The 57,671-nt window shown below is 42.0% G+C and carries 46 protein-coding genes; 23 read left to right on the top strand and 23 right to left on the bottom strand.

All coding sequences use genetic code 11. The features are described from left to right. Positions 1-71: 71 nt before the first annotated feature. Both BLP81_RS08220 and BLP81_RS08215 read left to right on the top strand, forming a co-directional pair. Positions 72-785: a pyridoxine 5'-phosphate synthase gene (locus tag BLP81_RS08220; protein WP_093367976.1), complete on the top strand. Its 714-nt coding sequence runs from the start codon at positions 72-74 to the stop codon at positions 783-785. Continuing rightward, positions 786-1,553, top strand: a complete 768-nt coding sequence (locus BLP81_RS08215) for an alpha/beta fold hydrolase (RefSeq protein WP_093367975.1) — start codon at positions 786-788, stop codon at positions 1,551-1,553. 149 nt (positions 1,554-1,702) lie between these two features. Here the strand turns inward: BLP81_RS08215 and BLP81_RS08210 are convergent, their stop codons facing one another. Continuing rightward, entirely contained in the window at positions 1,703-4,063 is a 2,361-nt protein-coding gene (locus BLP81_RS08210; RefSeq protein WP_093367974.1) for a penicillin acylase family protein, read from the bottom strand. Positions 4,064-4,589: 526 nt separating this feature from the next. On the opposite strand from BLP81_RS08210, the gene BLP81_RS08205 reads away from it, so the two are divergent. The 16 genes from BLP81_RS08205 (at position 4,590) to BLP81_RS08130 (ending at position 33,053) form a co-directional block, all read left to right on the top strand. After that, on the top strand, positions 4,590-7,391 hold the full coding sequence (locus BLP81_RS08205) for a TonB-dependent receptor (RefSeq protein WP_093367973.1): 2,802 nt from the start codon (positions 4,590-4,592) through the stop codon (positions 7,389-7,391). 18 nt (positions 7,392-7,409) lie between these two features. Beyond that, positions 7,410-9,074 carry an SGNH/GDSL hydrolase family protein gene (locus tag BLP81_RS08200; RefSeq protein WP_093368076.1) on the top strand — a complete coding sequence of 555 codons (1,665 nt, stop codon included), beginning with the start codon at positions 7,410-7,412 and terminating at the stop codon, positions 9,072-9,074. A 322-nt stretch (positions 9,075-9,396) separates the two neighbouring features. Further along, complete coding sequence (locus tag BLP81_RS08195; RefSeq protein WP_093367972.1) at positions 9,397-10,653, top strand: OmpP1/FadL family transporter; 1,257 nt, start codon at positions 9,397-9,399, stop codon at positions 10,651-10,653. Positions 10,654-10,662: 9 nt separating this feature from the next. Then, the gene (locus tag BLP81_RS08190) at positions 10,663-12,222 is read left to right on the top strand and encodes an SGNH/GDSL hydrolase family protein (protein ID WP_093367971.1); all 1,560 of its coding nucleotides are present in this window, start codon (positions 10,663-10,665) and stop codon (positions 12,220-12,222) included. 87 nt (positions 12,223-12,309) lie between these two features. Continuing rightward, a complete protein-coding gene (locus BLP81_RS08185) occupies positions 12,310-12,657 on the top strand; it encodes a phage holin family protein (RefSeq protein ID WP_093367970.1) in 348 nt (115 codons plus the stop codon). Positions 12,658-12,673: 16 nt separating this feature from the next. Beyond that, positions 12,674-13,249, top strand: coding sequence for a CPBP family intramembrane glutamic endopeptidase (locus BLP81_RS08180; RefSeq protein WP_093367969.1), 576 nt, complete (start codon positions 12,674-12,676; stop codon positions 13,247-13,249). Between the two features lie 107 nt (positions 13,250-13,356). After that, positions 13,357-14,679: a trigger factor gene (tig, locus tag BLP81_RS08175; RefSeq protein ID WP_093367968.1), complete on the top strand. Its 1,323-nt coding sequence runs from the start codon at positions 13,357-13,359 to the stop codon at positions 14,677-14,679. Positions 14,680-14,780: 101 nt separating this feature from the next. After that, complete coding sequence (locus BLP81_RS08170) at positions 14,781-15,455, top strand: ATP-dependent Clp protease proteolytic subunit (protein WP_093367967.1); 675 nt, start codon at positions 14,781-14,783, stop codon at positions 15,453-15,455. 3 nt (positions 15,456-15,458) lie between these two features. After that, entirely contained in the window at positions 15,459-16,691 is a 1,233-nt protein-coding gene (gene clpX, locus BLP81_RS08165) for an ATP-dependent Clp protease ATP-binding subunit ClpX (protein WP_093367966.1), read from the top strand. 98 nt (positions 16,692-16,789) lie between these two features. After that, positions 16,790-18,136, top strand: a complete 1,347-nt coding sequence (locus BLP81_RS08160; RefSeq protein ID WP_093368075.1) for a M24 family metallopeptidase — start codon at positions 16,790-16,792, stop codon at positions 18,134-18,136. 198 nt (positions 18,137-18,334) lie between these two features. Continuing rightward, positions 18,335-19,159 (top strand): prephenate dehydratase, encoded by an 825-nt coding sequence (locus BLP81_RS08155; RefSeq protein WP_093367965.1) that lies wholly within the window; start codon positions 18,335-18,337, stop codon positions 19,157-19,159. Beyond that, entirely contained in the window at positions 19,156-20,316 is a 1,161-nt protein-coding gene (locus tag BLP81_RS08150) for a pyridoxal phosphate-dependent aminotransferase (RefSeq protein ID WP_093367964.1), read from the top strand. The genes BLP81_RS08155 and BLP81_RS08150 overlap by 4 nt, the downstream gene beginning before the upstream one ends. Next, positions 20,313-21,182: a prephenate dehydrogenase gene (locus BLP81_RS08145; protein WP_093367963.1), complete on the top strand. Its 870-nt coding sequence runs from the start codon at positions 20,313-20,315 to the stop codon at positions 21,180-21,182. Before BLP81_RS08150 ends, BLP81_RS08145 begins: the two co-directional genes overlap by 4 nt. After that, a complete protein-coding gene (locus tag BLP81_RS08140; RefSeq protein ID WP_093367962.1) occupies positions 21,172-22,254 on the top strand; it encodes a bifunctional 3-deoxy-7-phosphoheptulonate synthase/chorismate mutase type II in 1,083 nt (360 codons plus the stop codon). Before BLP81_RS08145 ends, BLP81_RS08140 begins: the two co-directional genes overlap by 11 nt. Before the next feature lie 276 nt (positions 22,255-22,530). Further along, entirely contained in the window at positions 22,531-26,895 is a 4,365-nt protein-coding gene (gene dnaE, locus BLP81_RS08135; RefSeq protein ID WP_093367961.1) for a DNA polymerase III subunit alpha, read from the top strand. A 326-nt stretch (positions 26,896-27,221) separates the two neighbouring features. After that, positions 27,222-33,053 carry a beta strand repeat-containing protein gene (locus BLP81_RS08130; protein WP_093367960.1) on the top strand — a complete coding sequence of 1,944 codons (5,832 nt, stop codon included), beginning with the start codon at positions 27,222-27,224 and terminating at the stop codon, positions 33,051-33,053. Positions 33,054-33,224: 171 nt separating this feature from the next. Here BLP81_RS08130 and BLP81_RS08125 read toward each other — a convergent pair whose 3' ends face one another. Continuing rightward, positions 33,225-33,644: a CBS domain-containing protein gene (locus BLP81_RS08125; RefSeq protein ID WP_093368074.1), complete on the bottom strand. Its 420-nt coding sequence runs from the start codon at positions 33,642-33,644 to the stop codon at positions 33,225-33,227. Between the two features lie 294 nt (positions 33,645-33,938). Here BLP81_RS08125 and BLP81_RS08120 point away from each other — a divergent pair, with 294 nt between their 5' ends. The 3 genes from BLP81_RS08120 to BLP81_RS08110 are packed head-to-tail and all read left to right on the top strand — an operon-like array spanning position 33,939 to position 35,139. Continuing rightward, positions 33,939-34,415 (top strand): DUF2975 domain-containing protein, encoded by a 477-nt coding sequence (locus tag BLP81_RS08120; protein WP_093367959.1) that lies wholly within the window; start codon positions 33,939-33,941, stop codon positions 34,413-34,415. 11 nt (positions 34,416-34,426) lie between these two features. Continuing rightward, entirely contained in the window at positions 34,427-34,927 is a 501-nt protein-coding gene (locus tag BLP81_RS08115; protein ID WP_093367958.1) for a DUF2975 domain-containing protein, read from the top strand. A 2-nt stretch (positions 34,928-34,929) separates the two neighbouring features. After that, on the top strand, positions 34,930-35,139 hold the full coding sequence (locus tag BLP81_RS08110) for a helix-turn-helix domain-containing protein (RefSeq protein ID WP_093367957.1): 210 nt from the start codon (positions 34,930-34,932) through the stop codon (positions 35,137-35,139). Positions 35,140-35,301: 162 nt separating this feature from the next. Here BLP81_RS08110 and BLP81_RS08105 read toward each other — a convergent pair whose 3' ends face one another. The 21 genes from BLP81_RS08105 to BLP81_RS08005 form a co-directional block, all read right to left on the bottom strand. After that, the gene (locus BLP81_RS08105) at positions 35,302-35,610 is read right to left on the bottom strand and encodes a hypothetical protein (RefSeq protein ID WP_093367956.1); all 309 of its coding nucleotides are present in this window, start codon (positions 35,608-35,610) and stop codon (positions 35,302-35,304) included. A gap of 296 nt (positions 35,611-35,906) precedes the next feature. Continuing rightward, on the bottom strand, positions 35,907-36,368 hold the full coding sequence (gene tnpA / locus BLP81_RS08100; protein WP_093367955.1) for an IS200/IS605 family transposase: 462 nt from the start codon (positions 36,366-36,368) through the stop codon (positions 35,907-35,909). Positions 36,369-36,597: 229 nt separating this feature from the next. Next, a complete protein-coding gene (locus tag BLP81_RS08095; protein ID WP_093367954.1) occupies positions 36,598-36,933 on the bottom strand; it encodes a hypothetical protein in 336 nt (111 codons plus the stop codon). A gap of 95 nt (positions 36,934-37,028) precedes the next feature. Beyond that, entirely contained in the window at positions 37,029-38,444 is a 1,416-nt protein-coding gene (locus BLP81_RS08090; RefSeq protein WP_093367953.1) for an MBOAT family O-acyltransferase, read from the bottom strand. A 2-nt stretch (positions 38,445-38,446) separates the two neighbouring features. Beyond that, the gene (locus tag BLP81_RS08085) at positions 38,447-39,493 is read right to left on the bottom strand and encodes a hypothetical protein (RefSeq protein WP_093367952.1); all 1,047 of its coding nucleotides are present in this window, start codon (positions 39,491-39,493) and stop codon (positions 38,447-38,449) included. A 21-nt stretch (positions 39,494-39,514) separates the two neighbouring features. Further along, positions 39,515-40,576 carry a proline iminopeptidase-family hydrolase gene (locus BLP81_RS08080; protein ID WP_093367951.1) on the bottom strand — a complete coding sequence of 354 codons (1,062 nt, stop codon included), beginning with the start codon at positions 40,574-40,576 and terminating at the stop codon, positions 39,515-39,517. Between the two features lie 44 nt (positions 40,577-40,620). Continuing rightward, positions 40,621-41,793, bottom strand: coding sequence for an acetyltransferase domain-containing protein (locus tag BLP81_RS08075; protein WP_093367950.1), 1,173 nt, complete (start codon positions 41,791-41,793; stop codon positions 40,621-40,623). Positions 41,794-41,798: 5 nt separating this feature from the next. Further along, complete coding sequence (locus BLP81_RS08070) at positions 41,799-43,091, bottom strand: DUF418 domain-containing protein (protein ID WP_093367949.1); 1,293 nt, start codon at positions 43,089-43,091, stop codon at positions 41,799-41,801. Between the two features lie 63 nt (positions 43,092-43,154). Further along, on the bottom strand, positions 43,155-43,628 hold the full coding sequence (locus BLP81_RS08065; protein ID WP_245686435.1) for a nuclear transport factor 2 family protein: 474 nt from the start codon (positions 43,626-43,628) through the stop codon (positions 43,155-43,157). Between the two features lie 90 nt (positions 43,629-43,718). Beyond that, positions 43,719-45,038, bottom strand: coding sequence for an MFS transporter (locus BLP81_RS08060; RefSeq protein WP_093367948.1), 1,320 nt, complete (start codon positions 45,036-45,038; stop codon positions 43,719-43,721). Between the two features lie 18 nt (positions 45,039-45,056). Beyond that, complete coding sequence (locus BLP81_RS08055; protein ID WP_093367947.1) at positions 45,057-45,497, bottom strand: DUF418 domain-containing protein; 441 nt, start codon at positions 45,495-45,497, stop codon at positions 45,057-45,059. A 10-nt stretch (positions 45,498-45,507) separates the two neighbouring features. Further along, entirely contained in the window at positions 45,508-46,377 is an 870-nt protein-coding gene (locus tag BLP81_RS08050) for an SDR family oxidoreductase (protein WP_093367946.1), read from the bottom strand. A gap of 28 nt (positions 46,378-46,405) precedes the next feature. After that, a complete protein-coding gene (locus BLP81_RS08045; protein WP_093367945.1) occupies positions 46,406-47,161 on the bottom strand; it encodes an SDR family NAD(P)-dependent oxidoreductase in 756 nt (251 codons plus the stop codon). Between the two features lie 6 nt (positions 47,162-47,167). Then, a complete protein-coding gene (locus tag BLP81_RS08040) occupies positions 47,168-47,860 on the bottom strand; it encodes a DUF2306 domain-containing protein (RefSeq protein ID WP_093367944.1) in 693 nt (230 codons plus the stop codon). Positions 47,861-47,862: 2 nt separating this feature from the next. After that, a complete protein-coding gene (locus BLP81_RS08035) occupies positions 47,863-48,273 on the bottom strand; it encodes a RidA family protein (RefSeq protein WP_093367943.1) in 411 nt (136 codons plus the stop codon). Positions 48,274-48,300: 27 nt separating this feature from the next. Next, complete coding sequence (ahr, locus tag BLP81_RS08030; protein ID WP_093367942.1) at positions 48,301-49,311, bottom strand: NADPH-dependent aldehyde reductase Ahr; 1,011 nt, start codon at positions 49,309-49,311, stop codon at positions 48,301-48,303. A gap of 91 nt (positions 49,312-49,402) precedes the next feature. After that, the gene (locus tag BLP81_RS08025; RefSeq protein ID WP_093367941.1) at positions 49,403-50,257 is read right to left on the bottom strand and encodes an SDR family oxidoreductase; all 855 of its coding nucleotides are present in this window, start codon (positions 50,255-50,257) and stop codon (positions 49,403-49,405) included. A gap of 20 nt (positions 50,258-50,277) precedes the next feature. Continuing rightward, the gene (locus BLP81_RS08020; RefSeq protein WP_143002820.1) at positions 50,278-50,703 is read right to left on the bottom strand and encodes a DUF1446 domain-containing protein; all 426 of its coding nucleotides are present in this window, start codon (positions 50,701-50,703) and stop codon (positions 50,278-50,280) included. Positions 50,704-50,779: 76 nt separating this feature from the next. Beyond that, positions 50,780-51,643 carry a nuclear transport factor 2 family protein gene (locus BLP81_RS08015; protein ID WP_093367939.1) on the bottom strand — a complete coding sequence of 288 codons (864 nt, stop codon included), beginning with the start codon at positions 51,641-51,643 and terminating at the stop codon, positions 50,780-50,782. A gap of 164 nt (positions 51,644-51,807) precedes the next feature. Then, the gene (locus BLP81_RS08010) at positions 51,808-52,566 is read right to left on the bottom strand and encodes a hypothetical protein (protein WP_093367938.1); all 759 of its coding nucleotides are present in this window, start codon (positions 52,564-52,566) and stop codon (positions 51,808-51,810) included. 12 nt (positions 52,567-52,578) lie between these two features. After that, positions 52,579-53,307, bottom strand: a complete 729-nt coding sequence (locus BLP81_RS08005) for a hypothetical protein (protein WP_093367937.1) — start codon at positions 53,305-53,307, stop codon at positions 52,579-52,581. A gap of 98 nt (positions 53,308-53,405) precedes the next feature. On the opposite strand from BLP81_RS08005, the gene BLP81_RS08000 reads away from it, so the two are divergent. Together BLP81_RS08000 and BLP81_RS07995 are read left to right on the top strand one after the other, a co-directional pair. Next, positions 53,406-56,471 carry a sensor histidine kinase gene (locus BLP81_RS08000; RefSeq protein ID WP_245686434.1) on the top strand — a complete coding sequence of 1,022 codons (3,066 nt, stop codon included), beginning with the start codon at positions 53,406-53,408 and terminating at the stop codon, positions 56,469-56,471. Positions 56,472-56,534: 63 nt separating this feature from the next. After that, positions 56,535-57,161 carry a response regulator transcription factor gene (locus BLP81_RS07995; RefSeq protein WP_245686433.1) on the top strand — a complete coding sequence of 209 codons (627 nt, stop codon included), beginning with the start codon at positions 56,535-56,537 and terminating at the stop codon, positions 57,159-57,161. Positions 57,162-57,671: the final 510 nt, after the last annotated feature.

Raw genomic sequence — 57,671 nt, 5'->3', positions numbered from 1 at the left:
CTTTTGTTGCAAAATACACAAAATCCAAGCAAAGTCCCGCTTAGGATTGTATTTTTGTTTAAAAACTAACAATGATAAGACTTAGTGTTAATATAAATAAAATAGCGACTTTAAGAAACGCAAGAGGAGGAAACACCCCGGATGTAGTGGAAGCTGCAAAGCGGCTGGAGTCTTTTGGCGCTCAGGGCATAACCGTTCATCCAAGGCCAGATGAGCGTCACATCCGATATGCCGATGTCAGAGACCTGACCCAAGTGGTGACTACCGAATTTAATATTGAAGGCAATCCCAACCAGAAATTCATAGACCTGGTCCTGGAAGCAAAACCCGCTCAGGTTACTTTAGTGCCGGATGCTGAAGATGTGCTCACCTCCAATGCCGGCTGGGACACCCTTAAACACAAAGATTTTTTGACGGAAGTCATCTCCAAATTTAAAACGCATGGCATCAGAACATCCATTTTTGTAGACCCTCAAGTCAAGATGATTCAGGGCGCTGCTGAAGTTGGTGCAGACAGAATAGAGTTGTATACCGAGTCTTACGCTCAGGGGTATTCTGAAGATAAAATAAAAGCCATTCAGCCTTATATCATTTGTGCAGAAGAAGCCAGGCAGCTCGGTCTTGGGATAAATGCCGGTCATGATTTATCATTGGACAATATTGAATTTTTCGCTCAAAAAATTCCGTTTTTAGACGAGGTCTCTATAGGCCATGCTTTGATTTCTGAAGCCCTTTACGATGGTCTGGAGCCCGTAGTGAAATCTTATCTCAAAAAATTAAGCTAGATGCAATTACATTCAAAAGTAAAAGGAAAAGGACAGCCACTTATTATTCTTCATGGATTTTTGGGTATGGGCGATAACTGGAAAACCCTGGCAAATGCTTATTCAAAAGAAGGCTTTGAGGTGCACCTTGTCGATCAGAGAAATCACGGGAGAAGCCCTCATGAAGAGGCGTTCAATTATGATCTTCTGGCAGAGGATTTGAAAGACTACCTGGAAGCAAAAGACCTGGAGTCAGTTTCCATTATAGGGCATTCCATGGGCGGTAAAACCGCGATGAGATTTGCTACTTTATTCCCGGATCGAGTGGATAAACTCATCATAGTAGACATTGCTCCCAAGTATTACGCGCCGCATCATCAGCAAATTCTGGAGGGCCTGACAAAGATTTCAGAAGCGAAACTCACGTCGAGGACAGATGCCGATGAGCTTTTAGCAGAATACATCTCTGAAAAAGGGGTGCGGCAATTCTTATTGAAAAACCTGTATTGGAAAACCCAAGAGGAGCTTAATCTGAGGCTCAACCTTAGTGCATTGAAACAAAAAATTGAAGAGGTGGGCAAAGGCTTGCCCCAAAATGCCTCCTATGCCGGTAAAACCTTGTTTATAAAAGGAGAAAAATCGAATTATATTCAGGAAAGCGATAAAACAGATATCTCAGATCATTTCCCTGATTTCGAAATTCAAAGCATCAAAAACGCAGGTCACTGGGTGCATGCTGAAAAAAGAGATGCTTTTTTTGAACTTAGTCTGGAACATTTGAAATCTTAAGTTTTTTAAGGCTTTGTTTCATCTTTATTTCAAGACTATAAAAAGGGCGTCGAATATTTTGCCGGTTGAATTCTAAAACGCCTTGCAGCTTGTCTGCCCGGGAAAGCAGGCAGGCCCTGATAAAACATGCAAAAATCACTCAGCGCGTCCTATTCTAAAGTCAACTGGAACTTGGAATGTTCCAGGACTTTTTCCCTGGAAATCCAGTAAGGAATCCACTCTTCTGATTTCCATTTATCCAACTGGGATTTGTAATAGGGATGAAATACCCTTGCCGAACTCCCGCCGGCAAGAATTCCTATGATTTTTTCATCATCATTCATATCAGCTACCATTCTAAACGAACTAAACCAGCTGGTTTCAAATTCACGCTCTTTATTTTTAACGAATGCTCCTCTATTCAGGGTTTGATTGGATCCCGCTTTTGGCCATAACTCAGCCCCCAGTAAATCGCTTCCAAAACCTTCCGGGCGAAGCGGACTTACAAAATGTATAGTATGGATGTCGCCCCAGGTCCAGTTATTAGGATTTGAGCCCAGTCGTTCTGTTAAAAGTGCTTTGGTTTTAAGCCCGGCTTCAATGATTAAATCAGTTCTGGTTTCAACTTCCGGAGTGTTTTTATGATCTATAAACTCATGCCGGCTTACAATGAAATCATCTACCCTCTGGTTCCAGTAATAGACGTTTTCCCAATACATGTTTTCCAGCTCGTCCGGCAACTCATCATTCATCACAAGGTATAAAAGCTCGTTGTACAAGACATTATATACAGCAGCTCCAACGGAATCAATTCCTTCGTTATAATCCCATTCTTCTAATAATGTGGCAAGTTTTCTGGTAGATTCGTCCTGTTTTAGGGCGGAAATAAATATAGGTGAAAGTATTTCGGCCTGTTTGTTTTTGACGTCTAAAATTAATTCCCAAAAATCTTCGGTGCTGAATATTTTGCTTTTTGAAAGTACTTCTTTTATTCTCTGATACCGGTAATAGGGAGAGAAATGACTGGAATAGTAATAGGGATAATCATCTGGCCGGGTGTCATGATTGGCAGTCCCAATCCAGCCCCTTTCGGGGTTGATCATATGTGGCAGGCTGTCTTTTGGAATGAATCCAAGCCAGGTATCTCCCTGATTGGCTGGCGAAGGAATTTTCCCCTTTCCCCTTACTCTCACAGGGACTAATCCTGTAGCCTGATGCATAATATTGCCTTCCACATCTGCAATGGCATAATTAAAAAACATATTATCCATGCCCCGGAGTGCTTCTCTAAATTCGAAGGCATTTTTGGTTTCCAGTAAACCTTCAAAACCGATGGAGCTGCTTTTGGTTTCTGCCAGAGACCACCTCAGGCTCACCACATCATCCGTCAAAATGTTGAATACAGCAAAATCAGAAATCACAGGTCCGTTTCGGGTAGACCGAATCTCAATTTTTACAGGTGTACTGTCTTTTACCTGTATGGTTTCTGTGCGTGTAGTAAAGGCTGTTTTTTCATCCTTAAGCAAATAGTAATCCCCATGGGTTTCTTCAATGAATAAGTCCTGACTATCGCCATAGGCATTGGTTACTCCAAAGGAAACAAACTCATTACGTCCGGAAAGCAAGCCGGGAATGCCAGGTGTGGCAATGCCCACCGCTTTAAATTCCGGGCAAAAAAGACCTACAGGATAAAACATGCCAGGCAGCAGTCTTGAATCCACATGCGGATCATTGGCTAAAATCGGTTTTCCAGAGGCTGATTTTTCTCCGGAAATAGCCCAGTTATTCGACCCTAATTTCGGATTAGCTGTAAAGGGGTCTGTTGACTGCTGAAATTCCGCCCTGTTGCTATTGAAAAAACTGATTAAAGTCGAATCCGTACTGAAATCCAAACCTTTTGTCCTGTCCAGATTTATAGAAAGAGGTAAAAGTTTTGAAGCTAAATCGGTGCGGGACGCAAGATTCAAACTCAAAACCTCATCTTCCATATTTTGACTATGAAACAAGCCTACAAAATGAGTAACAGAGAGGATTTCTTCAGGGGTTAACGGGCTAGGCTCAATATCCAATAAACTCAATTCCAGAGGGAATTCATCCTTACCTACGTTTAAGTAGTCGTTATAGCCTTCGCAATACCAGGCTAAGGTCTGTTTTGTCTTATCGTCGAGGTACTGGTAATGTCTTTTGGCGTTCCCCGCCAAATCAAGAACCCGCATTTTGATATCCGACTGTAGCATAGAATTTCCCACCAAAGCAGCAGCTTCTCCTCTGATCAGCGCGCGATAAAATTCAATTTGGAACAATCTATCCTGAGCCATAACAAAGCCTTGTCCGCGAAAGACATCCGCTTTATTTTCAGCAAAAATATAGGCAATGCCATTTTCATCTCTATGGATTTGTATAGGAAAGTCATTTTTAGAAATTTTAAAACCTCCTTCTTTTTTAAAATTATTCACAGTCGAAAAATAGATACTTCCTCCAATGAGAAGCAGAGCTAAAACAATAAGGGCGGAAATGATATAGTTTTTCATTATCGAATGGTCTTTAAGTGAAAAAAAAATGGAATAGAAACGCCTGTAAAGTTATAAAAAACCTTGAACGGCTTTTCAGGAAGTAAAGCCTTTTAAAAACCTGCCAAAACAAATCGTTTTAGGCTTCATGGTTTTCGATGTTAATCAAAGTGTTAAAGAGTTAGGCAAATAAAATTGATTCCGGTCAAAATTACATAAATTCTTAAGCTTTATCATTTCTATGAAAAGCTTAAAAATGAATTTCACAGGCGGTTTATTCACATGGTTAATATATAGGAGAAAAAAAGATATTCATTAATCAATTGATTTTATAATGTACACATCTTTAAAGTTTTATGTTTAAAAACAGCTTCATATAAAAAAGATCAGATACTCTAAAAACCAAGAGTCTGCGGATGTTAAGCCCGGACTTGAAATACATAATTGTTAAAAAAAACTATGCGCGCATAGTTTTTTTATTTTTTTTCTCTTAATTTATTATTAAATTATTAGATTGCGTCTTTAGAAAAATCACAAATCCTTTAACATGAAAACAGCTTTAAATTTTTTTGTATTTCTTTTGTGTGCGTTCTCTTATTCGCAAACGACCATAAAAGGTACCATTACAGATAACTCCGGCATTCCTTTGCCGGGTGCAAATGTATTTATCGAAGGATCGACCCTGGGAACCACTTCAGATTTTGAAGGAAAGTTTACACTGACCACCGATCAAAATCCACCTTTTGATGTGGTTATTTCTTACACTGGTTTCGAAAACGTTATAGTCGAGGTGACAAGAGACAACCAGATTATAGAAGTACAAATGAGTGAGGGCAGTTCTTTGGATGAAGTGGTGGTCTCTGCCTCAAGAACTCCTGAGCGTGTTTTTGAATCTCCGGTGACTGTGGAGCGTTTTGGAATTAAAGATGTTAAAACCACAGCCTCTGCAGATTTCTATGGCGGACTTGAGAATTTAAAAGGTATTGATGTGAACACCAACAGTTTGACCTTTAAGTCTATTAACGCCAGGGGTTTTGCAGACTTTGCAAATGCCAGGTTCATGCAGCTGGTGGATGGCATGGACAATTCTGCGCCTGCCCTTAACTTTCCTTTGGGAAACCTTATAGGTTTAGTAGAAACCGACGTCCAAAGCATAGAAATTTTACCCGGAGCGGCTTCTGGCCTTTATGGCGCTAATGCGTTTAACGGTATTTTGTTTATGAGAAGCAAGAATCCATTTGATTTTCCAGGTATCCGTGGCTATGTGAAGCAGGGTATGACCTCTCAAGATGCTGCCGGTGAAAATTCATACACCGATATAGGAGTAAGTGTAGCTCATAGGTTTAGCGATAAATTTGCAGCCAAATTCAATGTGGGTTATCTTAAAGGGACAGATTGGGCTGCAAACAACCGTTCAGATAAATTTAACCGTGGACTTACCAGAGAAAATACCGATTATGACGGTATAAATGTTTATGGTGATGAGGTTTCCACCAACATAAGAACTGCTTCTGGGGGTCTAGGTATAATTCCTGATGTTAATGTGAGCCGAACTGGTTATAGCGAAATGGATTTAACCAATTATAACGCTGAAAGCTTTAAAGCAGACTGGGGAGTATATTATAGACCCTGGGCTGATGATTTTGAAATACAATATGTAGGAAAAGTAGGTAGTGGTAATACCATTTATCAGGGGGCTAACCGATATAACATTAAAAACTTTTTCCTGCAGCAGCATAAAATTGAAGTCAAAAACGACAACTTTTTTGTTAGGGCTTATGTGAATGAAGATGATGCGGGAGATTCTTATGATATGGTATTTACGGGTATTAATATTAACCGGGCCTGGAAAAGTGATGCCGACTGGTTTGGGGATTACATTCAAACCTTTGCAGGAATAGAGTTATCTGGAAACCCACAGGGCTTAACAGACGATCAAAAACATGATGCTGCGAGAGCTGTAGCGGATACGGGTCGTTTATTGCCCGGCACTCAGGAATTTCAGAATGTATTCAACCAGGTCGTTCAAAATCCGGATTTAAGCGAAGGTTCGCTTTTTCAGGACAATTCCAAATTTTATCATTCAGATGCGAATTATAATTTTGGTCACCTGTGGGATTTTGCAGAAGTACAGGTTGGAGGTTCATATAGAACCTATAGTCTAAATTCTGACGGTACGATCTATACGGATAATGACGGAGCTATCAATTATTCAGAATTTGGAATGTATACACAAATTCAAAAAAACGTAGAAATTTCAGACCTTGTAAAAATGAAACTTACAGGATCTCTGCGTTATGATAAATCTGAGTTATTTGATGGATTCTTTTCGCCTAGATTGTCAGCCGGTTTTACCATAGCAGAGGATCATAATATCAGAGCATCCTTTCAAACAGGATTTAGAAATCCTACAACACAAAACCTCTACATAGGACTGGATGTTGGCCGGGCTGTATTGGTAGGAGGAGCTTCTGATAACCCTGAAAGATATACCAAACAATATAGTGTGTCAAATGGTACTTTAAGCCCATTTGGAGCTGCAGTTCTAGGCTCTCCTTCAGTTTCCATCAATGGTGTCGGAGCCTATAACAATTCGTTTACAGCAAGCTCAGTCAGTGATGATTTTTCACAATCCGGAAATCCGGCCGATTTAGAAATTGGCAATCCTAACCTGGCACAACCTGAGCAGGTTTCTTCTTTTGAGCTGGGTTATAGAGGAAAAGCTCAGCGCTTCATTATTGATGCTTCAGCGTACTATAATATTTATCAGGATTTTCTAGCCAATGAAAATGTGATTGCTCCTTTTTATGGGGATGTAGAATTAACACAAACTGTTCCTGGAACCAATACGCCTTTGGCGGTGGCGGCTGTTGCTAACGGTGATTTTCAGGTCTATCAGACCTATACCAATACAGATAAGGAAGTAAGGTCTTATGGTGGAGCCATTGGTATATCTACACAAGTTTTTAACGGGTTTGACTTAAGTGCGAATTACACCTATTCCAGATTAGATTTTGACTTAGAAGCAAATCCAAATGTTAGAGTAGGCTTTAATACACCAGAACATAAGGTGAAAGCTTCTTTTGGTAAAACGGATTTGTTCGAGAACTTCGGTTTTAACGTATCCTGGAGATGGAGCGATAATTATTTCTGGGAATCTAATTTTGGAGACGGAGAAGTACCAGCTTTCAATGTGGTTGATGCTCAGATAAATTATGATATACCAAAATATAAGTCTACCCTCAAGTTAGGCGCCTCAAATTTATTACAAGACGAATATTTCACAGCCTTTGGAACCGGATTTGTAGGTTCCATCTATTACTTGTCTTTAACCATCAATAATTTCTAATAACTAAAACATACAATGATGAAATATTTCAAATATATCTTTCTTCCTTTCTTAGCTGTAAGTTTTATGGCTTGTGAGAATGAAACCTTAGAAGACTTGAGAAACAGGAATGCTCAGGAAGAACCAGAAGCCACAGAAGAATTTACGCAGGGTTCTGCAAATTTCTCAACCTATGTGGCTTTAGGAAACTCTCTAACGGCCGGTTTTATGGATGGGGCCTTATATAAAATTGCACAGGAAAACTCAATGCCTGCGCTATTGGCTGAACGGTTTTCTACTTTAGCCGATGGCGGCACATTTACACAGCCACTTATGAATGACAATATAGGAGGACTTCTGGCAGGCGGAAATCAGCTTCCGGGATTTAATCCCAGACTGGTATTTGGTGGTTCTGGCCCTGTTCCTTTATCCAGTGTTGTGGGTCCTATACAGCCTACTACCGATATCCTCAATAATAATCCAACTGGTCCTTTCAATAACTTAGGCGTACCAGGAGCGAAAAGTTTTCATTTACTCGCTCCGGGCTATGGAAATGCGACTGGAGTTTTTACGAATCCCCCAACCGCTAACCCGTATTTTGTGAGAATGGCGAGCTCGCCACAAACTTCAGTTATAGCCGATGCTATTGCTCAACAACCTACGTTTATATCCTTATGGATTGGAAATAATGATGTCTTAGGTTATGCGCTTTCCGGAGGTGACGGTTCCAATCCTATCACACCTATGGATGGCCCTCCCGGTGTAGGTTTTCAACAAACTTATGGGACTATTGCAGCGCTTTTAACAGCAAATATTCCTAATTTACAGGGGATTATGGCCAATATACCCAATGTTACAGCGATACCTCATTTCACAACGGTACCTCACAATCCTTTAGACCCGTCCAATCCTGAGTTTGCGGCTCAAATCCCTACACTAAACGCTATTTTTGGAGCCATAAATCAAGTTTTTGGCGCTTTGGGAGAGACTGAACGGATTATTGAATTTACTGAGGAGGCTCCCAATCCTGTCGTGATAAACGACGAAACGCTTACTGATGTTTCAGCTCAGATTGCCGGCGCTTTAGCACCTAACCCTCAGTTTATAGCTTTAGTTCAAAGCTTTGGTTTGCCAGCTCAGGCTGCACCGCTAGTGGCTAATTTATTAGGCGCTACCTACGGTCAGGCAAGACAGGCTACAGATGCAGAACTTCTGGTCCTGCCAAGTAGTTCTATTATAGGCACTGTCAACACAGATCGCTTGGCTTTCCTGATGTCCCAGGGACTTTCTCAGGAGCTTGCCGGTCAGTTTTCGGTCGAAGGAATTACGCTGCCTCTCGCAGATAAATGGGTGTTATTGCCAGAAGAACAGCAGGATATAGCTACGGCTACAGCTCAGTTTAATCAGGTTATTTCAGGAGTTGCCAGCTCAAATGGTTTTGCGCTACTGGATGCTAATGCCTTGTTAGACCAACTCGCAACCTCTGGTGTAGAGAGCAATGATCTTATCCTGACTTCCAACTTGGTAACCGGGGGCGCTTTTTCGCTTGACGGGGTTCATCCAACCTCCAGAGGTTATGCCTTAATCGCTAATCAGATGCTCAAAGCCATAGATGTGACTTATGGTTCCAATTTCGAAGCTTCAGGAAATCTTATAGATTTATCTAACTATAATACAAACTATTCACCGACCTTAATCAATTAGAATAGTTTGAAATCTTAATGAAAAGTTTTGATAACTGCTAAAAAGCCTCCAGAGATGGGGGCTTTTTTTGTCCCTTATTTTAAGCTGGATTTCCGATTTTCACAAAATATAAATATGGCATCAACTCCTGACGTTTATTCTAAAAAAATATTGAAATAGTAGCGGCAAATTTTATCAGCTCTAAACACTATTCTGGTTTTCAGTTCTTTAGTAAATAAGGGGGTGTTTTCTTTAAAAAGATTCTTATAATCAGGGTTAAGCTTGTTCGAAAATGATAAATTTGGTCAGGATTTTCAGAATATCATAAAAAAATAAATTCAAAATGAAGAACTTTTTAATTTCAGGATTGCTTCTTATGCTGGCTACAACATTGGCTTATGCAGGAGGTTATCGCGTAGGAGCACAGGGCCAGAGAGCTTTAGCTATGGGTCATGCAGGTGTTGGTGTAGTAAACAGTGCAGAAACAGCCTTTTTTAATCCATCGGGATTAGTCTATTTGGAAGAGAGGCTAACGATTTCAGCCGGTATAACAGGTGTGTTTTCTGATGTGAAATGGCAAAACACTTCCACAGGGCAATTTGCTGAAACTCAGCAAGACCCCGGAACTCCATTTTATTTTCATGCGGCTTATAAAGTTAATGAATGGTTAAGTCTGGGCTTATCGGTTTCAACTCCTTACGGAAGTTCTGTAGAATGGGAGAAAAATTGGCCAGGCTCACATCTGGTTAACGATATAGAACTTGCAGCGATTTATATTCAGCCCTTGGTTTCTGTAAAATTATCAGAGCATTTCAGCATTGGTGGTGGACCTATCTTTGTTACAGGGAATGTGAATTTCAACAGAAATGCTAACCGGACCCTTACGGACGAAGAAGGCAACAGATCCAATATTACGATAGATGATTCCGGAGTGACCAATACAGGCTGGAGCGCGAGCTTTATGTTTACGCCTGTTGAAGAATTGAGAATAGGTTTCAACTATAGATCTGAAATACTCCTGAATTCTGAAGGCGGGGAGGCTACATTTTCCGACTTTCCAAACTCTACATTGACCCCGCAAAATGGAACCACAGCATTTACGGCGACACTGCCTATGCCTGCCGAGTTAACCATAGGTTTCGCTTACGAAATGAATGAAAAATGGTTATTCGCATTCGATTATCAGAGAGTATACTGGGAAGTTTACAATTCTCTGGATATTGACTTTGCAAGCCCAAATATACCTACCTCGGTAAACCCCAGGAATTATAAAAATGCGTCATCCTACAGATTTGGTGCGCAATACCTGGCTACAGAAAACCTTAGCCTAAGAGCGGGATATTATTTTGATGAATCACCAGTTCAGGCCATGTATTTTGCGCCGGAAACACCAAGAAACGATGCCAATGGGTATACGGCTGGTCTCTCTCTTCAGGTTTCAGAAAAATTTGCTATCGATGCTTCTTTCCTGTATCTAAGATTTAAGGAGATTGATGCCTCTTATGATTTTTATACAGAAAATGGACAGAATGTGCCTTTCGCAGGAACGTATAAATCCAGTGCATTTTTACCAGGTATTGGAGTAACTTATAAATTATAATTTAAGACCATGAAAAACTATATAAAATATTTACCGGTTTTAGCTTTTGGACTCATTGCCTGTGAGCCGGAATTCGATGAATCTATTGAAGATGCTGAGGTGTATACCGCCGGAGAAGCCGATTTCACCAACTATGTTGCCTTAGGAAACTCCCTTACAGCGGGTTATGCAGATCGAGCGCTTTATATTCAGGGACAGGAGAATTCTTATCCCAATATCCTGGCCGGACAATTTGCACTGGCTGGAGGAGGCAAATTTACGCAGCCTCTTATGGCAGATAATCTTGGAGGATTGACATTGAACGGTACCCAAATCGCTAATAACAGACTGGTGCTGTCTTCAAATGCCGGTCAGCCCGTTATTCCACCACTACCTTTGGCAGGAGAACCACAGACAGAAGTTACGAATAAGCTTAGTGGTTCTTTCAATAACATGGGAGTTCCGGGAGCGAAAAGTTATCACTTACTGGCACCAGGTTATGGGAGTGTCGCAGGAGTTGCTGTAGGACAGGCTAATCCCTATTTTGCCAGATTTTCCTCTTCAGAAACAGCTACTGTACTCGGAGATGCCCTGGCTCAAAATCCATCCTTCTTTTCGTTATGGATTGGTAACAATGATATTCTGGGTTATGCCACAAGTGGTGGTACGGGTATCGATCAAACAGGAAACTTAGATCCTTCCACCTATGCCTCCAATGATATTACAGATCCCAGCGTCTTTGCGAGTGTGTATAGCCAATTGATAGATGGCCTAACGGCTTCAGCCTCAGGAGGGGTGGTCTATAACATACCTAATATAACCGATATTCCTTTTTTTACAACCGTTCCCAATAATGCCTTGGTCCTGGATGCTCAAACGGCTGCTAATTTAACCGGTTTCTTCCAGGCTGTTGCAGGTATTTTTACACAAGGACTTATACAGCAGGGAGTGCCGCCGGCGCAAGCTCAGGCTCTTGCATCACAGTATGCAATAACATTTAATGAAGGGCCCAACCGCTTCATCATAGACGTCCCCGCTTCTCAAACAAATCCTCTTGGATTTAGACAAATGCAACCGGAGGAACTCTTATTGATAACTATCGATCAGTCAGCTTTGGCTCAAGGTTATGGTTCGGTGGTTCTCAGTCCGGAAGTTTTGCAGGTTTTAGGTCTTTTGCAACAAGGCGGAACACCTAGTCCTCAGCAAGCCCAATTGGTATTGGATGCTGTTAGCGGCATAGAGGATTCCGACGCTTTAGACTCACAGGAGATACAGAAGATTTCAGCAGCAAGAACGTCTTATAATGCCAGCATTCAAGCTTTGGCTCAGGCCAATGGCTTGGCTTTTGTTGATGCAAATTTACTCCTGCAAGATGTAGCCCAGGGTGTAAGTTTTCCAGGAGGAGTGATAACCTCAGATTTTGTGACCGGAGGCGGATTCTCTCTAGATGCTGTTCACTTAACTCCACGGGGATATGCTTTAATAGCCAATGAAACCTTGAGAGCTGTCAATTTAACTTATGGCGCTGATTTGCCGGAGGTTAAACTGGGGTCTTACGGAACCATTTATTTAAGTGATAACGTTAACTAAAAAGATTAATTATTGTTTAAAAACTGCTTCAGCCTTCAAAGTTGGAGCAGTTTTTTTTATTTTAGAATTTAATTTAAACCTAACCCCATGAAAACCTTACTGCAAATTATACTTACAGGAGTTATTGTCCTTGTGTTATCCAACATCCTAGGGGGTGTGTATGTTACCGATTTTTTCACGGCTATCGTGGTGGCTGCTCTCCTGGCTCTGCTTAATATCTTTGTAAAACCTATTTTACTTATCCTTACCCTTCCGGTCACAGTCATTACCTTTGGATTGTTCCTCCTGGTAATTAATGCCTTAATTATATTGATGGCCGACGGGCTTATCGGAGGATTTAGCGTGGATGGATTTTGGTGGGCACTGCTCTTCAGTGTTTTACTTTCAATTTTGCAATCCCTTATTTTTGTGGTGGCAGAACGACCTCGAAAATAAAGCTTAATCCCGTGATATGAAATTGACAAAATCGGCAATGTTTGCCTTGTCCGTATTTACCCTGTTTGGTTTTAGCGGCATAGCCTATTTTATACTTTCCTTTTCTGATGAGGTCCAGTATTTTGAAATGTTTGCCTATGATAATCTCTTATATTCTATCCCTGCAGGTTTAGGATTTGGAGCCTTAGGGGCTCTCATCGGCATTTTACTTTTAAAGCTGCCCCCGCTGAAAGAAACCAGCACCTTTTATGCCAATTTCTTTAAAGGCCTGGACCTGCACTGGACCGATATCCTGTTTTATTCCTTTTGCGCTGGAGTTGGTGAAGAAATCTTATTTCGCGGTGCGCTACAGCCTTTGCTGGGGCTTTGGTTAGCGGCGATTGTTTTTGTGATTTTACACGGGTATATTTCATCCAAAGACTGGAGAAAATCCATGTATGGTGTTTTTCTGATTTTTATTTCAGCCGGATTTGGTTACCTGGTGGTTTACTTCGATATCTATGCAGCTATGGCTGCTCATTTTATTTTTGATGTGATTATGTTTGTCAAAATCAGGAAGGATTCTGAGTCTTTAGTCCCGGAAACGGATTGATTTCTTTAGATTAATTTAGCGTTTTGAGAGCCCTCCCTGTTTATAAAAACTTGGTAAGCAGTGAAATAAATTGTAATTTTGCACTCTTAAAAAAATAATCCTTTAGAATGAATATAACGAGAGAAGACAAAGATCAACTGAATTCTGTAGTCAAAATCAACATCGAAAAAAACGATTACAGTCCTAAAGTAGAAAAAATACTCAAAGACTATCGTAAAACGGCCAACATACCGGGGTTTAGAAAGGGGATGGTTCCTATGGGCATGATCAAAAAGCAGTACGGACAGGCTGTAAGGGTTGACGAAGTGAATAAGATACTTGAAGATTCACTTACGAAGTACCTTACCGAAGAAAATCTTGATATTTTAGGCAACCCACTTCCTAAAGCTCAGGATAACATCGACTGGGAAGCTGATGATCTTGTATTTGAGTTTGAACTTGGACTGGCTCCGAAATTTGAGGTGACGCTTGATGATGCAGGTCCGGTGACCTACTATAATATTTCTGCAGACGAGGAAATGATTGATAATCAGCTCAAAACCATTCAGCGTCAGTACGGGAAACTGGTAACACAGGATGAAGTCAAAGAAGGCTTTACAGTTCTGGGTACATTCCATAATGAAGAAGAAGGCATCGAAAATGAGGCGACCTTCAAAGTTGAAGATATCGATGGAAAAACCAATAAGAAAGAATTACTAGGCGCAAAAGTTGGTGATCAGGTGACTTTGAAGTCCAATAAATTGTTTAAAGATGACGAAACTTTAGCGAGACATTTAGGGATTCAGGAAGAAAAAGCGAAAGACTTAAAAGTAGAGCTGAGCTTTACCATTAAAGAAATAAACGAACAGGTTTTAGCAGAACTGAATCAGGAATTATTCGATAAAGCTTTTGAGAAAGGCGAAGTGACTTCAGAAAAAGAAGCCAGGGAGAAAATTGCTGAGCAGTCTAAAGATACCTTCAAACAGCAGGGCGACCAGCAGTTTTTCAATGATGTGACCGAGCATCTTATTGAAAAGGCAGACATGGAATTGCCTGCAGAATTTCTTACGAAGTGGTTACAGACTCAGGGTGAAAAAGCCATGACTCCAGAAGAAGCTATTGCAGAATACGGCAAAAGTGAAAAAGGGATTAAGTACCAGCTTATAGAAGCTAAATTAGCTAAAGAGAACGACATCAAGGTAGAAGTTGAAGATGTCAAAGAAGTAGCTAAAGAAAAAATAAGAATGCAGATGAGACAATTTGGTCAGATGGATTTTCCGGAAGATCAAATGGACGGAATTGTTCAGAATTTAATGTCCAACCAGGAGCAGGTGAGACAATTTTCTGAGGAAGTCATGGTTCAGAAATTACTTCAGCTGTATAAGGAGAAAATGAAGGTTGAAGAAAAAGACGTGACTTATAAGGAGTTCGTCGACACGATTTATAAATAGATCGACATAACGTTAAGTTTATAGCTTGAAGTTAACATTTAGTAAAAGAACAAGGCTAAGGTTTAGCTTCAGGCTATATTCGTTTTAAAATAGAGGTTACTATGAATATGGATAAAGAATTTAAAAAGTTTGCCACCAAGGATCACGGTGTCAATGCCAATTATTACGATAAAGTCATCACCAGCATGATTCCTTCGGCGATGACTCCCAATATTATTGAAGAGCGCCAGATGAATGCCGTAGCTATGGACGTATTTTCCAGACTGATGATGGATAGAATCATCTTTTTAGGAACGCCTATCAATGATCAGGTGGCCAATATTATTCAAGCGCAACTGTTGTTTTTAGAAAGCACCGACTCTTCTAAAGACATTCAGATCTATATCAATTCTCCGGGAGGAAGCGTTTACGCTGGTTTGGGGATTTATGATACCATGCAGTTTATCAAGCCCGATGTAGCGACGATCAATACCGGTATCGCCGCATCGATGGGGGCTGTTCTGCTTTGTGCAGGAACCACTGGTAAACGCAGTGGTCTGCCACACTCCAGAGTGATGATTCACCAACCTATGGGTGGAGCAGAAGGACAGGCAGATGATATTGAAATTACGGCAAAGCAAATTGTTCTTCTGAAGGAAGAACTCTATAAAATTATTTCTAAGCATTCCGGCAAATCTTATGAGACTGTTTATGAAGACGGCGATAGAGATTTCTGGATGAAGGCCGATGCAGCCAAAGAATACGGAATGATTGATGAAATACTGACAAGAGAGTAAATTATGGCTAAAGAAGAGTTAGAATGTTCGTTTTGCGGGCGTAAAAAGGCAGAAACCAACTTGCTTATTGCGGGATTGGATGCGCATATTTGCGACCGATGTATAGAACAAGCTCACGGAATTGTTTTAGAAGAATCCAAGCAGGACACCACCGAGGAACTCACTTCAGAACTGAAGCTGAGAAAGCCTAAGGCTATCAAAGACTTTTTGGACCAATACGTGATAGGACAGGACCAGACCAAAAAAGTCATGTCTGTTGCCGTATATAATCACTACAAGCGTTTATTACAGCCCAAATCCAACGATGATATTGAAATTCAGAAAAGCAATATCGTCATGGCCGGACAAACCGGAACGGGTAAGACTTTGGTGGCCAAAACCATTGCCAGAATGCTTAATGTGCCTTTGGCTATTGTGGATGCCACGGTACTGACTGAAGCGGGTTATGTAGGTGAAGATGTTGAAACCATTTTAACCAAGCTTCTGGCAGCGGCAGATTACAATGTGGAAAAAGCTGAACACGGGATTGTTTTTATCGATGAAATAGATAAAATTGCCAGGAAAAGCGATAATCCTTCCATTACCAGGGACGTGAGCGGGGAAGGTGTACAGCAGGCTTTGCTGAAACTTCTGGAAGGAACTACAGTCAATGTTCCGCCAAAAGGAGGAAGAAAGCATCCGGATCAAAAATTTATAGAAGTCAATACAGAAAATATACTGTTTATTGCAGGGGGTGCGTTTGATGGGATTGAAAAAAACATCTCCAAACGTTTGAACATGCAGGCGGTAGGTTATGGAGCATCCAAGTTGGGCGAAAGTGTAGATAAGGAAAATATACTTCAGTATATCATTCCCAAAGACCTTAAAGATTACGGGCTTATACCCGAAATTATAGGGCGTTTGCCTGTGCTCACCTATATGGATCCTTTAGATAAAGATACCTTAAGACTTATACTTACACAGCCTAAAAATGCGATTATCAAGCAATACCAAAAGCTGTTTGAAATGGATGATATCGATTTTCAAATTACAGATGGTGCTTTAGATTTTATAGTAGAAAAGGCTTTGGAATATAAACTTGGCGCCAGGGGACTGCGTTCGCTTTGTGAAGCCATTCTGACAGATGCCATGTTCGATATGCCTGAAGGGGATGAAAAAGAACTGAAAGTCACAAAATCTTATGCTGAAAAAGCTTTGGAAAGAACAAGCCTCAGAAAATTGAAAGCTGTGAGTTAGACTTTCATTTTTAAAAATATAACCTCATCAATTCGTTTTGATGAGGTTTTTTTATGCTTTTAATGTTTATTTTTAAAGCCAATATTAAATTCAGTTCCATGAAAAATACTATTCAGCTCATCGCGTTTCTTATGACCTGTTCTTTATTCGCCCAGGATTTTGCGGTCCTGCCTCAAAAAAAACAATCTGAAGTCACAGATCAGTGGCTTGGAGAACGCCTTGAAACAGTCCTGCCGGAACTGATGGATCGGGCCGGCATCGATATGTGGCTGGTGATTTCCAGAGAATATAATGAAGATCCAGTTATCAAAACGCTTTTACCCAGTACCTGGTTAGCGGCGAGGCGAAGAACAATACTGCTGATGTACAAACCCGGTTCAGACGCTCAGGTAGAAAAGCTGGCTGTAGCCAGGTATAATGTTGGTTCTAAGTTCAAAAAAGCCTGGGACCCGGAACAGCAACCCAACCAATGGAAGCGTCTCGTTGAATTGATCAAAGAGCGAAATCCCGAAAAAATCGGTATTAATATCTCCAAAGATTTTGGTCACGCCGATGGGCTTAACCATACGGAATACGAATTGCTTCTGGAAAATTTACCAGCCTCGTTCCATAAGAAACTCACTTCAGCAGAAGACCTGGCTGTGGGATGGCTGGAGACGAGAACAGCTTCAGAACTGGCGACCTATAAACACATTCAGGGGATTGCTCACGATATCATTCAGGAAGGCCTGTCGGAGAAAGTGATTACGCCCGGGGTCACCAGCACGACCGATGTGGTGTGGTGGTATAGAGACAGGATAAAGGATTTAGGAGTGGAAACCTGGTTTCATCCCACAGTGGACATTCAGAGGCCGAGTGCCGATAGCAAAGAGCACCTGAGAACCTTCGATAACAATCCAGATCCTGAAACGTTAAGACCAGGGGATGTGCTGCACATCGACTTCGGCATTACGTATTTGAGGTTGAATACAGACACTCAGCAACTGGCTTACGTTTTAAAAGCAGACGAGAAAGAAGTGCCGCAGTACTTGGAGGACGCCCTAAGCGTGGGTAATCGTTTGCAAGATATCCTGACGAGCAGTTTTAAAACGGGAAGAACGGGTAATGAAATTTTGAAAGCCGCCAGGACTCAAATGAAATCTGAAGACATCAAGGGTACAATCTACACCCATCCTATGGGGTATCATGGTCATGCTGCAGGACCTACCATTGGGATGTGGGATAACCAGGGTCGGGTTCCTGGCTCCGGAGATTACCCCTTATACCCAAACACGGTGTATGCTATCGAACTCAATGCTGAAGTCTATCTCGAGGAATGGCAGAAACCATTGCGTGTCATGCTGGAAGAAGGAGCGCATTTTGATGGGGATGAGGTGGTTTATTTAAACGGAAGACAGAAGGAGTTTTTAACTATTCCAAGGCAGAAATCTTACCTAAAAGAATAAATAATTGAATTTTATTCAGGTTTGGGCTTGTTTATTCAAAATTAATTTTAATTTAGCTTCATATCCAATTAGAAATGACAACACGCTTTTATTTTTATTTCAACTTTTATTTTGCTGATCCAGCGAAACGAGGTTGATATGAAATAATTTCAGTATCAAAATATATAAAGCCTCGTTTTTACGAGGCTTTTTTAGTTTATGAAAAAAAAGATAGCCATACAGGGAATTAGAGGATCCAATCATTATAAAGCACTGACTGAGCTTTTTAATGAAGCTGAGGTAGAAGCTCTGGAATGCAATACCTTTCAGGAACTAGTGAAAGCTGTAGTCACCGGGGAGTGTGAAAAGGCAGTCATGGCGATAGAAAACTCCATCGCCGGGAGTATTCTTCCCAACTACCGCCTCATTCTGGACCATCAGCTCCAGGTCACCGCAGAACATTACCTCAATATCAGTCACAACCTGGTGGCGCTTCCCGGTCAGGATTTAACCGATCTGGTTCAGGTGAAATCCCATCAGATGGCGCTGCACCAATGCAGTAACTTTTTCAGCAATCATCTTCATATCCATTTGATTGAAGATGTGGATACCGCCCTGCCTGCAAAAATTATTGCTGAACATCAGCTGAGGGGTGTTGGTGCTTTGGTACCGAAAGGCTCTGCAGAACTTTTTCAACTCACTACCCTTGCAGAAGATGTTCAGAACAATAGTTTAAACGAAACCCGGTTTGTGGTGGTAGAGAAGCAAGCCGGGACAAGCCTGGAGGCAGATAAAGCAACCATTCAGTTCGAAATGACTCATGAGTCCGGAAGCCTGGCCAAAGTCCTGAACACCATGGCCGCTCATGAATTGAACTTATCCAAAATTCAAAGCATTCCCATTCCCTATGATATGTGGAGGTATGCCTTTATTGTGGATCTCAGTTTTTCAAACCGACTTCAGTTTCAAAAGGCCTTTTCAGAAATTTCTAAAATCAGTATCAATCCGACCTGTATAGGTCAATACAAAAGTGGAAAATCATGATTTCAGTATCCAGCCGACTTCAGGAAACCAAAGAATACTACTTCAGTAAAAAACTAAGGGAAGTGGCTCAGCTCAAAAAGCAGGGTAAACCCATTATCAATCTCGGGATTGGAAGTCCGGACCTGGCTCCGCCTCAGGAAGTGGTGGAAGAATTGATAAAAGCAACCCAGGCTCCCGGGGCCTACCAATACCAGGCGTATAAGGGACTTGATGAACTTCGGGAAGCCATGTGCAATTTTTACCAGACGCATTACCAGATCAGGCTTGATCAGGATCAGGAAGTGCTGCCGCTGATGGGTTCCAAAGAAGGCATTGCCCTGATTTCGATGGCTTTTTTGAATGAAGGCGATGAGGTGTTGGTGCCCAATCCTGGGTATCCCACTTATCAGGCTGCGACCAAGCTCCTGAATGCGAAGCTGATTTCTTACGACCTGACACAAGAAAATTCATGGCATCCGGAGGTGAAGGCCCTTCAGAAACTGGATTTGTCCCGGGTCAAATTGATGTGGATCAACTATCCCAACATGCCCACCGGCGAAACGGCCGATAAGGAAAAACTCCAGGAATTGATCCGCTTTGCTAAAGCCAACTCCATTCTTTTGGTAAATGATAATCCTTACAGCATGGTGCTCACGGATGAGAAATTTTCCATTTTTCAAATGGAAGGCGCTCACGACGTTTGCTTGGAACTCAATTCACTGAGCAAGTCCTTCAATCTGGCAGGCTTTAGAGTCGGATTTTTGGCGGGTAATTCTGAATTTATTTCTGCGGTTTTAAAAGTGAAAAGCAATATGGACAGCGGCATGTTTTTTCCTATTCAGAAGGCTGCAGCCAAGGCATTAAACCTGGATTTAAGCTGGTTTGCCCGGCAGAATGCCATCTACAAAAACCGCCGAAGCCTCATTTGGGATATATGTGATTCTCTAGGCTTAGAGGTCAATAAAAATGCCGTAGGCCTGTTTGTCTGGGCAAAAATCAAGTCTTCTGGTTCTGCGGAAGAACTCGCCGATGAACTCTTGTATGACAAGGATATTTTTGTGACACCTGGAACTGTATTTGGGGATAACGGCGCCAATTACCTTCGGTTTTCGCTTTGCGTATCGGAAGAGAAGTTGGAATTGTGCAGGGAACGTCTCCTAAAACCCAAAGCTGTATGAAGGTAGCAAACATAGGTTTGGGATTGATCGGCGGTTCTTTTGCCCTGTCCTTAAAAAAGAATTTTCCTGAAATCAAACGCTATGGGATGGATAAAAATCCTGAGCATTTGAAGAAAGCTTTGGAATTGAATATCATAGGTGAAGCTCTGGAGGAAACCGATTTGCACGAAATGGATGTGGTCATAGTGAGTATTCCGGTGGATAAAGCAAATGCTGTGATTCAAGCCGTGCTGGATAAAGTACATCCCGGGGCGCTGGTAATGGATATGGGGTCTACAAAAGGAGAGCTTTGTTCTGCCATTGCCCAGCATCCCAGGCGAAATCAGTTTTTGGCAGCACATCCCATTGCAGGAACCGAATTTTCCGGTCCTGAAGCTGCATTCAGTTCCCTTTTTGAAAACAAAACCATGATTTTCTGTGATATGGAAGCTACACAGGCGGATCTTGTCGACCTGGCCAAAAGCCTGATCGCTCCCCTGGAAATGAGCCTTAAATATATGGGGTCCAAAGACCACGACAAGCATTTGGCTTACGTGTCCCACTTGTCCCATATCAGTTCTTTTATGCTGGGAAAAACGGTCTTACAGGTTGAACAGAGCGACAAAACCATTTTTGATCTGGCGGGAAGTGGATTTGCTTCCACAGTGAGGCTGGCTAAGTCCAACCCGGTGACCTGGACTGCGATTTTTAAAGAAAACCAAAATGAAGTCCTTCAGGCTTTGGAGGGGTATATAGAAAATTTAAAAGCCTTTCAAAGGCAATTAGAAACTCAGGATTATACACAGATACAACAGGAATTGGTCAATGCCAATGAACTTAAACCCATTCTAAACGGAATATTAAAAAAAGAAGAAAATGGAAATTAACAAGACACAAAGACACTGGCTGGAGGCATTCAATTTGGATCACCCTTTAGTCATCGCTGGTCCATGCAGCGCAGAAACTGAAGAGCAGGTCGTGAAAATCGCCCGCCAACTCAAAGACACCGACACCAGTGTGATGCGCGCAGGCATCTGGAAACCCAGAACGCGTCCGGGAAACTTCGAGGGTGTTGGGGCTATAGGTCTGGAGTGGCTGAAAACCGCCAAAAAGGAAACAGGCCTTAAGCTGGCCACGGAGGTCGCCAATAGAAATCACGTGGAACTGGCGCTTAAGGCAGATATTGATGTGCTCTGGATAGGTGCGAGAAGCACGGTGAGTCCTTTTATTGTTCAGGAGATCGCAGATGCTCTGGAAGGAACCGACAAAATCGTGCTGGTTAAAAACCCGGTAAACCCGGATTTAGCCTTGTGGCTTGGAGCGGTAGAGCGACTGCATGATGCCAACATTAAAAATCTGGGGGTGATTCACAGAGGCTTTTCGACTTACGAAAAGACCAAGTACAGGAACAATCCGGAATGGCAAATAGCGATTGATTTGCAATCTGAATTCCCGGATTTACCTATCATTTTGGATCCATCGCATATCGCCGGCCGTCGGGATATCATTTTTGATATTTGCCAGACAGGACTGGACCTGAACTTTGACGGAATTATGGTAGAAACCCATTTCGATCCCGATAATGCCTGGAGTGATGCCAAACAGCAAATTACCCCCAAGGCCTTAGACCAGATGACCATCGATTTGAAAATGAGAAAGGAGTTTACAGAGGCTACTGCTTTTCAAAACAAACTTCAGACCCTGAGAACCAAAATTGATGTGGTAGATCATCAGCTGATCGATCTGCTGGGCAAGCGAATGAAAATTGCAGATGATATCGGAAGGCTTAAAAAGAAAAACAACGTGGCTATTCTCCAGGCTAAGCGGTGGAATTTTATTTTAGACACGATGATTGAAGCCGGTTCAGAACATAATTTAAGTGAAGAATTTATCACCAAAATCCTAAAAGCAATCCACGAAGAATCGATCGGACATCAGCATAAGATCATAAGCGAATAATCCAGCACCCCGAGGCAAAGCCATCGGGGTTTCTGTTTACTCAGGGGTGCTTATTGGTATGAAGATGTATCGACTAGGGGCAGAGCCCTGCCATCTACAGGGAATGATTTTCCTATAGCTTTCAGATAGAATTCTAAGTCCCAGACCTAATATCCAGTCTAAGGTTCAGGAATTAAGCCTGCTGTCTGAAAATAAAAATTTAGCAGAGACAAATTCAGAAGAAATCCTCATTTACCTTTTGTTTTTTGCTAATTTTATACTCCAAAATTCTGCTTCATGTATATCATTTTCGACACCGAAACCACAGGCTTACCCAAGCGCTGGAATGCCCCAGTCACCGATACAGACAACTGGCCTAGAGCTATACAGATCGCCTGGCAGGTCCACGATGAGTGGGGGAATCTGGTGGAAGCCAAGGATTATCTCGTGCGTCCGGATGGTTTTGATATTCCTTATGACGCGGAACGGATTCATGGGATTTCCACCGCTTTGGCCCAGGAGCAGGGCGAGTCCCTGGATTTTGTGTTGGGAGAGTTCAACGAAGCGCTTCTCAAGTCAAAATTTGTAGTCGGACAGAATGTTGGCTTTGATGTGAATGTGATGGGAGCGGAGTTTCACAGAGCTCAGCTGGAGACGCCCATGAATAACATGCCGGTCCTGGATACCTGTACCGAAAAAACGGCAGCCTTATGCAAGATTCCCGGAGGCCGGGGCGGGAAATTTAAACTGCCAACGCTTACGGAACTGCACCGACATTTGTTCGGCGAGGCTTTTGGCGAAGCCCACAATGCAACCGCCGATGTGGAAGCGACTACCCGGTGTTTTTTGGAGCTGATCCGCATTGGAAATTATACCGAAAAAGAGCTCCAGGCGCAGCCCGGATACCTGCTTGAATTTAAAACCAGGCATCCGCAGCCTGTCGATAAGGTGGGGCTTAATCATATCAACCTAAAAAAAGCCTCAGCAAAACTCAAGCAAAAACTGGAGGTTAAATCCGAGGATTATAAACCGTCTAAAGCTGAGCTTGACGAAAACTTAGAGCAGCTCCAGGAATCGAGTTTTGTGCATTTGCATAACCATACTCAGTTTTCGGTACTTCAGTCGACCACGGCTGTTCCGGATTTGGTGGCCGCTGCAGCCAGGCACCATATGCCGGCGGTGGCGATTACAGATCATGCCAACATGATGGGGGCCTTTCACTTTGTGAATGCCGTCAAAAAACACAATATTTCGGTGGCTTCTGAAGATGCCGAAAGTACCTCTCAGCCTATCAAACCGATTATTGGCTGTGAGTTTTTTGTCTGTGAGGATCACCTGGATAAATCTCACAAAGACAATGGTTACCAGATGGTGATTTTAGCCAAAAACAAACAAGGCTACCACAACCTGGCTAAAATGTCATCCATCGGGTTTACCAAAGGCTTTTACTACGTTCCCCGCATCGATAAAAAAGTGATTGAAGCTTACAAAGACGACCTGATTGTGTTGTCGGGAAGCATGTATGGCGAAATAGCCAGCAAGCTCCTCAACATTGGAGAAAATCAGGCTGAAGAAGCCATGCTCTGGTGGAAGGAAACCTTTGGCGATGATTTTTATGTGGAGATCATGCGGCATCAGCAGGAAGATGAAGAGCGGGCCAACGAAGCCCTGATTCGCCTGGCCAAAAAGCACGATGTCAATCTGGTGGCGACCAACAATACCTACTATGCAGAGCAAAAAGATGCCAATGCCCACGATATTTTACTCTGTGTAAAAGACGGGGAAAAGCAGGCGACCCCTATTGGCAGAGGCCGGGGTTATCGTTACGGACTGCCCAACGATCAGTATTATTTCAAATCGGCGGAAGAGATGAAATCCCTGTTTAAAGATTTGCCTGAAGCCATTTCCAACACGGAGAAAATTGCAGAAAAGGTTGAAGCCTATGAGCTGGCCAGGGAAGTATTGCTGCCGGCTTTTGAAATTCCCGAACAGTTTCTGGACGATAAAGATAAAGCCGATGGCGGAAAACGCGGGGAAAACGCTTATCTGAAGCATATCACCTTTGAAGGCGCCAAAGCCCGTTATGGCGATCTCAGTGAAGACATTAAAGAACGACTGGAATTTGAATTATCGGTCATTGCCAACACGGGTTATCCGGGTTACTTCCTGATTGTGGAAGATTTTATTCGGGAAGCCCGAAAAATGGGGGTATCGGTAGGGCCGGGCCGAGGTTCGGCTGCCGGTAGTGCCGTAGCCTATTGTTTGAAAATCACCAATATCGATCCGATTAAGTACGACCTGCTTTTTGAGCGTTTCCTGAATCCGGAACGGGTGAGTATGCCTGATATCGATATCGATTTTGATGACGAGGGCCGAAGTAAAGTCATGGATTATGTAATCGATAAATATGGGGAGAATCAGGTGGCTCAAATCATCACTTACGGGACCATGGCGGCCAAGTCGGCCATTCGGGACACGGCGAGGGTCCTGGACCTGCCGCTTTACGAAGCCGACCGCATTGCCAAACTGATTCCCGATATGTCCAAGCTGAGCAAGATTTTCGGTCTGGACGAAAAGGAAATTCGGAAGAAATTCAGGGCTGAAGAAGTGGATAAAGTCCTGGAACTGATCAGCCTGTCGGAACAGGATTCTCCTGAGGCGGAGACGGTAAACCAGGCCAGGATTTTGGAAGGTTCGGTCCGGAATACGGGGATTCACGCCTGCGGAGTCATCATCACCCCGGACGATATCACCAAGTTTGTCCCGGTGTCCGTGGCCAAGGATTCCAACCTGTACGTCACCCAGTTTGACAACTCGGTGGTGGAAGATGCCGGTCTGCTGAAAATGGATTTCCTGGGTCTGAAGACCCTGACCCTGATTAAGGATACCGTCGAAATCGTGAAAGCGCGTCACGGACTCGAGTTGGATCCTGAAGCCTTTCCGCTGGATGATGAAAAAACCTACGAACTCTTCCAGCGCGGAGAAACCGTAGGTATTTTTCAATACGAATCTCCGGGGATGCAGAAGCATATGAAGGACTTAAAGCCTACGGTTTTTGAGGATTTGATCGCGATGAATGCGCTTTACAGACCCGGGCCGATGGAATATATCCCGAGTTTTATCAAGCGTAAACACGGGGACGAGGAGATTTCCTACGATTTACCGGAAATGAAGGAATACCTGGAGGAAACCTACGGCATTACGGTCTACCAGGAGCAGGTGATGCTGCTGTCGCAAAAGCTGGCCAGTTTTACCAAGGGTGAGGCGGATATCCTGCGTAAAGCCATGGGTAAAAAGCTGAAGGACGTTCTGGCCAAACTCAAACCCAAATTCATCAATCAGGCGAAAGACAATGGCCATGATGAAGAAAAGCTGGAGAAAATCTGGAAGGACTGGGAAGCCTTCGCCAGTTATGCCTTCAACAAGTCCCACTCCACCTGTTATGCCTTCATAGCCTACCAAACGGCCTATCTGAAAGCGCATTACCCGGCAGAATACATGGCCGCCGTGCTTTCCAATAACATGAGTGACATCAAAAAAGTCACCTTCTTTATGGAAGAATGCAAGCGTATGGACTTACCCGTTTTGGGGCCGGACGTGAATGAATCTTACTATAAATTTTCGGTGAATAAAGACAATGCCGTGCGTTTTGGAATGGGCGCCATCAAGGGCGTTGGCGGAGGGGCCGTCAATACCATTGTGGAGCATCGAAAAAAAGACGGGCATTACCTGTCGATTTTCGATCTGGCCAAGCGCATCGACCTGCGGGCAGCCAATAAAAAGGCTTTTGAAAGCCTGGCTTATGCGGGAGCGTTTGATAGCCTGGGCGAAGTGCATCGCGCCCAGTATTTCCAGGTGACCGAAGGAGAACTGACCTTTCTGGAAAAGGTGATTAAATATGCCGCGCGGTATCAGGAAAACAAAAACTCCGCTCAGGTGAGCCTGTTTGGCGAATCCAGCGAGGTGCAGATCCCGGAACCCGAAGTACCGCCCTGCGAAACCTGGCATACCATGCGAACCCTAAAGGCTGAAAAAGAAGTGGTGGGGCTGTTTTTGTCCGGTCATCCGCTGGATGATTTTAAGCTGGAAATCAAGTCCTTTTGCAATTCGAATCTTCGAAATATGGCTCATATCGAGGAGCACCTCAACAAGGAAATCAGTCTTGCGGGGGTGGTGACCGACGTGAACCACAGGGTGAGCAAAACCGGGAAAGGCTTTGCCACCTTCGTGCTCGAAGACTATAACGAAAGCCATGAATTCTGGATTTTCGGCGAGGAATATTTGAAATACAGACACTTTTTAATTCAGGATAATTTTGTGCATGTGAAGCTGAAAGCCACTCAGTTCATGAATAGAGAGACGGGTGAGCCCGGACGAACGCGTATCGGATTTCTGGGCTTTAAGCAGCTGCAGGATGTGCTGAAAGAAAACGCCAAGAAGCTGACGATCCAAATGGATGTGGCAGACCTGACCGAGTCCCAGGTCCTGGCCATGCAGGACTTATTGTCCAGCTATACCGGTGATCATATCCTGAATTTTATGGTCTATGAAATGAAGAATAAGATTAAAATCCACATGCCGAGTAAGTCCAGGAAAGTAAATATTTGTAATGAATTGATTTCGGAACTGGAGGAGAAAAAGATCAGCTTTAAACTGAATTAAGTGACTGAAATACAGCTAAATAATCAATTTTGTAAACGCTTATAAGGGCCGGGTCAAGTAAACTCACTGATGAGGTCGGGCCGAGCGGAGTCGATACTTTTTATCAGCCGGATAAATTGAAATCGACCTTCAATCCTGGTTTATCTTAAGCTTTGAAAAATGCCAGAGGAGGCACCGCCATCCTCTTATGGTCAAAAAAAAGATCCTCTAAGCTTCTTAAAATCGCTGCATAAATTTGATTATGAAAGCGATACGGCTTTAATTTTAGAAATAGATAGTGAGCTTCAGAGCGTTTTTTTATATATTTGATTAAATAATCTTTTATTATGAATAAACTATTACATCCCAGGTATTTAGGTTTTCTGCTTATCTTCCTTTTTGCTTCCCAGTCTAATTACGCACAAACTGAAGTTATCCACTGTTGGGATTTTAATGGAACCACCCCCTTTACTTCACCATTAAATACTGATAACAGAGTGGCTGGTGATGGTACGATCACTTATAATTTTGACATCTCAAATGTTGATAATTTTACTGGTTCTTCAACTAATGCTTGTAACGGAAGTGATGCAGGAAGAGCATTAGCCGTTGAAAGTAATACTGAAAATGGATCTCAGGTGTTTTTCAACTTTTCTTCAGTAGGATACCAAGATTTAACATTTTCTTTCTGGACACAAGGAACCTCTACTGGTTTTAATAATAATACCATAGAATATTCAACTGATGGAACTACATTTACTGCGTTTCCATTAGGCCCAACATACATTCCTGCAATTTCTGGCGACTTACAGACCTTTGATTTATCTTCGATTACAGGTATTAATAACCAAAGTAATCTCATTATAAGAATTACATTTGATGATGCTACAGGAGGAAATGGTAATAACCGAATTGATAACGTGAAGCTCGAAGGTACGTTTATCAATGATTCTAATTCTGAAGTGGCGGCATCAACTAGTCAAGTTGGCCAAACTACTATAGTGGCAGCAGATGTGACGACGCCAGGTCAATCTGAGCCCGTTTTAAACTTTGTTATAGAAGACGTTGGTGGTGACGGTTTATCGACTTTTGTTAACCAAATGCGTTTTGTGCCAGGAACAGGCAATACAGCCAACTGGTCGACGACGCTTCAGGACGTTATTATAAGGGATGGTTCAGGCGTTATCACTGGAACTTCGGTCATTACTGATACAGAAGTGGTATTCACTCCAGATGCTCCTGTTGAAATCCCAAACAATGGTACCTCCAGCTTTACGGCTGAAATTGTTTTGTTTGAAACAGGAATTATTGATCAGAGTGTTATTAGATTACAAATCAACGGAACAGATTCCGGATTTTCAGCCTTGCCGTCAGGATCGAAATTTAGTTCTTCTACTGGAGGTTTTACAGGAAATGAAATAACGATAAACGTAGAGGCTACTACTATTGTTTTCTCGCAGCAACCTTCAGATACAACAATAAACGATCCCATGCAGCCTGCTGTAAAGGTGAGCTTTGAAGATGTGAATGGAAATTTAGATACTGGTATTGGTATAACTTCTGTCGTAGATCTAACCTCAACTGGAACTTTAGATGCCACACTAAGTGAAAATGTATTAGATGGTGTGGCCACCTTTTTAAATGTAAATCATACTACTGTCGGGACATTTGAGCTCACAGCTTCCTCCAGTTCGTTCTCAGATATTACAAGTAATCAGTTTGACATTATTTCAAGGGATTTAACTTCAGAGGTGGTAGTTCCAGGAACTCAAACAACTGGAATAACCTTAGCGCCGGGAGATTCGGCTGAGGTTTTTAATTTCAATATTTCTGATTTAGGTAGCGGTGATGGTTTTTCAACAGAAGTGACTCAGATGCGTTTTGTAGCAGGAATAAATAATGATGCAGATTGGCCTGAAACTATAAATGAAGTCATCGTTAAATATAATGGAGGTGCAGCAATTCCAGGCACGTATTCTGCTTTCACTGATAATGAAGTTATTTTCACGCCAACTGATGCAGTAAGTATCCCTGATGGTACTTCTGTCAACTTTAGTGTAGACGTAGTTTTGAACACTACTGAAATTACTGATGAAAGTAGGATAGAATTTGCAGTAGAGGGCACAAATTCTGGCTTCCAGGCCGCCTCAACCGGCTCAGGCTTCAATACAAATTTTTCAACTGTAAATGGTAATATTTTTACAATTGAAGTGGTGGCCACAGCTATTATATTCCGTCAACAACCGACAGATGTGGGAGTGAACTCACTTATATCTCCAGCCGTTCAGGTGGCCTATATCGACGCGAACAATAATGTAGATAGTTCTAACACCGCTGATATAACCTTAACCTCTTCTGTTGGAAGTAGTCCAATCAACTCACCTGTGACAGTGGCCCCCGTTAACGGCATTGCTACCTTTTCCAATATCGGTTATACAGCTATAGGGACTGATATAACTTTAGAGGCCGAAACTCCAGATACAAGTCTTTCTCCATTTTCAATTACCAGTGACCCTTTCGATGTAGGTAGACCAGTTATTGCGGTTCAGGATTTTGATGGCACAATGCCTGAGTGGACTTACACGACAAGTATTCCAACGTTTGGCGATCCTAATAACTTTGGCAACGATTATTTTGATGTGATTGCTTTGATAGATGCATCACCTACTTTATCCTTCCCAAATTTTTCTGAAAATATTTTTGGTGAAAATGATTTAAATTCTCCAAATGGAACTTCTGGTTTTGCGTCCCTAGATTTCGAGACTATTGATGTTTCAGGCTATACGAATGTGCAGTTAAGTTTTGACTGGGAAGTGGTAGGTTATAATGTAAACGAAGACCAGATTGAATACGAAGTCTTTTTTGATGGTTCATTATCGCCTGATGGACGTGTAAACTTGTTTACAGGTGGTGACAATTTACCCAGTGATTCTGAAGGTTCCGGATCAGAGACTATCAGTATTCCCGCTGGAACAAAAGAAGTTTCATTCAGGTATTTTATCAGAAATGATGGAGTTGATGGTTTTTCAGGATTAGATAATGTAAAACTCACTGGAGATTCCAATGCCAGAGATACAGACATTATTGCAGTAGATCCCCAAATTGAGGGAGGAACCATTTTTGCCGATATCAATGATGGTATAAACAATGCCGTGGAAGTCTTTGGATTTGAAATTGTAGATTCTGGAAATTTTGATGCCTTACCAACCAATGTCACCAGACTTAGATTTGTTCCAGGAAGCGGAAATACAGCGGACTGGGCAGAGGTGATACAAGGAATTTCAATTTCAGAAGGTACTAATACCTTAAGCCAGGCAGATCAAACGGTAACAATTACTTCCGATGAAATTTTGGTGGATATTGCTGCAGGCTCTCCTAATATATTTGAGGTTCCAGATGGATCTCCAAAAAGTTATACAGTTAGTGTATTTTTAAATACATCAGGGATCACAGATCAAGAGGTTATACAGCTGGCCATTGCCGAGGGTAATCAAGATCAATTAGCCTCCAGCGATGGTTCTATTTTTTCTCAGGACATCACTGCTTTTGAAGGCAACGCTTTCAATATTGAAGTTATAGGAACACAACTCGAGTTTTTTGAACAACCTACAAATACAGCTTTAGGTGAAAGTATGGTTCCTTTTGTGAGAGTAAGAAATTTGGATACTAATGGAAACGTGGATTTAGATGAAGTTACGGTTTCAATTACTTCTACAGGAACCCTTGATGGCGATGGCACTACTGAGACTATTTCCAGGAGTATCAGTGCTTCCAATGGCTATGCCAATTTTAACACCCTACAGCATACGGCCATAGGGTTTGGCTTAAGGCTTACAGCAAGCTCTTCAGGTCTAACTAGTGCGACAAGTAATGCATTCGATATCACGTTTGAGACAAATTTGCTAATATCTGAGGTGACAGCGCCTACAGATCCAAATGAACGTTATGTGGAACTCTTCAATATGGGTGTCGAGCCTATAGATTTCTCAGCAGAAACCTATTATTTACATAATGCTACACCTGATGGAACATCCACAGTTAATAGCATACAACTTACAGGAACTTTAGAAGCAAAATCCTATTACATCGTTGGTTTTAGTAGTGATGGTTCTTTTACTGAAGATCTTATCGCTAGTAATGTTGTGACAGGAGATGGTAATGATGCTTACTACCTTTCAATCCAAAATACGCCAGAATCTTTAGTCGATATTCATGGTGAAATTGATGCAACTGGTATATCAGTTCCAGACTCTAGTTGGGATTATACAGATGGCCGCTTCTATAGAAACATTCCAACAGTCAGGAATTCCAATCAAGTTTTCGATCTTCTAGAATGGACAAAATCTAGTGCTGCAGCTACGCCTGGCGTAGGAGATAACGATTTTGTTTATACCGGAAACTGGACGACCTCTGGTTTAGGAAATCCAGAAGGTGGGTCTTTCTCAGGATCTAATTCTGATAAAAGTATATTTGTTGAAAGCGGGACGGCTACCTTATCAAATGCTAACACGATTTCAGATGTGGTGGTCAGAGCCGGAGCGACTTTGATTATCGAAGATCTTATTACTCTGGATGGAGACTTTGCTAATTTTGGTAAAGTCACGTTTAGAAGTACGGGTGGACCAGGTGCCAAAACAGGGGTTTTAGGTGAGTTTGATGCCTTAAACAGAAAGCTTGTTGGGGATAACTTTGAGATAGAACGTTTTATTCCAGCAGATAATAGGGCCTTTAGGTATCTGGCACCTTCGGTTACGACTACTTCATCCATAAATGCCAACTGGCAGGAAGGTGCCAATAATACCGAAGTAGGAGTAAATGAAAACCCAAACCCTGGATTCGGAACACATATTACGGGTTCCACAAATGGATTAAATGGTTTTGATGCCACCCTGACCGGTAATCCGTCTATGTTTCAATGGAGACCAAACCTAAGCACACCTGCCTGGCAGGCCATTCCTAATACCGATTCCAAAACATTTAATGCCGGAGAGGCTTATGCGATCTTGATTCGTGGAGACAGATCTACAACTTTACAATCCAATACGGCTGTTGGGCCAGAAACAACTTTAAGAACTACTGGTAGACTTAAAGTAGGGTCTTCTTCAGCACCTGAAGTGGCTGTGGCGACTTCACTTAATGGATTTTCTCTTATCGGGAATCCTTACCAGGCCAGAGTTAATCTAGAGACTTTGCTTGCCCCAGGCAATGCAACAGCAGTCAGTTCAACATATGTTTATATTTATGATCCCACTTTAGGAACAAGAGGAGGATATGCTACTGTAGAATTAAGTAGTGGTGCTACTTTTGAAACTGATCTTACAACACCATTATCATCTAATGTTACCAATATTTTAGAGCCTAATCAAGCCTTTTTTGTGGAGACCGTGGAATCTGGGTCGCCTATCGTGATATTTAGAGAGTCTTATAAAGCTTCACAAGTAGGGGGAAATGTGGCTTTTAGTCTTCCTGAAGAACAAACTAACTTATTTATAAATCTATTTTTTGACGATTTAGAGGCTAAAGCGGTGGATGGTGTAAAAGTGAAGTTCAGAGCCGGCGGTAATAATGCCAAAGACACCCTTGATGCAACCAAAGTTTGGAATTATGGAGAATCCTTTGCCATAGACCGAAATCCAAACTATATGTCTATTGAAAGCAGAGCTATGCCAACCACACAGGATAGTGTACCGCTTTATTTCGGGAATGCCACACGCAGTGCTTACCGTTTGGAAATCAAGCCGGAGAATTTTGCCGGAGCAGAAGTCTTCTTATACGACAGGTACCTGGAAACTTCAACCGAGTTGCCAAGTGATGTCACCACTTCTGTTTCCTTCGAACTTGATAATTCAATTCCGGAGTCTAAAGCGACCGATAGATTTGTGTTCAGGTTTGAAGAAAAGTCCTTAAGCGATGAGGATTTTGAATTGAATTCTACTATAGCAGTATATCCAAACCCTGTAATAGGCGAGCGGTTAAGCATTTCGCATCAGCAGGCTTTTAGCGGGAATGAGGTGAACTTACAGCTTTTTGACCTTCAGGGGCGATTAGTTCTGGATCAAAAGATTGATAATGCCCCTCAGGTGGAAGTGAATATAGGATCCGATTTATCTTCCGGGGTTTATATCCTCAAACTATCCGACGGTAAAGTAAGTCAGTCGGTTAAGCTGATAGTTGAATAAATATAGGTGAACTAGCAGACTGGTCAAGGGTCTGCTAGTTGCCATTTATTAAGCTATAATTTCTTAATAACAGGACTTAAAAAACTGTCAACAGAAAACTGTCAACTGAAAACTGTCAACAGAAAACTGTCAACAGAAAACTGTCAACTGAAAACTGTCAACTGAAAACTCCTACTTACACTTCGTATTATAATACCGGATCATATCTGTGGTGGTGACAATGCCCACTAGCTTATCCTTTTCCAGTACGGGAAGCGCATGAAAGTTTTGGTGGATAAACAGTTCAGCTGCAACTTCTATGGCATCGCTGGCTTCCACATAGGAGACTTGCTTGGACATGACCTGTTCCAGGGTAAACATATCGTAAACCGTGGTCTCTATGGTGTCGCCGTCATCGTTGGCAGAATCGGCGAAGGAGATGCGTAACAAGTCGTTATAACTTAGCATCCCCACAATTTTATGGCCACTAACTACCGGTAAGTGACGTATGTTATTGCTCTTGAACAAAGATTCTGCCTTGGTCAGTGAATCTTCGAGATTGAGTTTGATGAGGTTGCGGGTCATCAGTTTGTGAATGGCTGTTTTTTTCATGGCTTCTGGATTTAATTCTGCTATAAAGATGCATTTTATTCGACTTTTTTCCACTGACCAAAATCAGGATTCAGTAAATTTTACCGGTTAACAGTTTAGAGTTTTCAGTTCATCGGATAGTATAACAGTCTAATAATTATGAGTCAAATGTGTGTGTAATCGCGTAATGGAATAATAGTATAACCGGTAAGGGAAAAGAACTTACAATTGATAATTGAAAATAATCCATTTTGTTATTGTTTTACAATAACAAATGCTATGTTTGTTATTGTAAAGCAATAATTACCGATTATAATGAAAACTATTTTACAGAGCCTTTATCTTGGAGTACAGTTCCTGCGTCTGGTCTTAAGTGCCTGTATCGTTACTCCGCTTGTTTTATTTATCACCGGGGCAGAACGGATAAGGGAGTCAAATCTTGAATCTGTACTTTTCTTTCTTCCTGTTTATATATTCTGGGTATTTGCTTTTATAGCCTTAAATCGCATCGTACCTGTGATAAAGCGTTGTAAACAGGGCGATTACTTCGCCAAATCCAATGCGTTATCCGTACGATTTCTGGCTTATGTTCTTATTATTTATGCGATAGGCATTCCTGTTCTGAAATTTATGTTGAAAGCCTTTGAGCAAAACAGACTTGAACTCAGTTTTGTGTTTGACTTAGAATATGCCTTTGTAAGTCATCTGGCTTTAGGCTTGATTTTACTTTTACTAGCCAAAATTATCGATCGCGGCAGGGAACTGGAAATCGATCATAAACTCACTATTTAAATTCTATTCCAATGCTTAAAAAATCCAGCTTCAAACTCATTTTTGATATCTTGTTCTTCATAGTTGTCATGAATGCTATAGCAACACTTATTATGTTATTGATCAATGGCTTTGACATAAGTCGGTCTAATTCCATTTACGAACCTGAAAATGAATTTTCAACCTCGCTTTATATTGGAGCCATCAATGAAATTATTTTCTCAGTTGCCTTTGTATTTGTCGCCTACCACTTGAGAAAAACAGCCAGGCTGTTTATGGTGAATGCTGAGTTCAAGTCGTTTAATCTTGCCAAACATCTTAAGCGTAGCGGTCAGTTTCTGGTCGTGATAGGGGTCTGTCTGATGATTAAAAAAATATTTTTAACCTATCATTTTGAGGTGACGCACCATTTTTTCCAAAGCAATTCAGTTATTTACCTGCTTTTAGTAGTCGTTGGACTTAGTTTTATACGACTGAGCAAAATGCTTCAGCTATCCATTGAGGCGAAACAGGAACACGACTTAACTATATAAAGATGCCCATTAAAATTAATTTGGATCAGGTGCTGGAAGAGCGGGGCATGCAGTCCGTAGATCTGGCGAATGCTATTGGGATCACCAAAGCTAATTTGTCTATTCTGAAAACAGGCAAAGCCAAAGCCATTCGATTTTCTACCCTGGAACGTATCTGCGAGGTGCTGGAATGTCAGCCCGGAGACCTGATTGGTTATGAAGCTGAGGATTGAATAACTAGTTCTTCGAAATGAATACCTCAATTTGATTTTTAATAAAGCACGACTTTGCCTTAGACCGAGTCACATATTTTTATCATAGTCACTAACAGGAAGATTTCGCCAATGGCGAAAGCGTCACGCTTGTGAATAAGGTGTTTGCCATAATTGCGTGTTTTATATCTCGTACCTAGAGGCACGTTGTATTTCTTGATTATTTTTAGCTACCCGTATCCTGTCCCTGACGGGACTTTTTTTAAAAATCCCAATCACCACCAGGAAGAATTGCCGATGGCGTAAAGGAAGTAGTTGAAAACTTTGTTCTGCTCGACGAGTTTTTTTCGGATTTTCCGGAAGAATTTTAGCATTAGTTTTATGTTGTTTTGTCCCGTTAGGGACTTTATCCTGGTAGCATTTTATAATGTAAATATGTTTTTTGTGCAACTCCAGCGCGAGCGTCGCGCTCGTGAATAAGGTGTTTGCCATAATTTGGTGTTTATATCTCGTACCTAAAGGCACGTTGTATTTCTTGATTATTTTTAGCTACCCGTATCCTGTCCCTGACGGGACGGTTTTTAAAAATCCCAACCCCCAACAGAAAGATTTCGCTGATGGCGTAAAGAAAATAGTTTTTGGCTTTATGCTGTTCGATGAGTTTTTTTTGCGGAGGTTGCGGAAGAATTTCAGCATTAGTTTTATGTTGTTTTGTCCCGTTAGGGACGTTATCCCGGTAGCATTTTATAGTGTAAATATGTTTTTTGTGCCTTTGGGTACAACATATATTACAGTACAGATTTTAAAATATAGCGTTCATCAAATTCAATATTGAATTCTTTCAACAATTGTAAATATTCCTCTTGAAAGGTTTTGGAGGTATGATGGAGCTCTTGGTTTTTGATGTAATTGATCACTTTAGGCAATTCCGATTTGGAATATGAAAATGCACCAAAACCAGACTGCCACGAAAATTTACCAGTCACAAGTTTTTTGTTATTTATCCATTTTGATGAATCTTGTTTCACTTGCTTCATTAAATCGGAAAGCGATTGCGTAGGGCGCATCCCAAAGAGAATGTGAATATGATCTGGCATTCCGTTTATCTGCAATACCTTATGCTTGTGGTTTTGGATAATGCCTGTGATATATTTGTATAATTCATCCCTCCATTCATTTTTAATGAGGCCTTGTCTGTCCTGCACCGCAAAAATACTTTGGATATGTATTTGTGTATAGGTGTTTGCCATAATTGGGTGTTTATATCTCGTACCTAAAGGCAGGTTGTGTTTCTTGATTATTTTTAGCTACACATTTCCTGTCCCTGACGGGACTGTTTTTAAAAATCCCAATCACCGACAGAAAAATCTAGCACTGATTTTCAGGAGGTTAATGTTGAAAATAGCTCTTCAAAATACAATGGATACTGACAGGGTTTTCATTTAATTCTGGAGAATAAAGGAAACATATCAGAACAGATTAGTAAATGATGTTATTCAGAATATTATCCAGGTATTTTTCTTTTTTACAAATCAGGTTATCTGCCATGTAGACTTTGAAAATGTCATTCCTTAGTTCTATAAGTTCGATGGCCCCATAACGGTGAAATCTGATGGCGCTTTCAATTTTTTTCAAACGCTTTTTCTTTTTATCCTCTTTGAATTCATCATAGATCTTCTCAAAAAGTTCATGAGGACTCTTTAACTGTATCACCTCGATTTCCTCAGGAGATATCTCATCATCTGCCTTGGCACATGCAAGCAGGATGTAGATTTTCAGCTCTTCTTTTGTCCAGTTTTTGTGATTGTTTTTCATGATTCAAAATATTTGATGTTATAATTTAGCAATGTATAGGCTCTTCATCACAGGGTTTTTTCGCATCCTCTTCTAAATCTCCAACCTAAAAGGTCTTAAAACTGAAAATAAATAAACTGTTCACTATTGCCCTGACAGATCACAATCAAAAATAGCATGATCGCCCACACTATCCCTAAAGTGACAGGAGACATGCTTAAGGAAACTTCTCTGAGCGAGGTCCTGCGCATCAGCCAGTGTGAAATGAACAATAAAATGATCAAAACAAAGACTTTAAGCACATCAAAGGTTTCTATGATTTTTTCGCCTTCCTCATTCATAAAGAGCATGGAGGACAACATGTTCTTGGCCACGGAAAACTCTCTTGCTCTAAAAAACACCCAGGTAAAATTGACCAGGATATAGGTAAACAAGGCCAGGAGAATCCCATTGAAAGCCGTGAGTTTAATTTGAATTTTAGACCGCAGTATACGCTCTATAATCAGGTACAGGCCATGTAAGCCACCCCAGACCACAAAGGTCCAGGCTGCGCCGTGCCATAAACCGCCCAGCAGCATCGTAATCATCAGGGCGGCGTACATTCTCACGATACCATGGCGGTTGCCGCCTAAAGGAATGTATAGATAATCCCTGAGCCAGGTGGATAAGGTGATGTGCCAGCGCCTCCAGAAGTCTGAAAACCCGACAGAGGCATAAGGATACCTGAAGTTGTCCGGTAGAATAATCCCCAGCATCAGTGCAATCCCTATGGCACAGGTAGAATAGCCAGCAAAGTCAAAAAATATCTGACCGGAAAAGGCCAGGGTTCCGGTCCAGGCATCGAGCGAGTTTAAAATCTTTTGAGAACCGAAGACCTGGTCTGAAGTGCCGGCCAGTAAGGTGTCGGCCAGAACAATTTTCTGAAACAGTCCGATAGTCAGTAAAAACGTACCCCATAAAAACTGCCTTACGTTCGCCTTCTTTTCTTCATAAAACTGGGTGATCAAACCCTGAGCTCTTACAATCGGTCCGGCTACGAGCTGGGGGAAAAAGGTCACGTATAAGGCAAAATCAAGGAAGCTTCGGGCGGGGTTTATTTTTTTGTTGTAGATGTCGATGGTATAAGACATGGTTTGAAACGTGTAGAACGAAATCCCCATAGGTAAAATAATATCCATAGGTTGAGCTTCGTACCCATAACCATACGTATGGGCTACGCTGGTAAAGCTATCTAAAAGAAAATCACGGTATTTAAAGAAAGCCAGGAAACCGAGATTGACTGCCAAACTGAGGAGCAGCCACAATTTGCGTTTACGCGGATGGCTTTCTACAGCCAGTTTATTACCAGCGGTCCAGTCGACCAGGGTTGAAATCCACAGGAGTAAAACCAAAGGCGGGTTCCAAAAGCCATAAAACACATAACTGGCCAGCAGCAGCATTCTTTTCTTGTTGGTCCAGTGAAATAGCTTGGAATAGTATAAGGCCAGAACAATCACCAAAAACACGATAAAACTCAATGAATTAAACAGCATGACTAGTTGGTTTTAAGGTTAGTGATGAGCCCGTCTTTTAAAAGAATCCGGACAAAATTTTCTGTAAATGCGTCAGCATCGGAAGCCGATAAATGCGACCATTCTATGGTTTCGAAAGCATTTAAGCCTTCATGGTCCTCATAATGATAGGCCGGAACCCGGGCCTCAGCCACTAACCGGTCCCAAAATTCCTTACGTGGCATGGCTAGGCTTTCCAAGTCTTTAAAAAATCCATGAGAAGGATTTCTCAACAAAATAACCTGGCCGCCTCTGGCCTGGAATTTCTTCAGGTCGCTTAAGAAATAATCCATCGTTCCTTTTTTATCGGGTGGTGGTGGTTTAGGTTCTGAGGTGAGCATGCTTTTCCAGACCGCTTTAATGGAATTGGCAAAAGCTGTATCGGAAACCATTCTTTCTTTCATGCGCACATTTCTATGGATATCTATATCCTGAAATCTTCTAAATGGGGGCTCTTTTGGTTTACCAATTCGATCTGGTAGCTCTATGGTGTTCAAAATAGCTTTAAGGTTGATGTCATCAAACCAGCTCTCATCATCATTGCTGATAAAAGCAAAGTTGTTCTGAAGCGGTATGGACAGGATATAATTCAAGCGCTGGGCATAAGTCCGGTTATTATAAAATTCTGAACGGGATGAAGCTCGTGTCCACGGTGGTGCCTGCTCAACTGTTGTTGAAAAAAATAAAGGCGGCGTTACACCAACAAGCACAGTCCCTTTAAAATCTGTGTTTTCAACAATATCATGAAAGGTCGGCAATGGCGTGCTGCCTGCATTCGCCAGTTGTATGGGTTTAACTCCGGTTAATTCTTCCCATACATCCACCTGAATATTGAATAATACCCGTGAAGACCCAATAAGTACAACATCACTTTTGGTGGCTTCATCCACTTTAGCTCGAGTTCTGGCCCACAAATATTTGTCATCGTCCAGATCTGGAAAATAACCCTGAGATCGCCAGTAGAGTTCCCAGGCTGTAATGCTTAATACACCGAGTATTAAAGCAATGGTAAAGGATTGTTTTAGATTCATGTTGGTTTGTGTTTTTTAGGCTTAAAAACTCCCATTATCTACATCCTTGACAAAGCTGATAATGCCATCAAAATAGGTGTCCGGATCATCAAACTGAGACGCGTGACTTCCGTTGGTAATCACACTTCTGCCGTTTTGAACTTCGGTAGCCATCCATTCCATGTACTCTGGATCCATGGTGTCGTGTTTTGCACCTAGCATAAGGGTTGGGGTTTTAATTTCCTTTAAGCGATCAGAGACATCCCAGTCGCTCAAAGTGGCTTCTTCTATGATGCCAAATTCACTTGGACCTTGCATGTAAACGTAAATTTCAGGATTGAGATGTTCAAACAACAGCTGTATGGATTTTGGCCATTTTTCTAAAGGCAAACGGAGAATGTGTTCGGTGTAAAAATGAGTCATCAGAAGCTCTTCGTATCTCGGATTGGCGTAATCTTTATCCGCTTCAATGTGTTGAATTTCTTTCAGGATTTCCTGTGGTAATTGCGGGCCCAGAACTTCCTGGGCGTATTTATTGTATTCCGGTACGCTCGCCACCATATTAGAAATGATGAGACCCTTTAAATTATCCTGATATTTCAAAGCATATTCCAAAGCCAAAATGCCACCCCAGGACTGACCCAGGAGATAGAAATTATCCTTATGTAAACCCAGAGCCTGTCGCACCTGCTCCACTTCCTCCACAAAACGTTCGGTGGTCCAGAGTGACGGATCATTGGGCTTGTCGCTATAGTAAGAATCGAGCTGATCGTAATAGATATATTCAATTTCTTCGTCAGGCAGGTAGCCCTCGAAGTTCCCAAATTGTTCATGTGTTCCGCCAGGACCACCATGCAGGAGCAAAACCCGCATTTTAGGGTTATTCCCCATGCGCTTGGTGTACACCTTAAAAGTGCCTTTCGGGGTTTCTATCGGAATCATCCTGACGCCACCTGTCCATTGGTCATCGCTGCCGGAATAGTCGAAATAACTGGATGCTGTGACGTTTTCTTCGATTTCTGTTTCAGCTGACTGTGAGTTTTTATCAGCGCAGCTTAAGGCTAAGAAGCAAAGGCTGATGAAACATAATACTTGAGTTTTCATAACTTAATTTTTAAGGGTTATTATTTAACGGTTATTATTTTTAATTAGAAATAGCTCAGCCACCAGTACTGGCGATGGGTTTTTTTATAGTCCCAGTACCACACACAAACGGGATAAAGCGTTGCCACCACAAAAAGCCAGACCAGGTAGACCGCCCCCAGGGAAAAGCCATAGCCCTGCAGTCCGGCTTCAAAACTCACCCACACCTCCACAATCATCAGGCTTGGGTCATAACCTGTAAGATAGACGGCGACCAGAGCAAGCAAATGGATGTAATAAATGTGAATGATGTAGAAAAACATCGGCACTTTCCCAAACAACACGCTGATGTTATAGAGCTTACCCTTAAAATGCTCTGCCCAGGCCAGTAAAATCAAAGAAGGCCCCAGGGTGATGAGCAGGTAAAGCAAAGAAGGCGGATACTTGGAGACATTGAAAAAAGACATGAGACTTTTTCCAAAATCATCGTAAATCGTCCAGGGGCTTAGGTTGCCGTAAACATTTAAGACACGTAAAACGAGAAACACAAGGATGGCGCTTAGTCCTATTCTGATTAAGAGTTGTCGTCTTGCTTTAGCGGCATAAGCTGAGGTATAAAGTCGCCCGAGATGATAGCCCAGGGGCATCACAAAAATCCAGGGAATAAACGGGTATACATTAAAGAGGGTAATGTGTTCTGTGGGTTGAATTGGTCCCTGCACATGCAGAAGTGTCCAGAGGTCACTGTACTGCCCGCCCGTGATTCCATCTAAACTGTTGTGTCCAAAAATCACGATGAGACATATGGGAATCATAAGCTTTCTGGGAACGTGAATAAACGCGGCCAGGAATACCATGGAAATCCCGAGCAACCAGATCACCTGTAAAAGGATACTGTTAAAATTGAATTGAAACCGCCAGCCAAAAGTGATGATGACGATCTCCACAAACACCAGCCACAGACCGCGTTTGACCAGCCACTGGCTGAGTTCCGATTTCAGCATCCGCTGTTGAACAAAAAAGGCTGAAGTCCCGGCCAGTAACACAAAGACCGGGGCGCAAAAATGGGTGATAAATCGGGTGAAAAACAAGGCTAAATTGGTTTGCTCGATATCGGTTGGATCAAAATAAAACATGTCCTTATGAAAGTAATCCCGGACATGGTCCAGGGCCATGAGCAGGATAACCAAACCTTTTAAAAAGTCTAAGGACTGAACGCGTTTGATAGTAGTTGTCATAAATTTTATTTTTTAAAGACCTGTTTTTTTCCATAGGTAAGCGAACGCCACAGCCATTCGAAAGGACCGAAGTAGAAATGTTTTAACCAAATGGGGCTGGTGATGAGCTGAAAAATCCAGATGCTGAATACTACATAATACAATTCGTAACGCTCCAGCTGCCCGTAAAGTCCAAACCCCAGAAAAACAACAGAGGTTATGATGCTATGCATTAAATAATTGGAGAGGGCCATTCTGCCCACAGCGGCTAAACCTCGCTGAAGAAAACCGATCATCCCTGATTTGATAAACAGCATGAATAAACCAATATGTCCTAAGGTGACGAACAAGCGGCCTATATTATAAGTCTGTACAGCTTCATAGATTTTAAGCGCCTCAAAATCGCTCCCGGTAATCAAATTCACTTCATAATAATTGATGCTTAAGCCAATGCTATATCCTATAACAGCTAGTAAAGCATAGAGTTTTATACTTCTTTCCCCGTGCAGTATTCTCAATTTGAAAAAAGCCATGCCCAAAAACATAAAGCTCAAAATATCCCAGGCTCCATAACGGTACTGGAACCAGGTTTGCATCCATTGAATTTGACTGGCTTTATACTGCATGATGTCAAAATAACTGCCGCGCATCTCTTGAATATGCTCCTGAATTTCTTCTGCTGTTTTCTTTTGTTTAGCCTCTTCCCATTTTGCCAGGCTTTCTTCAGCCTTGGCATCAGGTGTCCCGCCGTTTTCCTTTAAAAGCAGGGCCAGCTCAGCTTCCGTTTTGAGATTTTTGTTTTTGTGATAATCGCTAATATCCCATGTAATTCCTATACATATCAAAACCGCAGCTATAATCAGGAGACTCCTGACCCGCAAGTTTCTAAAGGGGAATAAAAATAAGCCGAAGAGCCCGTAGGCATATAAGATATCCCCCTGCCAGAGAAACAGCCACGAATTAACCAGGCCAAACAGCAAAAGCCAAATCATTCTTCTGTAATACACATCGGCTGTGGAAATCCCTGCCCCTTTATGAATAAGCCGTGTGGTGAGCAGAATAACACCGGCGCCAAAGAGTATGGTAAACAAACCACGCATGGTCCCTTCAAAAAACAGTTCATTGGCAAACCACACATAGTAGTTTAAACCTTCGGTATGGCCAAGCACACTGGGGTCTGAATAGGAGTACGGCAATCCCATGCCGTTGATATTCATAAGCAGAATACCCAGCAGGGCGATGCCTCTGATCACATCCAGAGCCTTGAGGCGGGCCTGGTTACGGGTGGGTTTTAGTTCAGGAGTGGTTAGGGGTTCCATAGGTGTTTTTTAAGGGATTAGAATCATAAGTGCATTCTTTTTATAGGTGTTGGATTTAATTTTTTAATCGCCCTGAAGCTGTTTTTGATAAGCTTCAGCATCATAGGTTCCTACTGATTTCTGTACCAGTCCCTGGTCACTCATGCTCCATTCTTCAAATCCGCTAAAATCCACTTTGTTTCCGGTGCCTCCGGGACCGGTATTCGTTCCTCTGAATGTCCAGTAGTACCTGTAGGTGTTTTCTTGTACTGTTAAACTGTCCATAGTTAATTTTAGATCCGGAAAGGCATGCATATAGGATTGCGCGGTCGCTGCTATCTGTTTTCTTCCGACCGCCGGTTTGCCCTTATTCACGCTTAGTGTCCCCTCTTCGGCATAAAAGGAGGCCATTTTTTCCGGTTGCTTACTGTTCCATGCAGCAGTATAGTTCCGGCCAAATGCAAGCATTTTTTCGTATTCAGGATTTTCCGATTTACACCCCGTCAGAATCGTAATAAATATGACGGTCACTATCAGAATAAAAGGTTTTGTGTTCATATAGCTTTATTTTAACGGGCACTAACTAAATCAGAATTATTTGCTTGATTATCAGATAGATTAGAATTACTTTCAGAAAAGAGTTTAGATTCATGCTATATTAAATTTTGCAATAGCCGTTTGCTGTTTTTTAAAATCGATACCATTTATAAAAAGAATAGAAATCAAGGGGGCCAGGGCAATACACAGAAAAACGTATTCCCAGGACATAGCTTCTTTTAATGTTCCAACAAGGCCGGAGCCAACGGCTCTTCCTATATTGGACAAGGCCATGAACAGGGTGAATTGAGTAGCCGCTATAACCGGCCAGCAAAGTTTCATGGAGGCTGCAAAAATGCCAATCAGGTGGAAGACATAGAATAAATAATAGAGCAAGATGAATCCAAAAATAACCGTATTGTTTTGCCAGAATTCTGAAATAAATGCCATTAAACCAATGATAAGGGTGGTAATGGCCAGGTAAATGCTAATCATTCGTTTATCACCGAAAAAATCAACCAGGGCTCCGCCAAGGAACATCCCAAACAAGCCCCCTATTATGGTCGTTGTAGAATAGGCCTGGGAAAAATGGGTATTGGTCCAGCCTAATTCCTGTATGGTAAAAATGGGTAAAAGCGTGTCGATTAAACCATACATCAGACCCAGTATAAAAGCTGCGATGAGCATCATGAGAGTTGATCGCAGCTTTATTATCTTGAAAAGACTGTGAAAGATTTGTTTCCAGTGTCTTAGCTGGGTAGTTTTAGCCTGCGGGGAGGCTGTGCCATGGGTCCAGGGCATAATTTTTTCATCTTTTCGTTCCCTGAAACAAATAGGGACCAGTATGATAAAAGCCACGCTAACAGATAAAAGGGAGACGGCGGTTGAGAACCCCAAAAGATTAATGAGAAAGGTTCCTATCAGTAAAGACAGGGAGATGCCAATGATTTTTGAACCCCACATAAGTCCGTTGGCTCTTGCCTGTTCGCGGACGGGCACAATATCTACCGCCATACCATCGGTGGCAACATCCTGGAACGCACCAAAAAAACTGACAGAGAAGCCGGCAAGCATTAAACCGTTTAAGTTATTTAAGGGATCTGCCACCTGGCCAAGGAAAAGAAAACTTAGGATAAGCCCGAATTGACCGAAAATAATCCAGGGACGTTTTCGTCCCATAGATAACAGGGTGTAGCGGTCCATCAATGGGGCAATAAGTATTTTAAAACTCCACGGAATACCAATTACAGCAACAAATGCTGCAATTTCCATAGGTGCTTTTCCATTCATGGCCAGCCATGCCGGGATAGCCATATAGGTTATGCCTTCCGGTATACCCTGAGCCAGGTACAATGCTGAAAAGCTCAGATAGCGAAGCGTCGCATTTTCAGAAAGTACTAAATTTCGTTTTATATGTCCTTGTCTCTTCATAACAAATCAGGTATATACTTAATGTCCCGGTCTCCATGTTCCGGCAGACGGAACAGTTTTATGGATTACCGATTTCCCTTGCCAGAGAAACAGCCAGGAATTAACCAGGCCAAACGGCAAAAGCCAAATCATCCTTCTGTAATACACATCGGCTGTGGAAATACCTTGGCCTTTATGAATAAGCCGTGTGGTGAGCAAAACTATGCCAGCGCCAAAGAGTATGGTGAACAAACCACGCATGGTCCCTTCAAAAAACAGTTCACCGGCAAACCACACATAGTAGTTTAAGCCTTCGGTATGGCCAAGCACACTGGGGTCTGAATAGGAGTACGGCAATCCCAAACCATAGATATACCTAAGCAGAATACCGGCGAAGGTGATGCCTCTGACCACATCCAGAGCCTTGATGCGGGCCTGGCTTTGGGTAGGCCTTATTTCTATGGTAGTTAGGGGTTCCATGTTATTGCGTTTAAGCTTTAACGCCATCAAATTCAGTAATGCTGAATCCTTTCAACATTTCGAGTCGAACGGGCTCCGTAACATCGTTCATGCTTTGTGCTCCAAAATCGAGTCCTACGGAATTTCGTAAGGGTCTTTGACCGGCGGGCAGGTTGATGAGTTCTTCAAACTTTTTCACTACTAGAGCCGGATCAGTCGGTGCGCCGGAATCTTCAAAAGCCGCCAAAGACTGATTCCAAAAAATGTCAAGAAAGCTGGAGACATGTTCGTAAGCTTCCGCGGTTTTGGTATCTTCAGGAGAAATAACCCCATGGAAAAAGTTGGTTGAGAAAGGTCCCGGCTGTACAATGGCCACATCAATACCGAGTGGCCCAAGCTCATAACGTAAAGATTCGCTCATACCTTCCACCGCCCATTTGCTGGCGTGATAAATACCGAATCCGGGCACAGCCAATCTTCCTGCAATGGAACTCAATTGAATCACAAGACCCGATCTTTTGGCACGCATCATGGGCAATACGGCTTTCAGCATGCGCAGGTTGCCAATGACATTAAGATCGAGTTGCGCCATACATTCCTCAGAAGTAAAGGCTTCTACAGGACCGCCAAAACCTCTGCCGGCATTGTTGATGAGTACATCACAATCCTCAATGTGTTTCATCGCCTCATCAACACTTTGGTCTGAAGTCACGTCTAAATCCACGACGCTGAGGGGCAGGTTTTTAGACTTTGCAAAATCTGATAATTCCTTTGCTGCTTCAGCATTTTTAGTGCTGGTGTTTCGCATGCTCGCATACACCTTATGGCCTTGTTCTGCGAGATGTTTAGCAGCATCGAATCCAAATCCTGTGCTGCAGCCTGTGATGACTATACTTTTCATGTTTAATTATTTTTTGATTAATCTGTGTTTATAAATTCGCTTTATGCTGTCCGCCGTCCACAGCCAGACAGGTGCCAACCACCCAGCTGGCACAGGGAGATACGATGAACGCAGCCACTTTTCCTATTTCATCCGGTGTTCCCAGTCTTCCGGACGGGATGGTATGGAGTATCTTATCGTAAAACGCCGGGTTTTGCGTTTTTGTAAATTCCCAAAGTCCATCCGGAAATTCTACCGAGCCCGGTGCCAGGGTATTGACCCTGATGTTGTTGGGTGCCAGCTGAATCGCTATGGTTTTGGAATAACTGATAAGCGCTGCCTTTACGGCGGCGTAGGCCGGAGGCGAACCGGCTTCCAGTCCGGATCCTGATGAAATAAACAGAAGGTTCCCACTGCCGGCCTCCTGCATCCAGGGGATCACTTTCCTGGTGGCTCTTACACTCCCCAGCAAATCCACATTGATGGAAGTTTCCCAGTCGTCGTAGTCATCTCCCAGGCTCAAAGCGGAGACATTGTTGACTAAAATATCGACTGTTCCAAACTGGCTTTTTACGTTTTCAAGAAAATCATCTAACTGTTCTGTATTCCCTATATCGCAGGTTAAGGCGATAACCTTTACCCCTTTTTTCAGAAGCTCTTTTTCCGTCTTTTTTAAGTCGTCTTTACCACGGGCACAAATGGCCACATTGACGCCTTCTTCGGCAAGATTTAAGGCAATGCTTCTGCCTATGCCTTTACTGCCTCCGGTGACGATGGCGTTTTTTCCTTTGAGTTGTAAATCCATAATAAATCAGGGTTTGAAATTGTATCCGACAGGCTCATTGTCAAAATCGCTTTGAGGCCTTTTTCTGTTTTTTATTTTTTTCTTGTTCCATTGCAATAGCATTTCTGAAGCAAATAAGGGGACCGTCCAGGAAAGCCATAAACAGGCGGGGCCGCGTTCTTCAAAAGCTGGCATTAGTTCCTGCACCAGTGAACTTTCATTCAAAAAACGAAACAGCACAAAACCAAGGCTAATGATATAGGATCTGATCATCCATTCCCGATGCTGTGGAATTTGTTTAAGCATAATAGCCCTGTAAGCCATCAGCACACTTGCCAGCCACACCAAAGCCAGAACAAAAAGCGAAATGCTCCAGGACACATTGACCTGAGGGGCTACATAAAAAGACATATAAAAAGCGCTTAAAGAAGCTATCATAATGCCGCTTATATAAAGTTTTCCTAAGCTGCGATGTATCTTTATGAAACGATTTCTGAAGGGGGTGCTCAATTGAAAAGGCCCGATAAGCAAGGCCAGTGCACCTCCTGATAAATGACCGACAAGCCACCATTTATTAGGCCAGTAATAAGATTTATAGTGTTCTATATTAAATTTGAAAAAGTAAGGGAGCACCCGGTCTATCACAAAATATAAAGCGACAAGAACCAAAATAGTAAGGGAAATTGTTTTTAAAGTTTTTACTGCAGTTAAACCCGTCATCTCTAAATTTTATAGGCTTCCAACTCAATTTCAATTAAAAACTCTGGTAAAGCCAGTTCTTTTACGCCTAGCCAGGAACCTGTCGGAAAGTGATTTTTGTAGATTTCATTGCGGTAGCTGGCGTGTTCAAGAAATTGCAGCATATTGGTGGTAAATACATCTTCCTTGACCACATCATCAAAGCTGCAGTCGTAATGTGTTAAGATCTTATCCAAATCGGCATAGCAGTTTTTCATCTGTTGTAAGAAGTCTCCAACTGCTTTAGGGTTGCCTTCATCGTTCATGCTGACAGCGCCTGAGATTTTAATATGCTGGCCTATTTTTACAGCATGTGAATACCCATAGGCTTTTTCAACCTCCGGACGAAGCCTGAAGTATTCCGGTTTTTCTGTGTTGTTTGTTGATTTTTCCATTCTTTATTATTTATGACCAGCCCTTAACTAGCTCTGATTTTTCAATACAATTCTAAAACGGGCCTTTCCTGATTTCAAATGTTCTAAAGCTTCATTGGCCTTTGGCATGGGAAATTCTTCAGTAATCGGGTAGATGTCATGACGAACGCAGAACTCTAGCATGGTTCTGGTCAGTGCCGGGCTGCCAAGGGGACTGCCTGCGACTGATTTCTCTCCCATGACTAAGGTAAATGCCGGAATTGCCATAGGTTCCAAAACCGCACCTACATTGTGAAATTTTCCTTTAGGTGCCAGGGCAACCAAATAGGAATTCCAGTCCAGGGTGACGTTGGTCGTGTTCAGGATAAAATTCAGGCTGCCTGCGATGTTCTCCAATTCCTCAGGATTGGTGGAATCCACCACACGGGTAGCTCCCATTGCTAAAATGGATTCCTTTTTGCCTGGAGTGGAACTAAAAGCAACGACCTCACAGCCCCATTTATTGAGAAACTTCAGTGCCATATGTCCCAAGCCGCCTATACCGATGACGCCTACCTTATCGGTTGCTTTTACACCGGCCAGCAGGATGGGATTAAAGACCGTGATCCCGCCACAAAGCAGGGGTCCTGCCTTATCCAGATTGATGCCGTCGGGTAATGGAATGGCCCAGGACCAGTGACTGCGTACATAATCCGCAAAGCCGCCGTGCCGGCCGCCAATAGTGAACTCCACACTGGAACAGAGGTGATGGGAGCCATCCATGCACTCATGGCAGGACATACAGGAAGCGGAATACCAGCCCACGCCTACTTTGTCTCCCACCTTTACATTTTTAACCGCATTGCCGGCTGCTACCACCTCACCGATAATCTCATGTCCTGGGACAATGGGGTAGGTGGTCATTCCCCAGTCGTTGTTGATCATGCTGAGATCCGAATGACAGATGCCACAGTTGAGTACTTTGACATCGACTTGTTCAGGACCAACAGGTCCCATGTCGTAGGAGAACGGTTCTAATTTTTGGTTCGGGCCGTGGGCGGCTAAGGCTGATACTTTCATAAGACTTACATTCAGTCGGTTTGTTTGTGATTTTAAGACTTCTGAGGGATGCGTTTAGTTGTTTAGGATCAGGAATCCGGTGATTTAAATTTCATCTGGCATTTAATCCGAAATTTTGTTCTACTGACTCATACCAGTCATCATCGCTGCAAGCGCTCCAGTCCACCCATTGTTCGTCGTTCATGGATTTGCGCCATTGAATAAATGGTTCGGCATCGGGACCAACAGGATGTCTTAATTTCCAGGTGCCACTTTCCGCCACTTCCAAAATTTTGTCCGCGACCAATGTTGATGGTGTTGGTGTTTTTAGTGATGCTGAGAACAGTCCGGCGAGACGCTTTGAATGGGGATAAAGAGACTCCTTATCTATACTGATACCGCTTGCCATCTGTGTATTTATAATCCCCGGCTCTACGATGGCAACACGAATGTTAAAGGGTTTTACTTCGCCTGCCAAAGCTTCACTTAAGGCCTCAAGCGCAAATTTACTCGCCGCATAAGCCCCCAGGGGACTGCTTGAAATATGACCGGAAACTGAGGATATGTTTATAATGCAGCCCTCCTGACTCTTTCTCATGCTAGGAAGGACGCTTTTGATGCATCGCAATACACCAAAATAATTGGTCTCCATAACAGATTTAAAATCTTCCATCTGGAGTTCTTCAACAGAGCCATGACGCTCAATACCAGCATTATTGACTAAAACGTCTATGTTTCCGTGTGTGCTGATTATGGTCTCCACACATTTTTTGACCGAGGCATCAGAGTCTACGTCCATTTCAGATATACTGATATCCAGGGATTCTGCTGCTATCCTTTGTTTAAAATCTTCAGCCATGGACGTATTGCGCATTGTCGCAAACACCTTATGACCAGATCTTCCAAAAGCAAGGGCAGTTTCAAGGCCAATGCCTTTACTTGTCCCTGTGATTAATGCGGTTTTCATTTTTTATAGTTTTTAAAAACTCAGTTGCTTGAAAGCTCATGAAGTTTCTCATGATTTGGGGAGTCATCAAATTTGATGATTTGTCCGTCCCTTAGCGTCCACATGTGTTTGAAATTTGTAGATACGATTTCGCACTCTGTGGGTTGCCGGCCGGTAACTTTACCGGTAACTTCAATTTTATCTTTTCCGACTTCCTGCAGCTGAATCTTGTCAAAATACACCCCCGTCCATTCATGGCGTAGAATAGCATATAAGGTGATGGTGTATCTGTCCCCGGTAGTATCATTGTTTAATTTCAGCTGATTTATAGCTGATGAATTGCCCGTTTGCAGCTGCATGTAAATATCCCTGACCGCTTTTTGATTCTTTCTGTTTTGAGCCTGCAGCACTGGAGTAATCAAAACAATTACCAGTACAGAGAACATAAGATTTCGAGAACTTGTCATAATTAAATCATCATAGTGAGCTTTTAAACACTCATCTTAATATTGGTTTTACTTTTCATTTAGACCTCAACTAAAATTAGTTACCTGTAGCGTCATGGAGTTTTTTGGTGTCCACATACTGCTGAAAAGCCGTGATTTTTGCATCACTCAAAGTCCACAAATGGGCGACCTGAGCATTGAAACTATTGCCATTGTTGTGCTTGGCGTCATAACGCAGGGTGGCCAGGACCTGATTATCCCTCATATTATGCAACTCGATGTCCTGTAAGTTGAAAAATTCATATTCTGAACCCACTCTGGCAAAAACACCATTTAATACCGCCTCCGGACCGATGTACGGATTACCGTCGGCATAGGCATTGCCTTCCGCTTCATTCCAGACGATGTTTTCATCCATCAGTTCCAGGACTTTAGGAATTTCCCCTGCTGAAAAAGCTTTGTATAACTGGTCGATGACAACAATGTTATTAGGATTTAAAAGAAGGGGAGAGACGTCCCAGTACCCGAATTCTTTTACAATTTTTCCATCCACAAATTGAACGGTTATATGTGCCGGTATATCATAGATATTACCATCGGTCTTGAGTATACCCTGCCAAAGCCCCCAGTAGTTTACCCAGGTTTCACCTTTATCCGTGGTAACCATTTCGAATTCATCCTTGGCGTCTACAAAATACCAGGAGGTAAAAAGCGAGGCGTCTTCTTTATTGGATTCAATAAATTCATCCAGGCTTATAGCCTTATCTTCGGTAACATTGTTAGCTATCATTGCAGTATCCGCATAATGCATGGCAAAACTCCCCCAATCCTGATCTTCATAGGCTTTGATGACCTTTTTGTAAGTCTCTATTTCCGGAGATTCCTGGGTGTAGCGTTTTCCCTGGTTCTGGCAGGCCATAATAAGGCCGAGGCTAAGTCCTGCTAAAATTAGTTTTTTCATGGTGTTGATTTATTAATAGTTGTTTTCAGAATCGCTTATGCGCTATCCTTTTTAAATAGTTTTGTATAGCCCTGCCGCCATGCTTGAGGACTATACAAAACAACACTTAGCTTATGCCGTTAAAGCGGCTGCTTTTTACAAAATATGTTCCGGCTTCTTTCTGGTTAAGATTTAGTAGGAACATAGGATAGCTTTGGCATCATATTTCCTTCCATATGCTCTATTTTCGTTACATACTGCGTAAGCTCTTTCCAGAGTTTGCCTGCATCCTCTCCTAAGAGTTTCTGGTTTTTTTCGTTTCGTTTGGCATGTTCCAGACGGCTTTCTGCTGAGCTGGAGACCAGAACATAGGCTTCTGGATTTCCAAATCCACTCATATAGAAACGATAGTGGGCCGTCGACCCTTTTTTAGAGTAAAGCTCCTTGAATTTTCCGGCTATTTCTATGATTTTTTCACGATCACGCGCCTTGTGGTATAAGATCATGTTTTTTCTATAGTTTTGACCTTCAGGGGATATATCAAGGCCAGTAGGCATATAAGAATATTTTTCACTTAACATGATAATATTATCACTGTGGGTGTCGTAATGCTTGTCAAACTCCTGAAATAGCTCAGCGAATTTTTCATCACCAAGTTTAGTCCGTGTATTTGGCATGAATTCGGTTCCCAAATCCTCCCAGCCGCTGACGGGAGTCATTGAAATAACGCGGTTGTCATCGGTCCATAAGACATGCCATCCTCTTTCTTCCTTGTTATCTTTGGCTAAGTCTGCCAGTTTTTCGGCTATTTTTTCATACTCTTCAGAACTGGAAGGATAGACGTGATCGACGTGAATTCTGTACGGCTGAATCTGCGCAGTACAAAAGGTGGCCCCCAAAAGCATTAGGGCTAAGACGTTTAAAATTTTGCTGATTGTTTTCATGATATATAGTTTTTAATTAGATAAATCCTGATTGAGTTCCCAGAGGTAAGACCAGCCTTTATCGACAGCCTTACTCCACATTTCGTTCATTTCTTTAGCTTTTTTATCACCATGTACCTTTTTGTAAACGGTAAACGGACTGTCTTTTTTATCATCTTCATCCAGAGCGGCATAACTTGGAAAGGTTTCAGATACCATATAATCAGGTGCGTCCAGGCCTCCACCCATAAAGCCATACCAATAGCCTCTTGGCTCGCCTTCTTCGTCAGCCAGAGTGCCAGAAACATCTTTGACGATCTCGTTAAACATAGCTCGATCCTTCACTTTAAAATAGGTCACCCAAACCAGTTTCATATCTGTAGATGGGTTCTTTTTACTCCATTTGGGTATGGATCTGGTGATGTCATAAACCACTTTTTCGACATGTGGCATAATAAAGTTCATGGCGACGACTCTACAGGCCTCTCCTGCCTCGTCATCATTGTCCATTTCAGCCCAGTTGGACATGTTGCCGGAAACTCCATACACGTTTCCTTCGCCCTGCACTCTTGACCAGAAGTTCCAGGAATTGGTACCGTTGTTTTCGTTGTAGCAGGTTTTCCATTTTTTGACACCTTCCAGAAACTGAGCAGCATGCCCCTGTTTGACTGTAAATTCTGTTAAGGTCAATAACTGCGAATCAACTTCTTGAGCCATGGCCACAAGCGGTAACATCAGAATAATCATCACTAATTTTTTCATAACTAATCTTTTTTATAATTTATGTTAATTTAACAGTCGAAAAGTATTCAACAAAGGCTTATCTGTCAATCACATCTTCATGTGGTTATATGACAGAAATGATTATCTTTGATTTAAATCCGCGTATAAAATTGAAAGTCAGGGTTTTAATCGGTTGTGTATTGTGGGTCATTATGTCAATGACTTCAGAACTGCTCGCTCAAAATCCCTGGCAAATAGATGTGCTTACTACCGAGCAAGGGCTGCTGTTTAGAGATGTTAAAAATTTAACACAGGACAACAATGAAATGATGTGGTTTGGAACAGAGCTTGGTTTGTTGAGGTACGACGGCTATCATTTTAAGCTTTACAATTCCAATAAAAACAATCCCTTTTTTATAGAGCAGGAAAACATCAGAGGGGAAATGCTCATGGATGACACGGCCAACCATCTCTGGTATATCGCTAATGAAAAACTCTTCAAACTCGATCTTTCAACCGATAAACTTTTCAGTTATCACAGACCGCATAACATCAGGGGTTCCGTTTTGAACCTGATGAAAAATAAGGATGGCAGTATCTGGATCATATGTGAAGATTTTGAAACCAAAAAAAACGCAAACGCCACGCAATACCTGCAAAAATTAAATGATGATCAGTTTGAAATAAAACATTCTATTTCAGTAGATAAGCTGGATTATAGCCGATTAATTTCAGATCAACAGGGTGATATACTATGGAGCACCCCTTTCGGAAGTTATAAATTTGATGCCGGCGGAAATCTGAAAGCTAAATTTGATCTGTCAAGCTTTGAATGGTATGGCTCTGAGCTGAAGTTTAATGTTTCCTTTTATGATTCCAGCAATACCCACTATTTTTTTCCACAACAGGAACTCGGAATTTTCACCTTTGATGAGAACAGCTTACAGCGTAAACACCTGTTTAAAAAAAATATTCAATTTTATTACGCCATAGAAGATTACCAAAAACACATTTGGTTTGCCGGAGAAACTGAACTTTATCGCATGAGTCCGGGAGGGGTGTTTACGGACTACACCCAACAACTTAAAGCCAGGTTTGAATATTCAAAAATCAGAGGCCTTTTTATTGATGCTTCCAAATTACTTTGGGTAGCAACAGATAACGGCTTATTTAAAATAAGAATTGGCGAGGAGTTGTTTAAACCCTTATTTAAGGCAAATAATGAAGGCTGGGGAAACTCCATGCGCGGTATCTTTGAGGATCACAAGGGGACTATTTTTGCTAAATGTGAAAACAAGAACAAAATTTTCTATCAGACCCAAAGCGGAAAAGTGGGTACACTTCAACTCAATTTGGAAAGCCAGTCCCTGGAGGCCTTTAAACATACCGCCAATTTTTTTGTCGTTGATGATGAAAAAAAGCATGTTTTTACTTTAGGAGAGACTTTGCTGAAAATCAACTTAAAAAATGGAAGCATTAAAAGCTATGACGAATTTCGTAATCATGTGACTTTTAAGGGACAAAACCCCTTAATTAAACTCAGTGATGGAAAATTGCTTTTTGGTCAAAGTCTGACTCAGTTAGTGCTTTTTGATCCTGAAAATGAAACGAGCAGGTTTGTTTTTTCTGATTCTGAAACCACTCCCGCTATTTCTAATTTCAGGTTTTTTGAAGAAAGTCAGACAGACAGTATTGTTTGGATAGGAACTCAAACTGACGGACTACTCAAAATACATCTTAGTGGATCTGTTGAAAAACAATATACCAGAGAAACCACCCCTGGTATTTCAAGAGACTGCATTCTCGTTTTAGAGGAAGATAGAGACGCGAACCTTTGGGTGGGGACTTACGGTGGAGGTCTCAATTATATTTCAGCAGATGGTCATACTGTAAAAGCCTTTACCAAATCTCAGCAATTACCAAATAACAATGTCGTGGGTTTGCTGTCCGATGATGACAATGGTTTATGGATAAGTACCTACGATGGTTTATCTCATTTGGAGAAAACGACCGGGATCTTTCAAAATTTTTATACTGAAGATGGCCTGTCACATTACGAATTCAATTATTCCTCCTTTTTTAAAGACAGCCGGGGTCATTTTTATTTCGGAGGGATGAACGGATTAAACAGCTTTAAGCCACAGGGTATTTCCAGGGAGTCTGATCCGCCAAGCTTACGGCTTTTGGCTGCAAAAGGATATAACAACAAGAACAAATCAAATTTCAAAATAGATTATAACAAAACAGAGTCTACAGCCTTAAATTTATCCCCCTACGATCAGTATTTTGAAATCGAATGGACGATGACCAGCTATTTTCAGAATCAAAAAAACAGCTTTAGCACAAAACTTGAAGGTTTTGAAGAGCAGTGGTTTCCCCAGGGTAATTCCACTTCAATTCGTTATAACCAGTTGCCGGCCGGCGATTATGTTTTAAAAATAAAAGGTAAAGATTCCCGTGGCATTGATAGTGCTTCCATCTTATCGGTTCCGATTACTGTGCGGCAGATTTTCTATAAACGCTGGTGGTTTATAGCCTTAGCGGGAGCATTTATTCTCGGTTTGTTTTATGCATTTTATCGCTATCGGCTCAATCAGGCTTTAGCAATGGAACGTTTACGGACTAAAATTTCGAGCGATTTACATGATGATGTGGGTTCCATGCTCACAGGTTTGGCCATGCAGACCGAAATGCTGGAGATGCAAACCAATCATAAAATTGATAAAACCAGGCTGCATAGAATCACAACCATGAGCAGAGATACCATCTCTCATATGCGGGATTTGGTCTGGAGTATTGACAGCAGACGAGATACCTTGGCCGATTTGCTGGAGCGCATGCAGGAACTGGCAGAAGAAATGCTCCTTCCTGCTCAAATCACTTACAGCATTGAAGCCGATGTTTCGAATCCCAACAGAAAAATCAACTTTAACTGCAAGCGGAATCTTTTTTTAATATTCAAAGAAGCCGTCACCAATATCATCAAACATTCCAATGCGGATAAGGTAAGCATAAAGATTTCCAATAAAAACGAGCAGTGTATTCTTCAGATCAAAGACAACGGCTGTGTGGGAACTTTTGAATGCGGAACAGGAATGGGTCTGGCCAATATGAAATTAAGATGCGAAAACCTCAACGGGCAACTGACTTTTGATTATGAAGACGGCTTTGGGGTGAAAGTTTACTTACCGCAAAGTATTTAATGTAAATCACATCAAGATGTGATTGGAGCTTATCGATAATTTTAATTTACTTATCCCAAAAAATTGTCAGCACAAATCAACATTGTAATTGTAGAAGATGACCCGGTGGTTCTGGACGGGCTGGTGTCCTTTTTCACTATGCAAAAATCCATACAGCTACTGGAGACTTTCGGGAGTGTGGAGCAGTTTATCCTGTGGATAAACAAGTTGGATGCGGATTTTATTTTATTGCTGGACATACAGTTGCCCGGACGAAGTGGTATTGAGGCTTTGCCGGAGATCAAATCCATTTTACCGGCACTGGAAGTGATCATCCTCACGACCTTTGAGGAAACCGATGTCATTTTTAAGGCCTTAAGCGCGGGGGCCTGTTCTTATATCTCCAAGCGAAGCTCACTGCCCAAAATCAAAGATGCGGTGGAAGTTGTGGCTCAGGGCGGTTCCTATATGTCCCCCGCCATCGCCAGAAAAATTGCAGATTATTACAAGCCCAAACCCAAAAGTCAACTCACCGAAAGGCAACTCGAAATCGTCAGCGGTATTGTAAACGGGAAAAGTTATAAGATGATCGCTTCCGATTTATTCATTTCCCTGGACACGGTAAGAAGCCATATCAAGAATATTTATAAAGCCCTGGAAATCAATTCAAAAGCAGAACTGATTCGTAAGTCATATGATGATGAGTTGTGAGTCGGTGGCGGTTTATAGTTTACAGTTGACCGTTCACCGTTTACCGTGTAGTCGAGTAATGGTGTATTCGTATAGTGGAGTAGTAGTATAGTGGAAACGGCCTACTTTTTATAATGTGAAACAGTTGACAGTTCACCGTTCACTGTTCACCGTCTAGTCGTGTAGTCGTTTATTGGTGTAGTGGTATAGTGGAGGAGTAGAAAAAGCATTTGATAATTAAAAGAATGGCCTACTAAAAAAACATTGAAAACCAAGGAAGCAGAAAGGGTTAAAAGATAAAAATCTGTTTGAAACCGACGATAGGCGGTTGAGTTATTTTTTATCTGTGGCGGGGGATTCCGTAGGGTTTTCTTATGTTTTTTTAGTCAGCCTAGACCTTTTTGGTTACTTTTTACGGCGATGGTAAAAAGTAATGGAAACTTTAATTAAAAATCGATATATATAAAATAACTTAAAACTTTAATTTCTCTAAGAGTAAAAAAACCAGTTAATTGAAAACGAAGAACGATC

The sequence above is a fragment of the Psychroflexus sediminis genome, from assembly GCF_900099815.1.
GTDB classification, from domain to species: domain Bacteria; phylum Bacteroidota; class Bacteroidia; order Flavobacteriales; family Flavobacteriaceae; genus Psychroflexus; species Psychroflexus sediminis.
This window is presented reverse-complemented; position numbering and strand designations above follow the sequence as displayed.

What these genes read in the sequence shown, in the direction of transcription:
- ahr (WP_093367942.1), bottom strand. Translation starts at nt 49,311, where the DNA reads ATGAAAGTATCAGCCTTAGCCGCCCACGGCCCGAACCAAAAATTAGAA.
- BLP81_RS08095 (WP_093367954.1), bottom strand. Translation starts at nt 36,933, where the DNA reads ATGAAAAACAATCACAAAAACTGGACAAAAGAAGAGCTGAAAATCTAC.
- BLP81_RS08215 (WP_093367975.1), top strand. Translation starts at nt 786, where the DNA reads ATGCAATTACATTCAAAAGTAAAAGGAAAAGGACAGCCACTTATTATT.
- BLP81_RS08145 (WP_093367963.1), top strand. Translation starts at nt 20,313, where the DNA reads ATGAAGGTAGCAAACATAGGTTTGGGATTGATCGGCGGTTCTTTTGCC.
- BLP81_RS08185 (WP_093367970.1), top strand. Translation starts at nt 12,310, where the DNA reads ATGAAAACCTTACTGCAAATTATACTTACAGGAGTTATTGTCCTTGTG.
- BLP81_RS08060 (WP_093367948.1), bottom strand. Translation starts at nt 45,038, where the DNA reads ATGAAGAGACAAGGACATATAAAACGAAATTTAGTACTTTCTGAAAAT.
- BLP81_RS08115 (WP_093367958.1), top strand. Translation starts at nt 34,427, where the DNA reads ATGCTTAAAAAATCCAGCTTCAAACTCATTTTTGATATCTTGTTCTTC.
- BLP81_RS08050 (WP_093367946.1), bottom strand. Translation starts at nt 46,377, where the DNA reads ATGAAAAGTATAGTCATCACAGGCTGCAGCACAGGATTTGGATTCGAT.
- BLP81_RS08045 (WP_093367945.1), bottom strand. Translation starts at nt 47,161, where the DNA reads ATGGATTTACAACTCAAAGGAAAAAACGCCATCGTCACCGGAGGCAGT.
- BLP81_RS08220 (WP_093367976.1), top strand. Translation starts at nt 72, where the DNA reads ATGATAAGACTTAGTGTTAATATAAATAAAATAGCGACTTTAAGAAAC.
- BLP81_RS08085 (WP_093367952.1), bottom strand. Translation starts at nt 39,493, where the DNA reads ATGAATCTAAAACAATCCTTTACCATTGCTTTAATACTCGGTGTATTA.
- BLP81_RS08180 (WP_093367969.1), top strand. Translation starts at nt 12,674, where the DNA reads ATGAAATTGACAAAATCGGCAATGTTTGCCTTGTCCGTATTTACCCTG.
- BLP81_RS08025 (WP_093367941.1), bottom strand. Translation starts at nt 50,257, where the DNA reads ATGAAAACCGCATTAATCACAGGGACAAGTAAAGGCATTGGCCTTGAA.
- BLP81_RS08000 (WP_245686434.1), top strand. Translation starts at nt 53,406, where the DNA reads ATGATTATCTTTGATTTAAATCCGCGTATAAAATTGAAAGTCAGGGTT.
- BLP81_RS08005 (WP_093367937.1), bottom strand. Translation starts at nt 53,307, where the DNA reads ATGAAAAAATTAGTGATGATTATTCTGATGTTACCGCTTGTGGCCATG.
- BLP81_RS08055 (WP_093367947.1), bottom strand. Translation starts at nt 45,497, where the DNA reads ATGGAACCCCTAACTACCATAGAAATAAGGCCTACCCAAAGCCAGGCC.
- BLP81_RS08110 (WP_093367957.1), top strand. Translation starts at nt 34,930, where the DNA reads ATGCCCATTAAAATTAATTTGGATCAGGTGCTGGAAGAGCGGGGCATG.
- BLP81_RS08205 (WP_093367973.1), top strand. Translation starts at nt 4,590, where the DNA reads ATGAAAACAGCTTTAAATTTTTTTGTATTTCTTTTGTGTGCGTTCTCT.
- dnaE (WP_093367961.1), top strand. Translation starts at nt 22,531, where the DNA reads ATGTATATCATTTTCGACACCGAAACCACAGGCTTACCCAAGCGCTGG.
- tnpA (WP_093367955.1), bottom strand. Translation starts at nt 36,368, where the DNA reads ATGGCAAACACCTATACACAAATACATATCCAAAGTATTTTTGCGGTG.
- BLP81_RS08070 (WP_093367949.1), bottom strand. Translation starts at nt 43,091, where the DNA reads ATGGAACCCCTAACCACTCCTGAACTAAAACCCACCCGTAACCAGGCC.
- BLP81_RS08210 (WP_093367974.1), bottom strand. Translation starts at nt 4,063, where the DNA reads ATGAAAAACTATATCATTTCCGCCCTTATTGTTTTAGCTCTGCTTCTC.
- clpX (WP_093367966.1), top strand. Translation starts at nt 15,459, where the DNA reads ATGGCTAAAGAAGAGTTAGAATGTTCGTTTTGCGGGCGTAAAAAGGCA.
- BLP81_RS08120 (WP_093367959.1), top strand. Translation starts at nt 33,939, where the DNA reads ATGAAAACTATTTTACAGAGCCTTTATCTTGGAGTACAGTTCCTGCGT.
- BLP81_RS08155 (WP_093367965.1), top strand. Translation starts at nt 18,335, where the DNA reads ATGAAAAAAAAGATAGCCATACAGGGAATTAGAGGATCCAATCATTAT.
- BLP81_RS08125 (WP_093368074.1), bottom strand. Translation starts at nt 33,644, where the DNA reads ATGAAAAAAACAGCCATTCACAAACTGATGACCCGCAACCTCATCAAA.
- BLP81_RS08080 (WP_093367951.1), bottom strand. Translation starts at nt 40,576, where the DNA reads ATGAAAACTCAAGTATTATGTTTCATCAGCCTTTGCTTCTTAGCCTTA.
- BLP81_RS08090 (WP_093367953.1), bottom strand. Translation starts at nt 38,444, where the DNA reads ATGCTGTTTAATTCATTGAGTTTTATCGTGTTTTTGGTGATTGTTCTG.
- BLP81_RS08190 (WP_093367971.1), top strand. Translation starts at nt 10,663, where the DNA reads ATGAAAAACTATATAAAATATTTACCGGTTTTAGCTTTTGGACTCATT.
- BLP81_RS08105 (WP_093367956.1), bottom strand. Translation starts at nt 35,610, where the DNA reads ATGGCAAACACCTTATTCACGAGCGCGACGCTCGCGCTGGAGTTGCAC.
- BLP81_RS08015 (WP_093367939.1), bottom strand. Translation starts at nt 51,643, where the DNA reads ATGAAAAAACTAATTTTAGCAGGACTTAGCCTCGGCCTTATTATGGCC.
- BLP81_RS08065 (WP_245686435.1), bottom strand. Translation starts at nt 43,628, where the DNA reads ATGAACACAAAACCTTTTATTCTGATAGTGACCGTCATATTTATTACG.
- tig (WP_093367968.1), top strand. Translation starts at nt 13,357, where the DNA reads ATGAATATAACGAGAGAAGACAAAGATCAACTGAATTCTGTAGTCAAA.
- BLP81_RS08010 (WP_093367938.1), bottom strand. Translation starts at nt 52,566, where the DNA reads ATGAAAACAATCAGCAAAATTTTAAACGTCTTAGCCCTAATGCTTTTG.
- BLP81_RS08140 (WP_093367962.1), top strand. Translation starts at nt 21,172, where the DNA reads ATGGAAATTAACAAGACACAAAGACACTGGCTGGAGGCATTCAATTTG.
- BLP81_RS08040 (WP_093367944.1), bottom strand. Translation starts at nt 47,860, where the DNA reads ATGACGGGTTTAACTGCAGTAAAAACTTTAAAAACAATTTCCCTTACT.
- BLP81_RS08200 (WP_093368076.1), top strand. Translation starts at nt 7,410, where the DNA reads ATGAAATATTTCAAATATATCTTTCTTCCTTTCTTAGCTGTAAGTTTT.
- BLP81_RS08035 (WP_093367943.1), bottom strand. Translation starts at nt 48,273, where the DNA reads ATGGAAAAATCAACAAACAACACAGAAAAACCGGAATACTTCAGGCTT.
- BLP81_RS08020 (WP_143002820.1), bottom strand. Translation starts at nt 50,703, where the DNA reads ATGACAAGTTCTCGAAATCTTATGTTCTCTGTACTGGTAATTGTTTTG.
- BLP81_RS08170 (WP_093367967.1), top strand. Translation starts at nt 14,781, where the DNA reads ATGAATATGGATAAAGAATTTAAAAAGTTTGCCACCAAGGATCACGGT.
- BLP81_RS08150 (WP_093367964.1), top strand. Translation starts at nt 19,156, where the DNA reads ATGATTTCAGTATCCAGCCGACTTCAGGAAACCAAAGAATACTACTTC.
- BLP81_RS08130 (WP_093367960.1), top strand. Translation starts at nt 27,222, where the DNA reads ATGAATAAACTATTACATCCCAGGTATTTAGGTTTTCTGCTTATCTTC.
- BLP81_RS08160 (WP_093368075.1), top strand. Translation starts at nt 16,790, where the DNA reads ATGAAAAATACTATTCAGCTCATCGCGTTTCTTATGACCTGTTCTTTA.
- BLP81_RS08195 (WP_093367972.1), top strand. Translation starts at nt 9,397, where the DNA reads ATGAAGAACTTTTTAATTTCAGGATTGCTTCTTATGCTGGCTACAACA.
- BLP81_RS08075 (WP_093367950.1), bottom strand. Translation starts at nt 41,793, where the DNA reads ATGACAACTACTATCAAACGCGTTCAGTCCTTAGACTTTTTAAAAGGT.